Annotated in this window: 64 protein-coding genes and 3 pseudogenes (1 of these 67 cut by a window edge); 30 read left to right on the top strand and 37 right to left on the bottom strand. The window is 62.8% G+C overall.

What is annotated here, in order from left to right; translation table 11 throughout:
- Together AC0L3D_RS20035 and AC0L3D_RS20040 are read left to right on the top strand one after the other, a co-directional pair.
- Positions 1 to 1,746 (top strand): efflux RND transporter permease subunit (locus AC0L3D_RS20035; protein WP_473645591.1); only part of this gene is annotated, 1,746 nt, incomplete at its 5' end.
- 107 nt (positions 1,747 to 1,853) lie between these two features.
- Positions 1,854 to 2,012, top strand: coding sequence for a DUF3309 family protein (locus AC0L3D_RS20040; protein ID WP_023797018.1), 159 nt, complete (start codon positions 1,854 to 1,856; stop codon positions 2,010 to 2,012).
- Positions 2,013 to 2,165: 153 nt separating this feature from the next.
- On the opposite strand, the gene AC0L3D_RS20045 is transcribed toward AC0L3D_RS20040, so the two are convergent.
- The 3 genes from AC0L3D_RS20045 to AC0L3D_RS20055 form a co-directional block, all read right to left on the bottom strand.
- Complete coding sequence (locus AC0L3D_RS20045; protein ID WP_128176202.1) at positions 2,166 to 3,362, bottom strand: MFS transporter; 1,197 nt, start codon at positions 3,360 to 3,362, stop codon at positions 2,166 to 2,168.
- Positions 3,363 to 3,556: 194 nt separating this feature from the next.
- On the bottom strand, positions 3,557 to 3,865 hold the full coding sequence (locus AC0L3D_RS20050; protein WP_023797020.1) for a DUF1244 domain-containing protein: 309 nt from the start codon (positions 3,863 to 3,865) through the stop codon (positions 3,557 to 3,559).
- 25 nt (positions 3,866 to 3,890) lie between these two features.
- Complete coding sequence (locus AC0L3D_RS20055; RefSeq protein ID WP_473645593.1) at positions 3,891 to 4,688, bottom strand: N-formylglutamate amidohydrolase; 798 nt, start codon at positions 4,686 to 4,688, stop codon at positions 3,891 to 3,893.
- Positions 4,689 to 4,933: 245 nt separating this feature from the next.
- Here AC0L3D_RS20055 and AC0L3D_RS20060 point away from each other — a divergent pair, with 245 nt between their 5' ends.
- Positions 4,934 to 5,422: a DUF1036 domain-containing protein gene (locus AC0L3D_RS20060; protein ID WP_023797022.1), complete on the top strand. Its 489-nt coding sequence runs from the start codon at positions 4,934 to 4,936 to the stop codon at positions 5,420 to 5,422.
- Complete coding sequence (gene pyk / locus AC0L3D_RS20065) at positions 5,419 to 6,855, top strand: pyruvate kinase (RefSeq protein WP_128176197.1); 1,437 nt, start codon at positions 5,419 to 5,421, stop codon at positions 6,853 to 6,855. Before AC0L3D_RS20060 ends, pyk begins: the two co-directional genes overlap by 4 nt.
- A gap of 33 nt (positions 6,856 to 6,888) precedes the next feature.
- Here pyk and AC0L3D_RS20070 read toward each other — a convergent pair whose 3' ends face one another.
- The 11 genes from AC0L3D_RS20070 to AC0L3D_RS20120 all read right to left on the bottom strand — a co-directional run bounded on the left by AC0L3D_RS20070 (position 6,889) and on the right by AC0L3D_RS20120 (position 15,721).
- A complete protein-coding gene (locus AC0L3D_RS20070; RefSeq protein ID WP_473645595.1) occupies positions 6,889 to 7,956 on the bottom strand; it encodes an alpha/beta fold hydrolase in 1,068 nt (355 codons plus the stop codon).
- Between the two features lie 87 nt (positions 7,957 to 8,043).
- Entirely contained in the window at positions 8,044 to 8,628 is a 585-nt protein-coding gene (locus tag AC0L3D_RS20075) for a tetratricopeptide repeat protein (RefSeq protein WP_023797025.1), read from the bottom strand.
- Positions 8,629 to 8,847: 219 nt separating this feature from the next.
- Positions 8,848 to 8,973, bottom strand: coding sequence for a type B 50S ribosomal protein L36 (gene ykgO, locus AC0L3D_RS20080; RefSeq protein ID WP_006327841.1), 126 nt, complete (start codon positions 8,971 to 8,973; stop codon positions 8,848 to 8,850).
- Positions 8,974 to 9,254: 281 nt separating this feature from the next.
- Entirely contained in the window at positions 9,255 to 10,331 is a 1,077-nt protein-coding gene (locus AC0L3D_RS20085; protein ID WP_023797026.1) for a 5-(carboxyamino)imidazole ribonucleotide synthase, read from the bottom strand.
- The gene (gene purE / locus AC0L3D_RS20090) at positions 10,328 to 10,825 is read right to left on the bottom strand and encodes a 5-(carboxyamino)imidazole ribonucleotide mutase (RefSeq protein WP_023797027.1); all 498 of its coding nucleotides are present in this window, start codon (positions 10,823 to 10,825) and stop codon (positions 10,328 to 10,330) included. Before purE ends, AC0L3D_RS20085 begins: the two co-directional genes overlap by 4 nt.
- Positions 10,826 to 10,929: 104 nt before the next feature.
- Positions 10,930 to 12,135, bottom strand: coding sequence for an aminotransferase class V-fold PLP-dependent enzyme (locus AC0L3D_RS20095; protein ID WP_473645597.1), 1,206 nt, complete (start codon positions 12,133 to 12,135; stop codon positions 10,930 to 10,932).
- A gap of 24 nt (positions 12,136 to 12,159) precedes the next feature.
- Positions 12,160 to 12,621, bottom strand: a complete 462-nt coding sequence (locus AC0L3D_RS20100; RefSeq protein WP_023797029.1) for a RidA family protein — start codon at positions 12,619 to 12,621, stop codon at positions 12,160 to 12,162.
- Between the two features lie 36 nt (positions 12,622 to 12,657).
- A complete protein-coding gene (locus tag AC0L3D_RS20105; RefSeq protein ID WP_031254069.1) occupies positions 12,658 to 13,452 on the bottom strand; it encodes an amino acid ABC transporter ATP-binding protein in 795 nt (264 codons plus the stop codon).
- A gap of 4 nt (positions 13,453 to 13,456) precedes the next feature.
- Positions 13,457 to 14,107: an amino acid ABC transporter permease gene (locus tag AC0L3D_RS20110; protein ID WP_077380470.1), complete on the bottom strand. Its 651-nt coding sequence runs from the start codon at positions 14,105 to 14,107 to the stop codon at positions 13,457 to 13,459.
- Position 14,108: 1 nt separating this feature from the next.
- Complete coding sequence (locus AC0L3D_RS20115) at positions 14,109 to 14,774, bottom strand: amino acid ABC transporter permease (RefSeq protein ID WP_473615502.1); 666 nt, start codon at positions 14,772 to 14,774, stop codon at positions 14,109 to 14,111.
- A gap of 71 nt (positions 14,775 to 14,845) precedes the next feature.
- The gene (locus AC0L3D_RS20120; RefSeq protein ID WP_473645598.1) at positions 14,846 to 15,721 is read right to left on the bottom strand and encodes a transporter substrate-binding domain-containing protein; all 876 of its coding nucleotides are present in this window, start codon (positions 15,719 to 15,721) and stop codon (positions 14,846 to 14,848) included.
- A gap of 123 nt (positions 15,722 to 15,844) precedes the next feature.
- On the opposite strand from AC0L3D_RS20120, the gene AC0L3D_RS20125 reads away from it, so the two are divergent.
- Positions 15,845 to 16,648 (top strand): IclR family transcriptional regulator, encoded by an 804-nt coding sequence (locus AC0L3D_RS20125; protein ID WP_023797034.1) that lies wholly within the window; start codon positions 15,845 to 15,847, stop codon positions 16,646 to 16,648.
- Between the two features lie 33 nt (positions 16,649 to 16,681).
- On the opposite strand, the gene AC0L3D_RS20130 is transcribed toward AC0L3D_RS20125, so the two are convergent.
- A complete protein-coding gene (locus tag AC0L3D_RS20130) occupies positions 16,682 to 16,885 on the bottom strand; it encodes a YdcH family protein (RefSeq protein WP_023797035.1) in 204 nt (67 codons plus the stop codon).
- Positions 16,886 to 17,125: 240 nt separating this feature from the next.
- On the opposite strand from AC0L3D_RS20130, the gene AC0L3D_RS20135 reads away from it, so the two are divergent.
- The 5 genes from AC0L3D_RS20135 to AC0L3D_RS20155 all read left to right on the top strand — a co-directional run bounded on the left by AC0L3D_RS20135 (position 17,126) and on the right by AC0L3D_RS20155 (position 21,399).
- The gene (locus tag AC0L3D_RS20135) at positions 17,126 to 17,311 is read left to right on the top strand and encodes a YdcH family protein (RefSeq protein WP_023797036.1); all 186 of its coding nucleotides are present in this window, start codon (positions 17,126 to 17,128) and stop codon (positions 17,309 to 17,311) included.
- A 376-nt stretch (positions 17,312 to 17,687) separates the two neighbouring features.
- Entirely contained in the window at positions 17,688 to 18,941 is a 1,254-nt protein-coding gene (ispG, locus tag AC0L3D_RS20140) for a flavodoxin-dependent (E)-4-hydroxy-3-methylbut-2-enyl-diphosphate synthase (RefSeq protein WP_027152966.1), read from the top strand.
- Between the two features lie 4 nt (positions 18,942 to 18,945).
- Positions 18,946 to 19,812, top strand: a complete 867-nt coding sequence (locus AC0L3D_RS20145; protein WP_128170589.1) for a lytic transglycosylase domain-containing protein — start codon at positions 18,946 to 18,948, stop codon at positions 19,810 to 19,812.
- A 91-nt stretch (positions 19,813 to 19,903) separates the two neighbouring features.
- Positions 19,904 to 20,269, top strand: coding sequence for a hypothetical protein (locus AC0L3D_RS20150; protein WP_473645600.1), 366 nt, complete (start codon positions 19,904 to 19,906; stop codon positions 20,267 to 20,269).
- Between the two features lie 239 nt (positions 20,270 to 20,508).
- The gene (locus tag AC0L3D_RS20155) at positions 20,509 to 21,399 is read left to right on the top strand and encodes a LysR family transcriptional regulator (protein ID WP_473615507.1); all 891 of its coding nucleotides are present in this window, start codon (positions 20,509 to 20,511) and stop codon (positions 21,397 to 21,399) included.
- Positions 21,400 to 21,424: 25 nt separating this feature from the next.
- On the opposite strand, the gene AC0L3D_RS20160 is transcribed toward AC0L3D_RS20155, so the two are convergent.
- Complete coding sequence (locus tag AC0L3D_RS20160) at positions 21,425 to 22,342, bottom strand: polyprenyl synthetase family protein (RefSeq protein ID WP_128170591.1); 918 nt, start codon at positions 22,340 to 22,342, stop codon at positions 21,425 to 21,427.
- Positions 22,343 to 22,421: 79 nt separating this feature from the next.
- Between AC0L3D_RS20160 and AC0L3D_RS20165 the strand changes: the two genes are divergently transcribed.
- The 3 genes from AC0L3D_RS20165 to AC0L3D_RS20175 all read left to right on the top strand — a co-directional run bounded on the left by AC0L3D_RS20165 (position 22,422) and on the right by AC0L3D_RS20175 (position 24,157).
- Positions 22,422 to 23,192, top strand: coding sequence for a biosynthetic peptidoglycan transglycosylase (locus AC0L3D_RS20165; RefSeq protein ID WP_287174414.1), 771 nt, complete (start codon positions 22,422 to 22,424; stop codon positions 23,190 to 23,192).
- A gap of 137 nt (positions 23,193 to 23,329) precedes the next feature.
- The gene (gene rpmF / locus AC0L3D_RS20170) at positions 23,330 to 23,512 is read left to right on the top strand and encodes a 50S ribosomal protein L32 (RefSeq protein WP_006203806.1); all 183 of its coding nucleotides are present in this window, start codon (positions 23,330 to 23,332) and stop codon (positions 23,510 to 23,512) included.
- A gap of 243 nt (positions 23,513 to 23,755) precedes the next feature.
- On the top strand, positions 23,756 to 24,157 hold the full coding sequence (locus AC0L3D_RS20175) for a hypothetical protein (RefSeq protein ID WP_091593310.1): 402 nt from the start codon (positions 23,756 to 23,758) through the stop codon (positions 24,155 to 24,157).
- A gap of 145 nt (positions 24,158 to 24,302) precedes the next feature.
- Here AC0L3D_RS20175 and AC0L3D_RS20180 read toward each other — a convergent pair whose 3' ends face one another.
- Complete coding sequence (locus AC0L3D_RS20180) at positions 24,303 to 24,536, bottom strand: hypothetical protein (protein WP_023797044.1); 234 nt, start codon at positions 24,534 to 24,536, stop codon at positions 24,303 to 24,305.
- A 79-nt stretch (positions 24,537 to 24,615) separates the two neighbouring features.
- Positions 24,616 to 25,143, bottom strand: a complete 528-nt coding sequence (locus AC0L3D_RS20185) for a winged helix-turn-helix transcriptional regulator (RefSeq protein WP_091593309.1) — start codon at positions 25,141 to 25,143, stop codon at positions 24,616 to 24,618.
- A 100-nt stretch (positions 25,144 to 25,243) separates the two neighbouring features.
- Here AC0L3D_RS20185 and AC0L3D_RS20190 point away from each other — a divergent pair, with 100 nt between their 5' ends.
- From AC0L3D_RS20190 to AC0L3D_RS20215, 6 genes and pseudogenes are all read left to right on the top strand, one after another.
- Positions 25,244 to 26,095: an alpha/beta fold hydrolase gene (locus AC0L3D_RS20190; RefSeq protein ID WP_473645602.1), complete on the top strand. Its 852-nt coding sequence runs from the start codon at positions 25,244 to 25,246 to the stop codon at positions 26,093 to 26,095.
- Between the two features lie 107 nt (positions 26,096 to 26,202).
- Positions 26,203 to 26,311: pseudogene (locus AC0L3D_RS20195) on the top strand (glutathione S-transferase family protein); the annotation flags it as partial.
- 96 nt (positions 26,312 to 26,407) lie between these two features.
- Positions 26,408 to 26,752 (top strand): ArsR/SmtB family transcription factor, encoded by a 345-nt coding sequence (locus AC0L3D_RS20200; protein WP_023797047.1) that lies wholly within the window; start codon positions 26,408 to 26,410, stop codon positions 26,750 to 26,752.
- A 10-nt stretch (positions 26,753 to 26,762) separates the two neighbouring features.
- Positions 26,763 to 26,978 carry an SRPBCC domain-containing protein gene (locus AC0L3D_RS20205; RefSeq protein WP_473645604.1) on the top strand — a complete coding sequence of 72 codons (216 nt, stop codon included), beginning with the start codon at positions 26,763 to 26,765 and terminating at the stop codon, positions 26,976 to 26,978.
- On the top strand, positions 26,975 to 27,262 hold the full coding sequence (locus tag AC0L3D_RS20210) for an SRPBCC domain-containing protein (RefSeq protein ID WP_473645606.1): 288 nt from the start codon (positions 26,975 to 26,977) through the stop codon (positions 27,260 to 27,262). Before AC0L3D_RS20205 ends, AC0L3D_RS20210 begins: the two co-directional genes overlap by 4 nt.
- Entirely contained in the window at positions 27,262 to 27,870 is a 609-nt protein-coding gene (locus tag AC0L3D_RS20215) for a glutathione S-transferase family protein (RefSeq protein WP_473645608.1), read from the top strand. Before AC0L3D_RS20210 ends, AC0L3D_RS20215 begins: the two co-directional genes overlap by 1 nt.
- Before the next feature lie 106 nt (positions 27,871 to 27,976).
- On the opposite strand, the gene AC0L3D_RS20220 is transcribed toward AC0L3D_RS20215, so the two are convergent.
- The 3 genes from AC0L3D_RS20220 to AC0L3D_RS20230 form a co-directional block, all read right to left on the bottom strand.
- Positions 27,977 to 28,264 carry an ArsR/SmtB family transcription factor gene (locus AC0L3D_RS20220; RefSeq protein ID WP_128246001.1) on the bottom strand — a complete coding sequence of 96 codons (288 nt, stop codon included), beginning with the start codon at positions 28,262 to 28,264 and terminating at the stop codon, positions 27,977 to 27,979.
- A 31-nt stretch (positions 28,265 to 28,295) separates the two neighbouring features.
- Entirely contained in the window at positions 28,296 to 29,543 is a 1,248-nt protein-coding gene (locus AC0L3D_RS20225) for an MFS transporter (protein ID WP_473645609.1), read from the bottom strand.
- An 84-nt stretch (positions 29,544 to 29,627) separates the two neighbouring features.
- Entirely contained in the window at positions 29,628 to 29,822 is a 195-nt protein-coding gene (locus AC0L3D_RS20230; protein WP_023797052.1) for a DUF1192 domain-containing protein, read from the bottom strand.
- 194 nt (positions 29,823 to 30,016) lie between these two features.
- Between AC0L3D_RS20230 and AC0L3D_RS20235 the strand changes: the two genes are divergently transcribed.
- From AC0L3D_RS20235 to AC0L3D_RS20245, 3 genes are all read left to right on the top strand, one after another.
- Positions 30,017 to 31,030 carry an NAD(P)H-quinone oxidoreductase gene (locus AC0L3D_RS20235; RefSeq protein ID WP_473645611.1) on the top strand — a complete coding sequence of 338 codons (1,014 nt, stop codon included), beginning with the start codon at positions 30,017 to 30,019 and terminating at the stop codon, positions 31,028 to 31,030.
- A gap of 132 nt (positions 31,031 to 31,162) precedes the next feature.
- Positions 31,163 to 31,303, top strand: coding sequence for a DUF1127 domain-containing protein (locus tag AC0L3D_RS20240; RefSeq protein WP_023797054.1), 141 nt, complete (start codon positions 31,163 to 31,165; stop codon positions 31,301 to 31,303).
- Positions 31,304 to 31,814: 511 nt separating this feature from the next.
- Positions 31,815 to 32,672, top strand: a complete 858-nt coding sequence (locus AC0L3D_RS20245; protein ID WP_473645613.1) for a helix-turn-helix transcriptional regulator — start codon at positions 31,815 to 31,817, stop codon at positions 32,670 to 32,672.
- 39 nt (positions 32,673 to 32,711) lie between these two features.
- Here the strand turns inward: AC0L3D_RS20245 and AC0L3D_RS20250 are convergent, their stop codons facing one another.
- The gene (locus AC0L3D_RS20250; protein ID WP_473645615.1) at positions 32,712 to 32,933 is read right to left on the bottom strand and encodes a hypothetical protein; all 222 of its coding nucleotides are present in this window, start codon (positions 32,931 to 32,933) and stop codon (positions 32,712 to 32,714) included.
- Positions 32,934 to 33,005: 72 nt separating this feature from the next.
- Positions 33,006 to 33,329 carry a LysE family transporter gene (locus AC0L3D_RS20255; protein WP_473645617.1) on the bottom strand — a complete coding sequence of 108 codons (324 nt, stop codon included), beginning with the start codon at positions 33,327 to 33,329 and terminating at the stop codon, positions 33,006 to 33,008.
- Positions 33,330 to 33,674: 345 nt separating this feature from the next.
- Here AC0L3D_RS20255 and AC0L3D_RS20260 point away from each other — a divergent pair, with 345 nt between their 5' ends.
- Positions 33,675 to 34,370, top strand: coding sequence for a DUF1013 domain-containing protein (locus AC0L3D_RS20260; RefSeq protein ID WP_027152980.1), 696 nt, complete (start codon positions 33,675 to 33,677; stop codon positions 34,368 to 34,370).
- A 167-nt stretch (positions 34,371 to 34,537) separates the two neighbouring features.
- Here AC0L3D_RS20260 and AC0L3D_RS20265 read toward each other — a convergent pair whose 3' ends face one another.
- From AC0L3D_RS20265 to AC0L3D_RS20285, 5 genes and pseudogenes are all read right to left on the bottom strand, one after another.
- Positions 34,538 to 35,257, bottom strand: coding sequence for a helix-turn-helix transcriptional regulator (locus tag AC0L3D_RS20265; protein WP_473645619.1), 720 nt, complete (start codon positions 35,255 to 35,257; stop codon positions 34,538 to 34,540).
- A gap of 70 nt (positions 35,258 to 35,327) precedes the next feature.
- A complete protein-coding gene (locus AC0L3D_RS20270) occupies positions 35,328 to 35,738 on the bottom strand; it encodes a hypothetical protein (RefSeq protein WP_027152982.1) in 411 nt (136 codons plus the stop codon).
- Between the two features lie 7 nt (positions 35,739 to 35,745).
- Complete coding sequence (locus AC0L3D_RS20275) at positions 35,746 to 36,111, bottom strand: VOC family protein (protein ID WP_027152983.1); 366 nt, start codon at positions 36,109 to 36,111, stop codon at positions 35,746 to 35,748.
- Positions 36,112 to 36,164: 53 nt separating this feature from the next.
- Positions 36,165 to 36,739 (bottom strand): annotated as a pseudogene (locus AC0L3D_RS20280) (DJ-1/PfpI family protein).
- Positions 36,740 to 36,821: 82 nt separating this feature from the next.
- Entirely contained in the window at positions 36,822 to 36,989 is a 168-nt protein-coding gene (locus AC0L3D_RS20285) for a hypothetical protein (RefSeq protein ID WP_082982284.1), read from the bottom strand.
- Between the two features lie 256 nt (positions 36,990 to 37,245).
- Here AC0L3D_RS20285 and AC0L3D_RS20290 point away from each other — a divergent pair, with 256 nt between their 5' ends.
- Both AC0L3D_RS20290 and AC0L3D_RS20295 read left to right on the top strand, forming a co-directional pair.
- Positions 37,246 to 38,199, top strand: coding sequence for a ring-cleaving dioxygenase (locus tag AC0L3D_RS20290; protein WP_473645620.1), 954 nt, complete (start codon positions 37,246 to 37,248; stop codon positions 38,197 to 38,199).
- 160 nt (positions 38,200 to 38,359) lie between these two features.
- Entirely contained in the window at positions 38,360 to 38,521 is a 162-nt protein-coding gene (locus AC0L3D_RS20295; RefSeq protein ID WP_287297519.1) for a hypothetical protein, read from the top strand.
- A 140-nt stretch (positions 38,522 to 38,661) separates the two neighbouring features.
- On the opposite strand, the gene AC0L3D_RS20300 is transcribed toward AC0L3D_RS20295, so the two are convergent.
- The 7 genes from AC0L3D_RS20300 to tkt all read right to left on the bottom strand — a co-directional run bounded on the left by AC0L3D_RS20300 (position 38,662) and on the right by tkt (position 48,152).
- On the bottom strand, positions 38,662 to 39,393 hold the full coding sequence (locus AC0L3D_RS20300; protein WP_473645622.1) for an SGNH/GDSL hydrolase family protein: 732 nt from the start codon (positions 39,391 to 39,393) through the stop codon (positions 38,662 to 38,664).
- Positions 39,394 to 39,481: 88 nt separating this feature from the next.
- Entirely contained in the window at positions 39,482 to 40,222 is a 741-nt protein-coding gene (locus AC0L3D_RS20305) for a DUF899 domain-containing protein (protein WP_473645624.1), read from the bottom strand.
- A gap of 135 nt (positions 40,223 to 40,357) precedes the next feature.
- Positions 40,358 to 41,383, bottom strand: coding sequence for a class I fructose-bisphosphate aldolase (locus tag AC0L3D_RS20310; protein ID WP_473645626.1), 1,026 nt, complete (start codon positions 41,381 to 41,383; stop codon positions 40,358 to 40,360).
- Positions 41,384 to 41,544: 161 nt separating this feature from the next.
- Positions 41,545 to 42,741 carry a phosphoglycerate kinase gene (locus AC0L3D_RS20315; RefSeq protein ID WP_473645627.1) on the bottom strand — a complete coding sequence of 399 codons (1,197 nt, stop codon included), beginning with the start codon at positions 42,739 to 42,741 and terminating at the stop codon, positions 41,545 to 41,547.
- A 110-nt stretch (positions 42,742 to 42,851) separates the two neighbouring features.
- Positions 42,852 to 44,741 carry a potassium/proton antiporter gene (locus tag AC0L3D_RS20320; protein WP_473645629.1) on the bottom strand — a complete coding sequence of 630 codons (1,890 nt, stop codon included), beginning with the start codon at positions 44,739 to 44,741 and terminating at the stop codon, positions 42,852 to 42,854.
- 251 nt (positions 44,742 to 44,992) lie between these two features.
- Positions 44,993 to 46,003 carry a type I glyceraldehyde-3-phosphate dehydrogenase gene (gene gap, locus AC0L3D_RS20325; protein ID WP_473645631.1) on the bottom strand — a complete coding sequence of 337 codons (1,011 nt, stop codon included), beginning with the start codon at positions 46,001 to 46,003 and terminating at the stop codon, positions 44,993 to 44,995.
- A gap of 157 nt (positions 46,004 to 46,160) precedes the next feature.
- Positions 46,161 to 48,152, bottom strand: a complete 1,992-nt coding sequence (tkt, locus tag AC0L3D_RS20330) for a transketolase (RefSeq protein WP_473645633.1) — start codon at positions 48,150 to 48,152, stop codon at positions 46,161 to 46,163.
- Positions 48,153 to 48,456: 304 nt separating this feature from the next.
- Here tkt and AC0L3D_RS20335 point away from each other — a divergent pair, with 304 nt between their 5' ends.
- The 4 genes from AC0L3D_RS20335 (at position 48,457) to AC0L3D_RS20350 (ending at position 50,995) form a co-directional block, all read left to right on the top strand.
- Positions 48,457 to 48,729, top strand: coding sequence for a DUF4164 domain-containing protein (locus tag AC0L3D_RS20335; protein WP_023797069.1), 273 nt, complete (start codon positions 48,457 to 48,459; stop codon positions 48,727 to 48,729).
- 11 nt (positions 48,730 to 48,740) lie between these two features.
- Positions 48,741 to 49,106, top strand: a complete 366-nt coding sequence (locus AC0L3D_RS20340) for a cell division protein ZapA (protein WP_023797070.1) — start codon at positions 48,741 to 48,743, stop codon at positions 49,104 to 49,106.
- Between the two features lie 211 nt (positions 49,107 to 49,317).
- Positions 49,318 to 49,977 (top strand): peroxiredoxin, encoded by a 660-nt coding sequence (locus AC0L3D_RS20345; protein WP_077380501.1) that lies wholly within the window; start codon positions 49,318 to 49,320, stop codon positions 49,975 to 49,977.
- Positions 49,978 to 50,122: 145 nt separating this feature from the next.
- A complete protein-coding gene (locus tag AC0L3D_RS20350) occupies positions 50,123 to 50,995 on the top strand; it encodes an MBL fold metallo-hydrolase (protein WP_473645635.1) in 873 nt (290 codons plus the stop codon).
- A gap of 88 nt (positions 50,996 to 51,083) precedes the next feature.
- On the opposite strand, the gene AC0L3D_RS20355 is transcribed toward AC0L3D_RS20350, so the two are convergent.
- Positions 51,084 to 51,599 carry a hypothetical protein gene (locus AC0L3D_RS20355; protein WP_473645637.1) on the bottom strand — a complete coding sequence of 172 codons (516 nt, stop codon included), beginning with the start codon at positions 51,597 to 51,599 and terminating at the stop codon, positions 51,084 to 51,086.
- Positions 51,600 to 51,806: 207 nt separating this feature from the next.
- Here AC0L3D_RS20355 and AC0L3D_RS20360 point away from each other — a divergent pair.
- A pseudogene (locus tag AC0L3D_RS20360) lies at positions 51,807 to 51,878 on the top strand (DUF2274 domain-containing protein); the annotation flags it as partial.
- Positions 51,879 to 51,982: 104 nt separating this feature from the next.
- Here the strand turns inward: AC0L3D_RS20360 and rpoH are convergent.
- Positions 51,983 to 52,825 carry the 3' portion of an RNA polymerase sigma factor RpoH gene (gene rpoH, locus AC0L3D_RS20365; protein WP_023797074.1) on the bottom strand. The gene runs 69 nt beyond the window's last position, so 843 of the gene's 912 nt are visible here — the last part of the coding sequence; its start codon lies beyond the right edge, outside the window — the gene reads right to left on this strand; its stop codon occupies positions 51,983 to 51,985.

The following is a 52,825-nucleotide window of genomic DNA, read 5'->3' on the forward strand; positions in this document are numbered from 1 at the left end:
GCACCGGCGCTGGGCGCCTTGTTCGCCAAGGCGCCGCCGCATCACGAGAACGACAACCGCGACGGCTGGTACATGGCGGTGGTCAAGCAGGCGGTTCGCTTTCCCATCACCGTCATTCTGCTCACCGTCGTGCTTTTGTTCGGTGTTGGCTTTGCCTATTCGAAATACGGCGCCGGCGTCGAGTTCTTCCCGAATGTCGAGCCCGACTACGGCCTGCTTTATGTGCACGCCCGCGGCAATCTTTCGCTCGCCGAAATGGATGCCGCCACGACGACCGCGGAAAACCGGCTTCTCGGCTGGCCAGGGGTGAAATCGGTCTATACCCGAGTCGGCAAGACGCAAGGCGGCGGCCAGGACATTCCTGAAGACGTGGTCGGCGTCATCCAGTACGAGTTCGTCGACTGGCGCGAGCGCAAATCGGCGAACGCCATCCTGGACGAACTGCGCGGCGTCATGGCCGGCATTCCCGGTGTCGACGTCGAGGTTCGCGTGCCCGAGGCCGGCCCGCCCACCGGCAAGCCGATCCAGATCAGGCTTTCGGCCGTCGACCCGCAAGGCCTCGACGACAAGGCGCGCGCCGTCGCCGCGCGAATTGCCAAGGTCCCCGGTGTCATCGATATTTCCGACGGCCTGCCGCCGCCGGGCGTCGACTGGGCGCTCGACGTCGACCGCGCCAAGGCGGCACAATACGGCATCAGCCCGACCTCGGTCGGAACGGTGGTGCAACTGGTGACGAACGGGCTGAAGCTCAGCGAATACCGGCCGGCCGGTGCTGACGACGCCGTCGACATCAGGCTGCGCCTGCCCGAGGACCGGCGCACGCTGTCGACGCTCGACGACCTCAGGGTGCAGACGTCGCAAGGGTCGGTGCCGATCTCGAATTTCGTCGCGCGCAAGCCCGAGCCGACCGTCGGCATCCTCAACCGCATCGACGGCGCGCGCACCGTGGTCGTCCAGGCCAATGTCGCCGCCGGCGAGCAGGTCGCTTCCGTCCAGCAGCAGGTCACCCAGGCGGTCGCCGAGATGGATCTCGGCAGCGGCATACGCTGGAAGCTTGCCGGCTCGAACGAGGACAGCGCCGAGGCCAGCGCTTTCCTCAGCAAAGCCTTCGGCGCCGCGATCTTCCTGATCTTCCTGGTGCTGCTGATGCAGTTCAACAAGTTCACCAGCGTTTGGCTGGTGCTGTCCTGCGTGGTCATGGCGACGGTCGGCGTGTTCCTGGGATTGCTGTTGACCGGAGAGGCGTTCGGCATCGTCATGTCGGGCATCGGCGTCATCGCGCTGGCCGGCGTGGTGGTGAACAACAACATCGTGCTGATCGACACCTATGACCGGCTGCGCGAAGAAGGCTGGGACAAGATGGACGCGGTTTTGCAGACCTGCCGCGAACGTGCCCGCCCGGTCGTGCTGACGGCGGTGTCGGCGATCCTCGGCGTGCTGCCGATCGCCTTCGGCCTCGGTCTTGAAATCTTCCATCACGAGACGACGATCAACGCGCCGTCGACGCAATGGTGGATTTCTCTGTCGTCGGCAATCGTCTTTGGCCTGTCCTTCGCCACCTTGCTGACGCTGGTGGTGACGCCGTCGATGCTGATGGTGTTCACGCGCAGCAAGAACAGCCGCTTCTATGCATTCTTCCGTCGGCTGTTCCGGCGCGGAACGCCAGCCGATGCGACTATGGAGGCCTCCGCCAGGCCCGGCTTGCTCAACGAGCCGGCGATCGACTTCCCGAGGGCCGCCGAATAGGTCGCTCGCTTCACATTTCAGCCCCAGGGTAGAAAAGGCCGCCGGGAACAACCCAGCGGCCTTTTGCATTGTCCTGTCATGGAATGCCTCAAAGCGGGGAGTTTCTCATGACGCTCAGCACCATTCTCGTCATCATTCTGATCCTCATCCTGATCGGCGCGATACCGGCATGGCCTCATTCGCGTTCCTGGGGTTATGGCCCCTCCGGCATCGTCGGGGTCATCCTGGTCGTGCTGCTGATTTTGCTGCTGATGGGCAGGATTTAACCCCGGAGATTGGTGCGCGCGGAACCTGCAGCGCTGCGCGTCCTCCAGGACTCGCAGCGCTGTAGCGTTTGATTTGCTCGCCATGCATCGCAACGTGTGCACCAGCGTGCGCATTCGCCGTGCTGCGGATTTCCTCTACGAGGCGTTGAAGCGCTATTCGGCCGGGGCCGCGTCAGGCGCGAATTCGGCGCGGTGAGCGAGCCCGGCCATCAAGAATACGACGACCAGCAGTCCCGACAAAGCGACAAAGATCGGACCGAAGCTTGAATGCTCGGCGATGAAGCCGATTGCCGACGGCGCCACCAGAATGCCGGAATAGCCCATTGTGGTGACGACGCTCATGCCGGTGCCGGACGACATGCCTTCCTGGTTGCCGCCGGCCGAAAACAGGATCGGCACCATATTGGCGATGCCGAAGCCGCAAAAGGCAAACGCTGAGATGGCGAGCCAGGGCGAGGGCGCCAGTCCGGCCACCAGCATGCCGGCGGCGGCGACAAGCGCCGATACGCGCAGCGTCGTCACGGCGCCGAAACGGTTGCGGACCCCGTCGCCGAGGAAGCGCATGACGGCCATGACGCCGGAAAAGGCGGCGTAGGCCAAACCAGCTACAGCGAGGTCGGTGCCGAGTTCCTGTTGCAGGTAAAGCGCTGCCCAGTCGAGCACCGCACCCTCGGAGATCATTGTCATCAGCGCCATCAGCCCGACCAGATAGACCAGCGGATTCCCAGGCAGCGCAAATTTGCGATGCCCGGTGACCCCCGAGGATGCTTGGGGCGGCTTGCCCTCGTCGATCAGGTAGCGGACTGCCATTGCAATCACGGCGAAAGCGAGAGCCGTCACCACCGTCGCATGGGCGAGATGACCGTAATTTTGGATGGCGAGGCCACCGAGAGCGCCGCCGGCGAAACCGCCAAGACTCCAGAAGCCGTGCGAGGACGACATGATGGCCCGGGACAAGCGCCGTTCCACCGTCACCGCATTGGCGTTCATGGCGACATCCATGCCGCCGATCGACCCGCCGAAGATGAACATGGCGATGGCCGCCAGCGGCACGTTGGGAGCCAGCGCCACAACCAGCAGGCCGAAGCTGCCGATGAGGCCGAACCAGCGCAGCACGCTACGCGACCCATGCCTGGAGATCAGGTGGCCGCACCAGGTCATCGCTGTGACCGCGCCGGCGCCGAACAGCAGGATCAGCAGGCCAAGCGTGAACTTGCTGATATCCAGCCGGGTCAGCACCACAGGGATCTGCGGCGCCCAGGCGCCGGTCAGAAAGCCATTGGCCAGGAAGATGGCAGCCACCGCCCATCGTCCACGAATGGCAGCCTGCATGCGGTTTAGCGTGTCCATCGTGTAGAATCCGATGCGAAAAATAGTTTCGCGCCGCAAATTAGATCGATTCAATCCTCAGTCAAGCGCTCGTTCTTGAAAAGTGCTTGGGCCAAACGGCTCGCTTGCACCCAGGTTGATGAAGCCGATCTGGTCGGGCTTTGTTCGACCACGATCTTATCCAAAAACCGGTTTCCACTTTCGGGATCGTGGTCTCAGTGATCCCTGGGGCGTCTTGCCTCGAACTCGGCTTTCTTGGCATTGGAGGCGTCGGTCTGGTTGAGCGCCTGCCATTCGGCATAGGGCATGCCGTAGATGATCTCGCGCGACTGGTCCTTGCTAAGATCGACACCCTCGGCCTCCGCGGCGTCGCGATACCAGTTGGAGAGGCAATTGCGGCAGAAGCCGGCGAGGTTCATCAGGTCGATGTTCTGTACGTCCGTGCGTTCGCGCAGATGCGCGACCAGTCGGCGGAAGGCGGCGGCTTCGAAATCGCGTTTCTGCTCGTCGCTGAGTTCGGTCATGTGTTCTGGGCCTCCTTGGGCCTCCTTAGAGCGGCCCGGTGCGCGAGCCGAATCGTTTGACCCGATGTATATCGGGACGGCGATTGATCGCGTCAACGATCGGCGCCAGCCGTTCGGCCCAGGCGACCGCATCCTGCCGATCGGCGATCAGGTCCTGACGGATTTCGATCAGCGCATGGGCAAAGCCGTTGACGATGGCATGCCTGAACATGGTGTCGCCGCGCAACGCGCCGTCGTAGGGTTCGTTGTCGCCGACGACAAGGCTTTTGTCCTCGGCGATCATGTCGATCAGCGGTCGCGCCACCCGGTCGTCGCGATCCCACAAGATACCAACATGCCAAGGGCGCACGAACCCCTGCATGAACGGGGTGAAGGAATGCACCGAAAGGATAAAGGGGGCGCTTGCGCAAGCCTGCGCCACCGAGGCGATCACGGCGCCGACGGCATCGTGGTAGGGTCGATAGAAGCGGTCGAGCCGCCTTTCACGTTCTTTCAGAGCAAGCGGATAATTTCCCGAAATGACGCTGCCGTCATAGAGTTGGCGGATCAGCGTCGGATCGTCTTCGCCGCGATTGGGATCGATCAGAAGCCGCGAAAAATTGGCGAGTACTGCCGGCACGCCGAGCAAAGCGGCCAGTTCTCGCGTCACCGTCTCGACACCGATGTCGTAGGCGATATGGCGCTCGAATTCCGCCGCCGGCAGGCCGAGGCTACCATACTCTTCCGGCAGGTCGCGACGGGCGTGGTCGGCCAGGAGCACGATGCCTCGCTTGCGGCCGCCCTCGACGATGTCGAAAGGCGCGAAAACTGTGGATCGGGTCATCGGCGGGAAATGGTCTGTTCGCTGGCTTCCAGGGAGGATGGTATCCTCATTCCACGAAGGGGACGATTACGCAATGCCGTCGTTTGGCCACGGTTTCTGCGGAAATCTGGCAGAAGGCGACCGACCGTGCGCCGAAGCCTTTCTAAATCGATTGGAATTGGGCGGAAGGGCGCGTTGACATGCGCCCGGACTTTTCCGAAAAGGGGCGTTGAGAGATGCAAATGTGGTTCTTGAGAGGTTTCAGGATGGGTTCCGCCGGCAGGCCGCGTGTGCGCTATGCCTTCGCCATGCCGTTCCTGACCTTCGCTGTGGGCCTCGCCGCGATGGTTGCTGCCTCGCCGGCACGCGCCGATTTCCGTGTCTGCAACGCCACGCAGAACCTGGTCGGTGTCGGCATCGGCTATCGCGCCAAGGCCGGCTGGATCACCGAAGGCTGGTGGCACATCGAGGGATCGAGCTGCAAGACGCTGATCGAAGGGCCGCTGTCATCAAGATTTTACTATCTTTATGCAGAAGACGCCGAGCGCGGCGGGCGCTGGGATGGTCCGATCAACATGTGCGTGGCCGAAAAAGAGTTCAAGATCGCCGGCGTTAGCGATTGCGTCGCCCGGGGCTTCCAGCGCGCCGGATTCCAGGAATATGACACGGGCGAGCAGGCAAGCTGGATGGTCCAGCTGACCGATGACCCCGCAACGGGGGGCGTTCCAGCCGCCCCGGGAACAAACAGTCAATGAGACGCAGCCGCAAGGTCAAGATACTCGCCACCATCGGTCCGGCCTCCTCCTCCGAGGACATGCTGAAGAAGCTTTTCGAAGCCGGCGCCGACGTGTTTCGCATCAATATGAGCCACACCGATCATGAATTGATGCGCACACTTGTCGGTCGCATCCGCACCGTCGAGAAAGCGGTCGGCCGGCCGATCGGCATTCTCGCCGACCTGCAGGGACCCAAGCTTCGGGTCGGCAAGTTTGCCAACGGCAAGGAGACGCTGACACTCGGCCAGACCTTCACGCTCGACGACAATCCCGAGCCCGGCAACTCGACCAGGGTCTATCTGCCCCATCCGGAAATCCTGAGATCGGTCGAGGCCGGTCACCGTCTTTTGATCGACGACGGCAAGCTCGAGCTGAAGGCGGTGGAGAGCGACGGACAGGCGATCGCCTGCACCGTCGTCGCCGGCACCAGCATCTCCGACAAGAAGGGCGTCAGCCTGCCCGACACCGACCTGCCGGTCGGCGCGCTGACCGAAAAGGACCGCAGCGATCTCGATGCTGTGCTGGCCACCGGCGTCGACTGGGTGGCGCTGTCGTTCGTGCAGCGGCCGGAGGATCTGGCGGAAGCGCGCAAGATCGCGCGCGGCCGGGCGCTGATCATGGCCAAGATCGAAAAGCCGCAAGCCGTCGCCAGGCTGGCCGAGATCATCGAACTTTCGGATGCACTGATGGTTGCCCGCGGCGATCTCGGCGTCGAAATGCCGCTCGAAGCCGTGCCCGGCATCCAGAAGCAGATCACCCGCGCCGCGCGCCGCGCCGGCAAGCCGGTGGTGATCGCCACGCAGATGCTGGAATCGATGATCACCGCGCCGGTGCCGACCCGCGCCGAGGTGTCGGACGTCTCGATCGCCGTGTTCGAAGGCGCCGACGCCATCATGCTCTCGGCCGAATCCGCGGCCGGCGCCTACCCGGTCGAGGCGGTGGCGATGATGAACCGCATAGCCAGCAAGGTCGAAACCGACCCGACCTATGCCGGCATCATCAATGCGCAGCGCTCGGAGCCGGAAGCGACCGGCGCCGACGCCATTTCGCTTGCCGCCCGCGAAATCGCCGAGACGCTGAAACTGTCGGCGATCATCAGCTATACGGCGTCCGGCACGACCGGCCTGCGCGCCGCGCGCGAGCGGCCGCAGGTGCCGATCGTCGCCCTGTCGCCGATCGTCAACACGGCGCGGCGGCTGTCGCTTTTGTGGGGCACGCATTGCGTCGTCTCGCCCGACGCCATCGACCTCGACGACATGGTCGACCGCGCCTGCCGCATCGCTTTGGACGAGGGGTTCGGCAAGCCCGGCGACCGGGTCATCATCACCGCCGGCGTGCCGTTGAGGACGCCCGGCTCCACCAACATGCTGCGCATCGCCTATGTCGGATCGGACGTGCAGGCCCGCCGCTAGGCTTAGCCGTCGCTTCGAATGATTTCGGTTGCTCTAAATTGGCGCGAGTTCGGCTTCCGGCGCTGTGATGTCGGCGCATTTGCCGGCGCCGTAGGTGTCGCCGGCAATCCTGATTTCCACGGCCTTCGCCATTGCCTGGAGGTCCACGTCCTTGCCGGCGACCTTTTCGATCGCGCCGACAACGAGATCGGGTGCTATCCAGTCCGGCTTGTGGCCGAGATTGCGGACCCAGACCAGTTCGGCCCCGGCGATGTCGCGGACGAGGCCGACCGAATGGATCGTTGCATAGACCACCTTGTCGCGGTCGCCCGAGATGACCACAGTCGGCGCCTTGATATCGCGGTAGTGCGGTGCGGCATCGAGCGTGTAGCGATAAAGCCCGGCGACATCGGTGGCCTTGGCACGAAAGGCGTTCGGCCGAAGCACCAGCGGGATCGCGACCTCGGCGACATAGAAGTCCGGCACCTTGTTGGGGGCAAAGACGCAGGCGGTGGCGGCATTCATCTGCAGCGTTCCCGACGGATAGGTCAGCGTTTCGGAAAAAAGCCGGCCGACGATCGGAATGGTCGTCAAATTGTAGTACCAGGCGGTCGCGCCGCCCGGCCAGGGATGGGTGGCAGGCGCCATGAACACCAGGCCGAGCGTCTTGTCGGGATGCTCGCGGCCGAAGGCGGTGGTCACCGAGCCGCCGAAGGAATGGCCGGCGATGATGGCTTTCCTGATGCCGAGATGGTCCATCAGCGCTGCGATGGTGCTGGCCTGCGCCGATGGGGTCTCGTTGTTGCCGGGGCCGCGCGCCGACCAGCCTGCACCCGGGCGGTCGAAGAACAGCATCTCGGCACGGCCTTCCAGCAAGGGCCTCAACGGCAGCATCTGATCCCTGAGATTGGCACTGGCGCCGTGGATAAAGACAATCGGCGGCAGTTCGGCGTTTTCCCGCGCCGGAACGTGAACGTAGTGGATGCGGGCACCGTTTATATCCGCGAAGTCGCCGCTCGGCGGATTGCGGCGCTCGATCAGCCATGAACCGGCGCGGGTGACACCTGCAAGGGTGAACACAAGCGCCAGGAGGAAGGCGAGCGCGGCGTAGATCGGGTTCATGGAGAGAGGTACGGACCGGAGCGAAATTAGTTCACAGTCTAGCTAAAAAGACTTTCACTTAAGTGGAATTGTCCGCCAACTGGGAATTCAGATCCCTTCGCCGGCAAGTTCTTCCGAAAGCGTGCCGACCTGATCCTGGGCGCTGCGCATCATCGGATAGATGCTGAGCACGCGCTGCCAGGCTTCCAGCGCCGACTGCTTGTGGCCGGTTACCGCCATGATCTGCGCCAGGCCGGACAGCGCGCCGAAATGGCGCGGCTCGAGCTGCAGCGTGCGGTCGATGTCCGCCATCGATTTCCCAAAGTTATTCATCATGAAATGCACGGTGGCGCGCCGGTTCCAGCCTTCGGCATAGGCCGGTTGCAACGTCACCACCTGGTCGAGGAAGTCGAGCGCCACGTCGAACTTCTTGTCTTCGGCCGCCTTTTGCGACCATTGCATCATCAGGTCGATCGAGGCGCTGCCGGATTGCGACCACTCGTGCGAGATGCGCGCCGCGATGCGCTCGGCGGCTTTTTCATTGAGCTCGCGCTTCAGGTCGACAAACAGCTGGTCGAGCCTTTCCTCCCTGGTCGTGGCAACCGGAGGGGTGACCGGGTCTTCCGCTTGAGCCGGAAGCGGGGCGACACCGAAAAGAAAAAGCGCCGCGAAGAATGCAAAATGAATCCGCATGACCGGAATCTAACCCCGGACAGCGGATCGTCAAACTGAATTTAGCGTGAAAGGGCCGGCAGGCCGGTATTAGAGCGCCACGCGTCCTTTTGGACGCGTAAAGGCCGTTCCAGCATTTTGAATTCCTGGCATCGTGCTTTCCGAAAATCGATTCCGATTTTTGGATCGATGCGGTACATCATGCAGGCGCGGAGGCAGGCGCCCCCAACGCGAAAAGGCTCAGCCCTGGCGCGCCTTGTAGCGCGGAGCGGTCTTGTTGATGATGTACACGCGGCCCTTGCGGCGAACCAGCTGGTTGTCGCGGTGACGCGCCTTGAGCGCCTTGAGCGAATTCTTGATCTTCATGGTCTTGCCCGTCGGTCTGGGCCCACTTGGGCCGAATTATTAAGGCGCGCTCGGAAAGCGCGCCTCTCAACTTGTGCGTGGCTCATAAACGAGGAGCCTTGCCCGTGTCAACCAAGCATGTGGCGGAGTTTGAGTTTCTGCCCTGTCGACGGCATTAATGCATGTCGCGTAAAAGTGTGCAGCGGTTTTGCGATAACGACATGCATAAAACAACAATCTAAAGCGCGTCGCGTGAGGCCGGTCAAATGCGACGCGCTTTAGAGCGGCGCCGTCCAATAGCCTCAACGGTGGCGGCTCATTCGCGTAAAATGGCCCATCTTGCGGCCGGGACGTGCCTCGGCCTTGCCATAGAGATGCAGCATCAGATCGGGCTCCACGAGCAGGGCCGGGACGCGCAGGATATCGTCGCCGATCAGGTTTTCCATGACGCAGTCAAAATGGCGGCCGGGGTTTCCCAACGGCAGGCCGGCGACGGCGCGAATGTGCTGCTCGAACTGCGAGACGAGGCAGGCGGCTTCCGTCCAGTGGCCGGAATTGTGAACACGCGGCGCGATCTCATTGGCCAGCAGCGCGCCGTCGGCAAGGACAAAGAACTCGATGCCGATGACGCCGACATAGTCGAGCGCGGCGAGTATTTCTGCTGCCGCCGCCTGCGCTGCAGCGGCGGTTTCGGACCCTATCCTGGCCGGCAGGGTCGAGCTGTGCAGGATGCCGCTGCGGTGGATGTTTTCTGCCGGATCGTAGGCGGCGAGCGAACCGTCCATGCCGCGCGCCGCGATCACCGAAATCTCGCGTTCGAAGGCGACGAAGGATTCGAGGACCAGCGGCACGTTGCCCATTGCCTCGCAGGTGCCGGCAAAGCCCCCTGTTTCCATATTGCGGAACACGCGCTGGCCCTTGCCGTCATAGCCCATGCGTCGCGTCTTCAATATACCGCTGCCGTCGAACTTTTTCAGCGCCGCCGTCAATTCGTCGTCATTGTCGACGGGGCAGAAATCAGCGGTGGGAATGCCGATGCCGTTGAGGAATTTCTTCTCCGCCACCCGGTCCTGCGCTACTTCCAGCGCGCGCGCCGGCGGGTAGACGGGCACCGTGACGGCAAGCGCGCTGGCGGCCATGACTGGAACGTTCTCGAACTCGTAGGTGACGACGGCGCTGACTGCAGCCAGTTCGGCGAGCGCGGCCGTGTCGTCATAAGCGGCAGTGATCTGGCGGTTGGCGACCTGTGCCGCCGGACAATCCGGCTGCGGCTCCAGCACGACCGTGCGGTAGCCGAGGCGCGCCGCGGCCATCGCCAGCATGCGGCCGAGCTGGCCGCCACCGATGATGCCGATGGTCGATCCGGCGGCCAGGCTCATGGCGTGTCCGTGGGCTCGGCGGCGACCTTGGCGGTCTGGGCGGCGCGCCAAGCATCGAGCCGGGCGGCGAGCTTTTCGTCGGTCAGCGCCAGCACGGCCGCAGCCAGAAGGGCGGCATTGGTGGCGCCCGCCTTGCCGATGGCCAGCGTGCCGACCGGAATGCCGGCCGGCATCTGCACGATGGAGAGCAGCGAGTCCTGTCCGGAAAGCGCCTTCGATTCCACCGGCACGCCAAAAACCGGGAGCGGCGTCATCGCCGCCGTCATGCCGGGCAGGTGTGCCGCGCCGCCGGCGCCGGCGATGATCACCCGAAAGCCGGCCGCCTTGGCTCCCTTGGCGAAGTCATAGAGCCGGTCGGGGGTGCGATGAGCCGAGACGATCAGCCGCTTGTGCGGGATGCCCAGCGCCTCCAGCGTTTCGGCGGAGTGGCGCATCGTCGCCCAGTCGGACTGGCTGCCCATGATGATGGCGACGTCGGCGCGGTGATCGTCCAAGCTTGTGCTCCCGGCGGCAAAGGCGCGCCTTAGCGGAATTCGGGTTCGACGGCAAGGATGCGCTGCCTCTGCGCAAGCGTTCTGGCGCGAGGCGCCATCATTACCTAATCCGGCCAGCGCAAGGCGCCGGCGCTATCCTTGCGGGCTGCCTTCATCGCATCCGCCGGACGCTCGGCCGCGCTCAACACGGCCCGCAGGCGTTCGGCGACGATTTCCGCCTCGCCGGGATGAAGATTGCATGGATCGAGGAAGAAATGCCCGCGCTCGACTTCGTGGTTGCGCACTATAATGGGAGGCGAACCGGCCGCCAGCGCCGACGCAAGGCCGGCGGCGGTGAACCTGCTCTCAGCCGTAACAAACACCTGCAGGCGGTCGAGCGGATTGCCGGTCGGATCGGGAATGACATGCGCGGCGATGCCGGTCAGGTCCTGCAATGCGTCCTTCCACAGATCGAGCGCCGCTTCTTCCCGCTTGCGGATGCCGGCATGATCGCGCCGCTCCCAGGCCTCCAGTGCGGCCATTGTGCCGGCGATGCTTTCCTTGCCGACCTTCATCGCCCGCGCAACGCCACGGACCTGCAGATAGGCGGCGCGCACCAGATCCTTGCGCCCGGTGACGATGCCGCTTGTCGGTCCCGAGAGGAATTTGTGTCCGCTATAGACGACGATGTCGGCGCCGCGCGCGAGAAAGCCGCGCAAATCGTATTCGGAGGCGGCGTCGACGATCACCGGGACGCCTTTGGCGTGGCAGATCTCGCAGAACTCCTCGAGCGAGAGCATGCCGTATTGCACCGTGTGATGGGCAACGACATAGAGGCCTGCTGCGGTGCGGTCGCGGATCGCTTCGCGCACATGATAATCCTGCGTCACGCTGACCGTACCGGCCGGTACGGTGCTTGCCCCGGCGAGCCGGATCGACTGGTCGATCGGCGCGCCGTAATTGACGATATGGCCGAGTTGGACGATGACCTCCGACTTGAGGCCCTCGGTGTCGTCCGGCAGCCGCTCGATCGCCAGAAGGTTGGTGCCGGTCATCGTGCCGGCAATGGCCATGGTGATGCCGCTGGCGCAGCACGCCGTGATTAAGCCGGCCTCGCCGCCGGTGAGGCGCGCGACAACCGTGCTTGCGGTGCGCTGCAGATCGTCCATCTCCACCCATTGCGAGGCGATTTCCGACATAGCGGCGATCGCTTCAGGGACGATGATCGAGGCGCCGAGTGCCGTCATCGTGCCGGAGACATTGATGATCGGGCGAAGGCCGAGCCGTTCGCGGATTGTCGTGTTGGAGCCGTTCGCGGAATAGGTTTTCATCTCTAAAGGTCCCATTGGTAGATTTCAGGCGGCGATCTCGACGACCGCCTCGATTTCCACGGTGATGTTGCCCGGCAGGGAGCCGACACCGATCGCCGAACGGGCGTGCCCGCCGATACTATCAAAGACAGCGGCGAAAAGATCGGAACAGCCATTCACCACCTTCGGATGGTCGCTGAAGGTCGGGATCGCGTTGACGAAGCCAAGCAGCTTGACGACGCGCACGATGCGGCTGAGGTCGCCTGCCGCAGCGTGCATGACGGCGAGCAGGTTCAGACCGGTGAGACGGGCATGCTTATAGGCCTCTTCAACCGTGACATCCTCGCCGACCTTGCCGGTGCAAAGCGTGCCGTCGGCGCGCAATGGGCCTTGGCCGGAGAGGAAGATCAGCCGTCCGCTTTCGGCGTGCGTGACGAAGTTGGCGATCGGCGTCGGCGGCTCGGGCAGCGTCAGGCCCAATTCGGCGAGCCGGATGTAAGGCGTCATGAAAAGGCTCCTTGCGACAGCTTTCGCCGTCCGATGTCAGAAATGCGAGGCACGAAACCGCGCCAGGAAACTGCGGAGACGCTCATTGTCGATCTCCGCGCCCAGAATCTCGGCGGGCGGGCCCGCGGCGCTGACGCCGCCATCTGCCATGAAGATGATGCGGCTCGAGGCATCGCGGGCAAAGGCCATCTCGTGCGTGACCATCACCATCGTCATGCCGTCCTCGGCCAGGCTGCGCACGACCTCGAGCACCTCGCCGACGAGTTCCGGGTCGAGCGCGGAGGTTATCTCGTCGAGAAGCAGGATTTTCGGCTCCATCGCCACCGCGCGGGCAATGCCGACTCGCTGCTGCTGGCCGCCGGAAAGCTCGGCCGGCAGGCTGTCGGCCTTGTGGGCAAGGCCGACCCGGCCGAGCCAGTGCTCGGCAATGGCGCGGGCCTCGGTACTGCTCTTGCCGCGCACCTTGCGCAGGCCAAGCATGATGTTGCCGGCCGCCGTCAGATGCGGAAACAGATTGAAGCTTTGGAACACCATCCCGGTTTCGGCCCGCATCTTCGCCAGGTCGCGCTCGCTGCGGCGCTGGCGTGTTCCCGTGTCGCGAAAGCCGACCTCCTTGCCGTCGATGCGGATGGAGCCGCTGTCGTAGCTCTCTAGGAAGTTGACGCAGCGCAGCAGCGTGGTCTTGCCGCTGCCGGAAGGCCCGATGACAGTCACCACCTCGCCGCGCGTCACCTGCAGGCTGACGGAGCGCAGGACCGCGACGGATCCAAAGGACTTGGAAACCTCGGAGACATCGAGAAGCGCCGGATTGGCGGGCGTGGCGATGGGCATCTTGCTATTCCCGGATGAAGGAGAAACGCCGCTCCAACCGTCGGCTGGCCAGGGAGAGCGCGTAATTGACGGCGAAGTAGATGACCGCGCCGAGGATGTAGAGCGGCATCGCTTCGTAGGTGCGGCCGATGACCTGGTTGATGGCGTGCATCAGGTCGGTGATGCCGAGCAGCGAGACCAGCGCGCTGCCCTTCACCGCATCGGTGACGCCATTGATCCATGGCGGCAGGAAACGCCTGAACGCCTGCGGGAAGATGACATAGGCCAGTCGCTGGCGAAAGGTCAGCCCGATCGCCATCGCCGCTTCGGACTGCCCCTTCGGTATGGAACCGACCGCGCCGCGCAGATACTCGATGACCTGCGCCGTCTTGAACAGGGTGAGCGCCAGCACGGCTGCCCAGAAGGATTCCAGATGGAGGCCGACGGCAGGCAGGCCGTAATAGACGAAGAAGATGAGCACCAGGATCGGAATGCCGCGAATGGTGTCGCTGAAAATGCGCACTGCCCAGCGCAGCGGAGCCGGGCCATAGACAAGACCGACGCCCATCATCACGCCGGCGACGAGCGACAACACCACGACCAGCAGCGACACCCATAGCGTCACGGCAAAACCCTGGGCCAGGAAGGGCAAGGCATAGGCGATCTGGCCAAGCATCCTAGTGCGCCGCCCTGAACCGGCGCTCGACAAGCCGAAGTGCAAAAAGAAGCGCGTAGCCGGTCAAGAGATACATCGCCGTCACCACAAGGTAGACCTCGACGATGCGGAAGGTGTTGAAGTTGATCCACTGGGCGCCGTAGGTGAGTTCGGGCACCGAAATGACCGACGCAACGGACGTGTCCTTGAACAGCGACAGGAACGTGTTGGAAAGCGCGGGCAGCGTTATGCGCAGCATCGTCGGCAGGCGCACATGGACCAGCCTTTGCCATGGGGTCAGGCCGATCGCCTTGCCGGCGTCGACCTGTCCGCGCGGAACCGCTTCGAGCCCCGAGCGGAACACCTCGACCAGATAAGCGCCGCTATAGAGCGACAGCGTGGCGATGAACGAGGTCTGCGCGCTGTAGGCGATGTCGACCACCGTCGGCAGGCCGTAGAAGACGAGATAGACGAGCAGGATCAGCGGCACGTTGCGGATGAACTCGACATAGGCGGCGATGACGGTCCGCACCGCACGCCCGGCCGACACGTACCAGACCGCCAGAAGCAGTCCGATGAGGATGCCGATCGCGATGGAGATCACGGCCAGCTCGAGGCTGAGCAGCAGCCCGCCCCAAAGCTTGTCGAAATGCCGCCAGATCAGGTTGAAGTTCAGGGTATAGCCCATGTGTCCCTGTCATTATCGAGGGCTGTCGACGATAAGCCGCGGAAGGGCGCAAGCCCTTCCGCTTGCTTGCATCAGATGACCGGGAAGCCGGGATGGCGCGCCGGCGGCTCCTGTCCAAAATAGTCCTTGAATGCAGCGTCGTAGAGCGCCGTCTCATGGCCGAACATGGCCGTGGTGAAGGTCGTGTTGACGAAGGTCAGCCAGTCGAGGTCGCCTTGCCGAAGTGCGGCGCCGTAAAGCATCGAGAACCAGCTCTTGCCGGCATCGAAGTATTTGTCCGGATTACGCGAGGCGAGCCAGCGAACCGTCGACAGATCGACGGCGGCGGCGTCGACGCGTTTCGATTCCAGTGCCTGCAGCACGTTGGCCTGCGTGTCTATCTGCATCACCTGCGACTCCGGCAGGACGATGTGCACATTTGCCTCGGCATCGACATTCTGCAGGATGGAAACCCGCGTCGCCGAACCGCCGGCAAGCAGCTTGTCGAAGGTCTTGTTTTCGGCGTTCGGAAGGGTCAGCAAGGCGATTCCTTCGACGTAATAGGGCCGGGAGAAGTGGATCAACTGCGAGCGCTGGGCGGTCATGGTCATGAACTGGATCGAAATGTCGACCTTGTTGGTGGTCACGTTCGGAATGCGCTGGGCCGGATCCTGCATGACGAACTCGACCTTGGCCGTATCGTCGAAAAGTCCCTTGGCAAGAATGCGCCCCATGGTGATGTCCATGCCGACCAGTTCGCCGGCATCGTTTTCAAAGTGCCAAGGCGCGTTGGTGCTGCCGGTGCCGACGATCACCTTGCCGCGATCGAGAACGGTGCGCAGCAGGCTGTCCGGTGCCGCCTGCGCCGCCGCCTTCTGAACATCGACTGTTGTCGCTGCGCCCACCACTCCGGCCGTTGCAAGCCCGGCCAGTTTCAGAAAATCACGTCTTTTGGATGTGTCGTTCACGGCGACCTCCTTTTCGTGTTGTGTTCCCCTTTGCCGATACATGCATCGGTAATCTGCTGGATTGTCTCTTACAAAAGACACATGTATCCTGTACGAGACAGATACTAACACCAGGAATCAGCAATGCAAGATGGCAATGGCTTGGCAGTTCGGCCGGACGCTGGTCCGGACGAAGACAGGATTGCGGGCTCCCGCGAGAAGGGTCTCAACCGCGTGCTCCATATCCTGGAGTTTCTTCATGCGAACCAGCGAGCGATCGGGATTGGCGATCTCGCCAAGGGAGTGAATGCGCCGCGCTCGACGATCTACACGCTTGTGCGCTCGCTCGTGGATGCGGGCCTGCTGGAAATGGCCGGCGACGGCAATCGCGTCTATTTCGGGAAGAAGCTTTATCTCTACGGAATGGACTATGTGCGCGGCAACGACCTGCTCAGGAGAGGGCGTCAGGAAGTCGACGATCTTTCGCGCGAGACAGGCGAGACCTCCGAATTGTGCATGCTGCAAAGCGGCCGCTACACGATTGTCCATTCAAGCCCGGGCACCAGGCCGTTCCGGATCAGTTCGGCCACGGGTCTGCAGATACCGCTTCCCTGGACCGCTTCCGGGCGGTTGCTTCTCGCCGGTTTCGAACGGGCTGTGATCGAAGACATGGTGTCCGAAGACGATCTCGTCCTGCCGGATGGCCGCAGATTGCTGCTGTACGACTTCATAGAAGATATCGCTACGGCCGGGGCTGCCGGCTACTGTGTGACTTCCGGTCTTGTCGACGCCTATACAAAGTGCCTTGCCGCGCCGGTCTTTTCAGCTGCCGGCAAGGTCGAGGCGACGATATGCCTGGTGGTTCCCATCGACACTTCCGAGGAAAAGACCGGCGATCTCATCGCCCTGCTGCGCGAACGCGCCGCGAGGCTTTCGATCACGGGATGAGCAGGATTTGTCGCGACCGTAAGTGGGATTCGCTCACGCGATGATGTCGGGGATGATCCGGTCTTCCAGCGCCATCAGCCGGTCTTTCAGGAAGAGCTTTTTCTTCTTCATGCGCTGGATCTGCAGAGGGTCGCAGCCCATGGCGATCATCGCGTTGATCGCCGCGTCGAAATCGGCGTGTTCCTGCTTCAGCCGAGAATATTCGAGGCGGATATCGGCCTGTTCCTGTTCGGACATTATTTACCGTCTGCACGTCTGCGGCGCCCAAAAATGGGCCTGATTGGGCGAGGCCGGAGGTATCTTGCACCGGCGCGCAGCCAATACCACATTTCGTATTGTCGTGGAATGCTACCACGCAGCATTCGACATCGGTGCCCGATAGTGGCACACTGTCATTATGCCGTCACAGAAGCGAAATTGCGGTGGGACGCGCCTTGACGGCTGCAATCGAGGAAACCATGAAAGGGAGAACCAATCATGTCTCTTGCATCCCATCTTGATGAGCTGCAGCGGAAACACGGCGACATCGAACGCGAAATCGATGATGCGATGAACCATCCATCGGTCGACGACCTCGAAATCGTGAATCTCAAGCGGCGCAAGCTGGCGCTCAAGGACGAGATTGAGAAATTGAAGGCGAAGCCGAAACCCACCACGCACTGACGCTCATCTACGGCGCTGCGCGTCCTTTGGACGCGCAAAGGGCGCTGTCGTGCTTCTGATTTCGGCGCATGGTCCTTTCCGAAAATCCTTTCGGTTTCGGGGTCATGCAGGGAACAATGCGCGCTTTGCCCGACCATCTTCTCCCGTGGCAACCAATGCCGCCGGAGCGTTTCCCTGTTTGTCCGGCGGTTCGATTTGACAGGTTTGCCTGCCTATCGCCATTGACAAGCCATCTTTGCTCCTCCACCTCATGCCGGGACCTTCTATAGCGCCGCGCCTCCTTTCGGACGCGCAATGGACGCTGTATTTTTGATTTTTGCGCAGATTGTTTCCGGAAACCGATTCCGGAATCGGCGCTAACAAAGGGCAGCCGGCCATGACCGGATATTTTTCTTCACCCTTCTCGCGCCGCACGTCTGTCGGTGTCGACGTCGGCGGCGTGATGGTCGGCGGGGGCGCCCCTGTCGTCGTTCAGTCGATGACCAACACCGACACCGCCGATGTCGACCAGACAGTCGCTCAAGTTGCCGCGCTGCATCGCGCCGGCTCCGAGATCGTGCGCATCACCGTCGACCGCGACGAGAGTGCCGCCGCCGTGCCCGCCATCCGCGAGCGGCTCGAACGGCTCGGCATAAATGTGCCGCTGGTCGGCGATTTTCATTATATCGGCCACAAGCTGCTCGCCGACCACCCGGCTTGCGCCGAGGCGCTGGCCAAATACCGCATCAATCCCGGCAATGTCGGCTTCAAGGACAAGAAGGACCGGCAGTTCGCGGCGATCGTCGAGATGGCGATCCGGTACGACAAGCCGGTGCGAATCGGCGTCAACTGGGGGTCGCTCGACCAAGAGCTTTTGACCAGGCTGATGGACGACAACCAGCGCCAGGGCTTTCCGCTGACCGCGCAGGAGGTAACGCGCGAGGCGATCGTGCAGTCGGCGATTCTGTCGGCCGAAATGGCCGAGGAGATCGGCCTTGGCCGTGAGAAGATCATCCTGTCGGCCAAGGTCAGCGGCGTGCAGGATCTGATCGCGGTCTACACCGAGCTTGCCACCCGCTCCAACCACGCGCTGCATCTCGGCCTCACAGAGGCCGGCATGGGTTCGAAAGGCATCGTCGCCTCATCCGCGGCGATGGGCATTCTTCTCCAGCAAGGCATTGGCGACACGATCCGCATCTCGCTGACGCCGGAGCCGAACGGCGACCGCACCCGCGAGGTGCAAGTGTCGCAGGAACTCCTGCAGACCATGGGGTTTCGGCAGTTCGTACCGATCGTCGCCGCCTGCCCCGGTTGCGGCCGCACCACCTCTACCGTGTTCCAGGAACTCGCGCAGGATATCCAGGCGGATCTGCGCAAGAACATGCCGGTGTGGCGTGAAAAATACCCCGGCGTCGAAAACCTCAAAGTCGCGGTGATGGGCTGCATCGTCAACGGTCCGGGTGAATCCAAGCATGCCGATATCGGCATTTCGCTGCCCGGCACCGGCGAGACGCCGACGGCGCCGGTATTCGTCGACGGCAGGAAGGCGGCGACGCTGCGCGGCCCTTCGATCGCCGCCGACTTCGAGAAAATGGTCGCCGACTATATCGAGCAGCGGTTTGGGCAACCTGGCAAGGCTGCGGCGGAGTAGGTCGATGCGGCGCTTCCCTTGGGCGACGCCGATTTTGCTTGGTGTTTTACTTGGTGGGCTGGGCTGGGCGACAGCCGTCCACGCCGATCCGCCGCGCCCTGCCAAGCAGCGGCTGCTCGACCGGGTTTGCAACCTGATCGAGGCGCATGCCGATCAAAACGGCCTGCCCAAGGATTTCTTTGCCCGGCTGATCTGGAAGGAAAGCCGCTTCGACCCCAATGCGGTCAGTCCGGTCGGCGCCGAAGGCATTGCCCAGTTCATGCCGGGCACCGCCAAGATACGCGGCCTCGCCAATTCCTTCGATATCGAGCAGGCCATTCCGGCCTCGGCAAAATATCTCGCCGAGATGAAAACCGGCTTTGGCAATCTGGGCCTGGCCGCCGCCGCCTACAATGCCGGCGAAAGCCGGGTGTCGCGCTGGCTGAGTTCCGGCGGCTTCCTGCCGATGGAGACCGAAAATTACGTCCTGGACATCATGGGCGAGCCGGCCGACAGGTTCACCGACACCGCCTATGCCGGCAGCATCCAGCCGCTCGACAAGAAAGCGAGCTTCGCGGTCGCCTGCCGAAAACTGCCGGTCATCAAGTCCCAAACCGTGGCCATGGCGTCGATCAACATCAAGCCGTGGGGCGTGCAGGTGGCCGGCAATTTCCGCCGCGCCGCGGCGCTCAATCAATGGACTGGTGTGAAGCGCCGGTTTCCGGCCTTGCTTAAGGGCCATGATCCGGTGGTCAGCCGGGTGCGCTCGCCGATCGGCAGGCGCGGGATCTATGCTGTCCGCATCGGCGCCGACTCCAAAGCCAAGGCCGACAACATCTGCCGGAAACTGCAAAGCGTCGGCGGTGCATGCATTGTGGTGCGGAATCGGTGATGGGTGCCGACTGATTTTCCCGACAAACCATCGAAGCTGCGCTTTTATTCCACGAATTCTGCTGGTCCACGGCTTCAGCTATAGGCTTACCATGACCGACCGTCTCTACATCGATCCGGCCTCGTCCAGTTCTATGATATGGGAGAACCAAGGCGGCGTGGACTTCGAACGATTTCCGCCACAATCCCGCTACCGGTGTCGTCACTTACTCCACCCGTTACGAAATGCCCGGCAGCGGACGCGTGCTCAGCGCCGAATCGAAAACCGCCGTGCCGACAAAGAAAGCCTTGCGCCGATGCTGGACCAGACCGGGCTGGTCGTCGAAGAATGGCTCGGCAACTGGCGTGGCGAGCCATACGCTCCAACATCGCCAGAAATCATTCCGATCGGCCGGCTGCGCCAGCCCGGACGTTGCTTCGCCTTGAGCGTTTTCCCATTCCTTGACGTGACCGATTGAGCGTACGGATAAGCCAAAGACACCACCGCCCAATTGCGGCGCTGCGCTGACGACGTGCCCACCGATGCACGTCGTGAGCATCTCGCAGGTTTACGTGTTCTGCACCCATGGCACCTCCTCTCCAGCATTTTGCATGCTGAAGAGGAAAACATATTATGGTTCGCATCTGCCGATAATCGGTGATAGTTTCCGTTCATCTGTGACGAATTGGAATAGATATCATCGACCGGCAAGAGACGATGGGTGTGTTCCTGGCAGTTGTCGAGGAAGGCGACTTCTCGGCAGCGGCACGCCGGCTGCGGATGACACCTTCGGCCGTCAGCAAAATCATCGGTCGGCTTGAGTCCCGCCTTGGCGTGCGCTTGCTGCAGCGCTCGACGCGGCGCATCAGCTTGACGGCGGAAGGCAGCACCTATGCCGAGAGCGCTCGCCGCATCCTGAACGACATCAAAGAGGCTGAAATCGCGGTTCAACCCGGAGCAGAACCGCGCGGCCGGCTGCGCGTCAGTCTTCCGAGCGCCTTCGGCCATCGCTTGATCGTGCCGATGTTGCCGGCCTTCATCGATCGCTACCCGGCCGTCGAGCTCGAGCTGATGTTCACAGATGCGATTGTCGACCTGTTGGCTGAGGCGACGGACGTCGCCGTGCGCGTTGCCGCACACAGCGATTCCAGGCTGGTGGTGCGGCGGCTGGCGCCCAATCGCCGTGTCATTTGCGCATCACCTCGATATCTCGAAAGACATGGCATGCCGACAACGCCAGACGACCTTCAAGGTCATATCTGTCTTGGCGTCACAGCGCGCGGCGGTCTCAATATCTGGGAGTTCGATGGCCCGGACGGTCTGCAAAGCATGCGTATCCGCAGCCCGATAGAGGCCAACAGCACCGAAGCGCTACGCCGGCTGGCGCTCGCCGGTATAGGCATCATCCGCATGTCCGAGATCTTGGTCGGGCCGGATATCGAGGCAGGCAGACTGACCGCGCTGCTCACCGGATACAATCATCCTGACGGAGCGCCAATCTGCGCTGTCTATCCGCCTGGCCGAATTCTGTCGCCGCGCGTGCGCGTGTTCGTGGATTTCCTGGCCGAACAGTTCGCCAACCCTCCTTGGCTGCACGGCGCGCCATAGGGCGGGAGTACAGCTTGGAACAGCGTCAGCTGTTGCGGGCCGCCACGAATTCCGCTGCTTGCTTCAGAAGCACGGCGTCTTCGCCATAGGGACAAAGCAAGGCGTGGGCCTGGTCGACGAGGCCTTGAAGCTGGTCCCGCGCCCAGTTGGCGCCGTGCAGCGCCACCAGCGTCGCCTTGCCGGCGGCTGCGTCCTTGCCGGTCGCCTTGCCCATCTGGCGCGCATCCGCCGTCAGATCGAGCAGGTCGTCGGCAAGCTGAAAGGCAAGCCCGATCGCCGAGCCGAATTCCGCCAGTCTTTCACGGTCGGCCGCCGGCGCGCCGGCAACAATTGCGCCCGCTTCGCAGGCGAAGCGGATCAACGCGCCGGTCTTCATCGCCTGAAGCCGGATGATGCCGGCTTCCTCCGGCCGGTTACGCTCGGCTTCGAGATCGAGCATCTGGCCGCCGACCATGCCTCCGGCTCCGGCGGCGCGGGCCAGCGCCAGCACCAGCGCCGCCCGCCGTTCGGCCGGCAGCATTGTCGCTTCGTCGGCAATGATGTCGAAGGCGAGCGCTAGCAAGGCGTCGCCGGCGAGGATGGCGGTCGCCTCGTCGAAGGCCTTGTGAACGGTCGGCTGGCCTCGGCGCAGATCGTCGTCGTCCATGGCCGGCAGATCGTCATGGATCAGCGAATAGCAATGCACGCATTCGAGCGCCGCCGCCACGCGCAGCGCCGCCTCGCCGTCGGCGGAAAACAGCGCGGCGCTTTCCATGACCAGGAAAGGGCGCAGGCGCTTGCCGCCATTCAGCACGCCGTGGCGCATCGCCTCCATCAGACGCTGCGGCCGCGCGATCTCGCCTGAAAGCGGGCGGTCGTCGAGCAACCGCCTGAGCAGCGCCTCGATCGGCCCTGTGCGTGCGAGAAGCGCTGCCTCGAACGGTATTTGATCGTCTTTCGCCATGCCGGGGACGGGTAGCCGACACTCAGACGTTGCGCAAGAAGCCAAGCGCCATTATGCCGGGGGCAGGGAGCAGCATGGATTGAGCGGCTTGTCGGAACCGATCGTCGATCACGAAACCCAAGGGCTGGACATGGTGAGGCCGAAACGCGGCAATCGCATCGGTCTCAAACGCTGGCCTCGGCACTGGGTCCGGCGCGGTATCACCATCGCCGTGGTGCTGGCGCTGATGCCGCTGGTGTTGACCTTTCTGTACCTGCCGCCGTTCGTGCATCCGGTATCGACACTGATGCTGAAGGATCTGGCGACGTTTTCCGGCTATGACCGGCGCTGGGTCTCGATCGACGATGTGGCGCCGGCGTTGGCGCATTCGGTCATCATGTCGGAGGACGGGCAGTTCTGTTTCCATCGCGGCATCGACCTTGGCGAGTTGAGGGGCGTCGTCGACGACGCGCTGGCCGGCGAGATGACGCGCGGCGCCTCGACCATCACCATGCAGAGCGTCAAGAACCTCTATCTGTGGTCGCGGCCGCTGGGCTCGGTCCGGAAAGTCGTCGAGCTGCCGCTGGCTGTCTATGTCGACATGGTGATGTCGAAACGGCGCATCATGGAAATCTATCTCAATATCGCCGAATGGGGGCCGGGCATCTATGGCATCGAGGCCGCCGCCCAGCATCATTTCGGGGTTTCGGCAAAACGATTGTCGCGTCGCCAGGCGGCGCTGCTTGCCGTCACCCTGCCGAACCCGATCGCCCGCAACCCGGCGAAGCCCGGGCCGGGGCTGAGACGGCTGGCCTCGCTGATCGAGCGGCGCGCCGGTCGGTCCGGCGCCTATGTCGGCTGTCTGCGATAGCTTAAAAAAATTCGCGACGGCGCTGGCCAAAACGGCGCAGGGCGTGTATAGGCACCCGACTTTCTCAGATTCCGGCCCTGACGCGGCCCTTTCACGAGGGCAGCCGGGGCATTTTGACCATGTAGTGGAGCATATCCATGGCCGTACCGAAACGAAAAACCTCCCCGTCGAAGCGCGGCATGCGCCGCTCGGCCGATGCGCTGAAGGCCCCGACCTATGTCGAGGACAAGAATTCCGGCGAGATGCGCCGCCCGCACCATATCGACCTGAAGACCGGCATGTATCGCGGTCGCCAGGTTCTGGAGCCGAAGGAAAGCTGAGAACGCTTTCGACGGTTTGGGACTATCGAAGGACCGGCCATCGCGCCGGTCTTTCTGCGTTTTGCGCAGATGATCGCCCCTCGAATTGTTGTCAAATATGCCAGCAGCCGTACCGGATGCAGCCGTACCGGCTGGTACTGTTATTTCGCACGGTCTTTGTCCGTGTTCGCGGTCGCATGCGAAAATTCTTGACGGCGAACGCCGAGCGCATACTAGAGAAGGCTGTCCAACCGGAGCCTTCTGATGTTCGGTGCCATCCCGCTGCTGATCGTACCCTTCGTCCTCTATAATCTTGGGCTTCTGGGAATATTCGGCGGCGGCGACGATCCTTGGGCAATCCAAATGTTCTCGATCCGCATGATGTCGGGCGGAGTGTTCTCGATGACGCTCGGCGATCTGATCGTGCTGATCGGGCTGCTTCTCTTCTTCGTCGAAATCTTGAAATCGACGCGCACGACGAGCGCCTCGATCATGGACCACCTGTTGTCGACCTTCGTCTTCGTGGCGTTCCTGGTCGAGTTCCTGCTGGTGAAGGGCGCGGCGCACTCGGTTTTCTTCATTTTGATGGTCATCGCACTGGTCGATGTCCTGGCCGGCTTCTCAGTATCCATGCGAGCAGCCAGCCGCGACATAACCATGAGCTAATGCATGTCGCGCAAAGCATGCCTCGGGCTTGAGCGAGGGTGCGCAGCGGTTTTGCTGTAACGACATGCATAAAAGGCGGTGAAGCAGCCGCCTCGTTGTCATCACCTGCCGACGGTAGGACAGGCTCGCCCGACACGCCGGACCGCTATTTTTTCTTGGCGCGTGTCGGCTTCTTCACCGGAGCAGCCGGCGCATTGGCGAGGTCTTCCGCTTCCTTGGCAAGGCGGAGCGCCCTCAGCTTGTTGGTCTTTATCTGGCGGGCATCGCTCTCGGCGACATATTCCGCCATCGCCTTCTGACGAACCGTGGCTGCCTCTTCCTGCTTCTTGAAACGCAAATCGGCCCGCGCGCGGGCAGTATCCTTAGAGTTCTCAACCAAGGGCTTTTCCAATCCCGTAAATTATAGCTTTCAACGGCTTTAATAGCAGAGCCGCCCTGCGATGGGGGAAATAAGTTGGTCAGGCGCCGGCATCGCACCCGGCGCCCGCCGCCTTTCGGGCGACAACCGCCTCGTATCCGGCCTGCAACGTCGCACGCACGGTGGCATCCGGCGGCGTGTCGGAAGGCGTGCCCAGATGTTCGTGGCGCAGTTCGTCCATGAACTTTTCCCACATCGGCGGGCCGCCCTTTTCCAGAAGCTCGGCGCGGATCGAGAGCTCCTCGCTGACCGGCAGCCAGACGCGACCCCAGGCGCCGAGATGCGCCAGGATCGGCACCAGCGTTATCGCCATTTCGGTCAGGCTGTAGATCGCCTTCTGCTTGTGGGTGGGATCGTCAGCCCTGGTCAGCATGCCGAGTTCCATCAGTCGCTTCAGCCGATCGGCGAGGATGTTGGAAGCGATGCGTTCCAATGACCCGTTGAGCAAGTCGCGAAAGTGGCGTTTGCCGCCGAAAATCATGTCGCGGAGGATGATCAGGCTCCACCGGTCGCCGAACACTTCAAGCGACAGGTTGATCGGGCACCCAGAACGATGATCGATGCTCATGCGAATCTCCGACAGAAACTGGTTGCATTATCATATCAGTTTTATTATCGTGCAACTGATTGCAAAATGCAATCGGTTTTGCAGAGAGGAGACGGCGACCATGACCAAGGCAGCGGAACCCGAAATCGTGTCGCAGACGTTTGGCGATCCCGCGCATCCGCCGATGCTGCTGATTATGGGCGCGATGGCTTCGATGCTTTGGTGGCCTGAGGCGTTCTGCCGGAAACTGGCCGGCAACGGCCTGTTCGTGATCCGCTATGACAATCGCGATACTGGCCGTTCGACCAAATATGCGCAGGGCGAACCGCCTTACACTTTCGACGACATGGTGGACGACGCCATTCGCGTCCTCGACAATCATGGCATCGCGAAAGCGCATGTCGTCGGCATGTCGATGGGCGGCATGATCGCGCAACTCGTGGCGTTGAAATATCCGTCGCGGATCATCTCGCTAACGGCGATCAGCACTTCGCCAATCGGGATCGACACCTCGCACCTGCCAGGGACGAGCGAAGCCTATATGAAGCATTCGGCCGAAGGCGCCAAGGTCGATTGGTCGGACCGAGCCCAGGTGATCGACTACATCGTCAAGGACGCGCACGCGATCGCCGGCACCGCGCATCCATTCGACGGGAAGCGGACGAGGGCCTTCGTCGAACAGGACTACGACCGGTCCGGCGGTTTTCTAAGCGCGACCAATCATTTCATGCTTGAGAGCGGTGAAGATCGGGGCGGCGAGGATTGCAAGGGTCGCCTGCACGACTTGAAGGTTCCGCTCCTCGTCATCCACGGCACCGCGGATCCGATCTTTCCGGTCGAGCATGGCGCCGCTCTGGCCGAAGCAGTTGCCGGCGCGAGGCTTGTCCGCATTGAAGGCGGCGGCCACGAACTCCATCCCGACGATTGGGCCACGATCGTTGATGCCATCGTCGCCCATAGCCAAGCCAAGTAAGCGCGGAGCTGGACCTTGACACACCATTGGCAATAGTTAAGTAATCGCTTCAGTGTTTAGCTCCGTAAACCGTGCAGCGGCGAACCACCAAGGGAACGAGCAAAGCAGTGTCCTTGACGATGCATCTCCATCCGCTCGCCTCCTTCTGCTGGAAGCCGCTGATCGCACTATGAAAACGGAACGCCGTTCACATCTGCCGGCAATGAACAGTCGCGCTACCACGACCGGCTGCTGCTGCGGCCGTCTGTCGCCCGAGTGATCGAAGAAGCGCAGCCCTATTTGAAACTTTCCCTACAACAACGGTTGAGCCCGATGCTGCACGATACCGCCCAGCTCGACCTGATGTTCCAGGCGCTCGCCGACCCGGCGCGGCGGCACATGGTGGAGCGGCTGTCGTGCGGCCCCGCATCGGTCAGCCAGTTGGCCGAGCCGCTGGCGATGTCGCTGTCGGCGGTCGTCCAGCACCTGAACGTGCTCGAGGCGAGCGGTCTCGTCCGCACCGAAAAGCTCGGCCGGGTGCGCACCTGCCAGCTCGAGCCGAGGGCGCTGAGGACCGCCGAACACTGGATCAACGAACGGCGCCTGGGTTGGGAACAGCGGCTCGACCGGCTCGGCGGCTTTCTTGCGGAAACCAAAGACGAAACCGAAGGAAACTGAGGAGGCCAACATGAGCGAACGCTCCGTCATCCATTCGACCATAGTGCTCGAACGCAGCTACGACGCTTCGCCGGCGCGGGTGTTCGCCGCTTGGTCCGATCCCGCCGCATTGCAGCGCTGGGGCTCGCCCGGCGAGGGTTGGGAAAGCAGCATTGAATGCTTCGAGTTCCAGGTGGGCGGCATTGCGCTCAGCCGTTTCGACCCAAGGGTGGCGAGAGTTATGTGAACGAGACGCGCTACCTCGACATCGTGCGCGACCAGCGCATCGTCTCGGCTGGTGGCATGACCAGCAGCGGCCAGCGATTGTTTGTCGGCCTGCTGACGGTTGAATTCAGTCCAGAAGGCACAGGCTGCCGGCTGCTGATGACCGAGCAAGGCGCCTTTCTTGACGGCCATGATCAGCCCAAAAACCATCAGGCTGGCTGGAGCCAGATGCTCGACAACCTGCAGGTGGAATGCGCGCGAGCGCCCCAGCCTGAGCCAAAGACCAGCAGAATCGGGAGGATATGATGAAACTCTACTGCGGCATCGGTCCGAATTCCTACCGCGTCCGCATCTTCATGGCTGAGAAAGGCATCGACGTTCCGCGGGTTGATGTCGATCTGACAAAAGGCGAGCACAAAACCCCGCAATTCCTTGAGCTCAACTCACTCGGCCAGATTCCCGTGCTCGTGCTCGATGGCGGGACGGTGATCACCGAAAGCATCGCCATCTGCCGCTATCAGGAGGCGCTTCATCCAACGCCGGCACTGTTCGGCTCGGACGCGGTCAGCCAAGGCAAGGTCGAGATGTGGAACCGCCGCGCCGAGATCGAGATCTTCGGAACGATCGGCAGCATTGCGCTGCATTCCGATCCCATGTTTGCGGAGCGGCTTGTGCAGTTCCCGGCTTTCGCCGAAACCCAGCGCGAAGCCGTTCCGGCAAAGTGGGCGTGGCTTGACCGCGAGATCGCCGATGGCCGCCCGTTCATCGCGGGCGACCAGTACTCCGTCGCCGACATCACCGCCGGCGTCGCAGCGTGGCTTGGCGCCTTCTTCGGAGCCGACATCCCGGACTCGCTCGTCAATGTCCATCATTGGCTCGACCGCGTTCAGAAACGTCCAAGCTGGAACGCTTAGGCCGGTGTCTGACATTGTTTCAATGAGATGTGCGGCTCAGCGCCAGCACCTGGATCCAGAGGAGCTTCGCCATGCCTGTCTACTGGCAAAGATGCGACGGCGCAGCTCAGCTTCCGAGCGAGCCAAGCTGCTCGGCTTCCCAGAACTGGTCGAGCCAGATGTTGAGCTTCAGGAAGCCGGCACTGCTGACCGTATAGACGCGCCTTGTCCCTTCCGGCTTGGCGTTGACCAGCCCGGCGTCGAGCAGCACTTTCAGATGCTGCGAAACCGCCGGGCGCGAGACCGGCAACCCGGCGGCCAGTTCGTTGACAGTCTTCGGGCCGCGCCGAAGCTCTTCCAAGAGATAGCGCCGGTTGGGGTCGGCAATCGCCATGAAGGCGTCGGAAAACATCATGCCCTATTTGTGAGGCAAAGTTTTCCGAATCTCAACCGTTGGTTTCAGGCTTTCTGCGCGGATCGAGCCGCAAGGCTTCCGGGGTGATCGAACGCTCGGCCGGTTGCGTCTTGAAGGCGTCGCGGTCTTCGATTGGCACCGGGGCGCGCCGGCTGATGCGCAGCAGCGTATAGCCTGCCAGACAAAGATGCGCGAGGGCCGTTGCAAGGAACAGGCTTTCCGGACGCATCCAGCCCATCAGGCCGGCGGCCAGCAGCGGCCCGATCATCGTGCCGAAACCATAGAGCAGCAGCAGGCCGCCGGACACTTTGACAAAATCCTCCGCCCGGGCGTGGTCGTTGGCATGGGCCACGGCGATCGAATAAAGCGTGTAGGCAAAGGCCCCGTAGGCAGCGGTGCAGACGATGACGAAGACGCCGGAGCGCGGCTCGAACAGGAACAGCGCGATGGCGAACAGCGCCGCGCCGAATGCCAGGCCCGCCAGCACAAAGCGGCGGTCAGTCTTGTCGGAGAGACGCCCGGCCGGAAGTTGCATGGCGGCGCCGGCGACGACCACCAGGCTCATCATCAGCGCGATCTCCGCCGTGGAAATGCCGATGCGGGCGCCATAGACGGCGCCAAGCGTGCCCCAGGCGCCGTTGGCGACGCCGATCAGAACGCAGGCGATCGCCGACACCGGCGAATTGACATAGAGCCCCTTGACGTCGAGCGAGACGTCCTGCAGCGGCTTGGGATGCGAAGCCGTCGACACTGCGGTCGGAATGAGCGACAGGCAAAACAGGATACCGGTGATCATGAACAGCGAGGCCGACATCACATCACCGCCGGCAACGATCATCTGGCCGCCCATGATCGAGGCATAGGTGACCATCATGTAAAGGCCGAAGACGGCGCCGCGGTTCTCGTTGGTGGACTTCTCGTTGAGCCAGCTTTCGATGATCATGAAGGCGCCGGCCATGGTGAAGCCGGTGAAGGCGCGCAGCAGGATCCAGATATATTCGTCGATGATCAGGCCGGTGAGCAGTGCGACGATGGCTCCCGATGCCGCAAAGGCGCCAAAAGCGCGTACGTGACCGGCGCGGCGCACCAGGCGCGGCGCAAAGAAGCAGCCGGTGACGAAGCCGCCGGCCCAGGCCGTGCCCATCAGGCCGAGCGATGCGGTCGAGAAACCCTCCAACTGGCCGCGCAGCGGCAACAACAGCCCGTGCAGTCCGGTTGCCGCCAGCAGGAAAGCGGTGCCGCGAAGCAGCGAAAGGATCGGTCGGTAGCTTGCGAACATTTAGCTGATCCGGCTGGAATTTGGGGAGGGTCTGAAGACAGTCGCATTCGAGCTTTTCGGCGGCGGGCGCTTCGGCTCTGGAAACTATCCGCGGCGAAACAGCGCCTCGGCCGCTGATTTGGTGGTGCTCTTGGTCTTGAGCTCGGCTTCGAGCCGGGCGATCTCGTCGCGCAAGATGCCGATCCGCTCGGACAGTTCATCGACGGAAAGCAGCGACAGATCCTGCCCGATCTCATGCGGGCGCGCTTTCTTTTTGGGTTCGTCGTCGAAGATCGCCATCATCGCTCCTCGCTCATGCGTCAAAATTAAACGGCTACAGCGTCCTTGGCGCGTCCAATCGCACGCCCGGCGCTGCAGTGGCCATTTGCCTGATTTGGCAATGAGCATACATAGGGCAGGGGCATGGATGCAAACAGTCGGCAATAAAACCGGCAAGTCGGCAAGAAACTGGCGAAGCGAGACGGGAAAAATTCATGGCGAGTGGACAGGACAAGATTCCGGCGAAGATGACGGCCATCGCGATCTCGGAACCCGGCGGACCGCGGGTTCTGAAACCGGAAACGCGCGACGTGCCCGTGCCCGGACCTGGCGAAATCCTGATCCGGGTGCGCGCCGCCGGTATCAACCGGCCGGATGTGCAGCAACGCAAGGGCGTCTACCCGCCGCCGCCTGGTGCGTCGGACCTGCCGGGCCTCGAAGCGTCAGGCGAAGTTGCCGCTCTTGGCGACGAGATATCGCGCTGGCGCGTCGGCGACCGGGTCTGCGCGCTGACGCCCGGCGGCGGCTATGCCGAATACGTCAAGGTCCATGCCGGCAGCGTGCTGCCGCTGCCGGCCGGCTTTACCCACACCGAAGCGGCGGCGGTACCGGAAAACTACTTCACCGTCTGGCATAATGTCTTCGAACGCGGCGCCCTGAAGAGCGGCGAGACGCTGCTCGTGCATGGCGGCTCGTCCGGGATCGGCACCACGGCGATCCAGCTCGCCTCGGCCTTCGGCGCCCATGTCATTACCACTGCCGGCAGCCAGGAGAAGTGTGACGCCTGTCTGAAGCTCGGCGCCGACCGGGCGATCAATTACCGCGAGGAGGACTTCGTCGCGGCGGTCAAGGACGCGACCGGCGGCAAGGGCGCCAACGTCATCCTCGACATGGTCGGCGGCGACTATGTGGCGCGAAACTACGAGGCCGCGGCGGTGGAAGGCCGCATCATCCAGATCGCCACGCAGAGCGGGACGGTGGCAAGCACCGACTTCTCGAAGATGATGGCCAAGCGGCTCACCCACACCGGCTCGATGCTGCGGCCGCGCACCGTCGAATTTAAGGCGGCGATCGCCGCAGCGCTGGAGGCGCAGGTGTGGCCGCTGCTCGGCACCCGCAAGGTAGCACCGGTCATGGACATGATCTTTCCGCTCAGGGAAGCGTGGCGGGCGCATGAGCGGATGGAGGACGGCGACCACATCGGCAAGATCGTGCTCGATGTCGGCTGACGGTCGGCAAGCAAGCTGAACAAAACCTTAATTGCGCAATGCAACAAACGCATTGCCGCCATGCAAAAGCGTCTGTTCAACTTTTCATCAACGGTGCCTATTTGAGCGGCATCGAAACGATGGAGGACTACCATGAACCCGATCCGTGCTTTCCGTAACTGGCGCATGTACAATGAAACCGTGCGCGAACTGAACCGCTTGAACGCCCGCGAGCTCAACGACCTCGGCATCAACCGTGGTGACATCGAGAGGATCGCCCGCAAGACGCTTTGATCCGCCAAGCAAGAGCCGAGGCAGGCGGGTTTCCCGCCACCGGTTCCGAGCCCGCTGGACCAGTCCGGCGGGTTTTGTCGTTTTGAAGTCCGAGGCAACAGCAGCGGCTGCTATGATGGCCACTATCCAGGTCCGAATACAACTCGACCGCAATCTGCGGTTGACTCCAGTTTCAGCGTAGGCATTTTGATCGCGCGGGACTAGGTCAGAGGGTGGGAGCGCTGATCCGGGCCAGTAGCGTGCTGACTCTGAAACAGGCTTGCGCCCATGTTCGACGGTCTGACGGACAAGATCTACGAGGCGGCTTTCGTGCCGGAACTTTGGGGGATGCGCTCGAAGCTGCCGGCAGTCTTTCAGGTTCGGCCACCGGCGCCATCTTCCTGTTCAGTACCGATTCTCCGGTTCGCGGCAGATTGAGTGACGTTTCTCCGGTTCACGGCAACTCGCTGCGATCCGTGTTTGATGAATTTGTCGCCAGCGACGGCTGGAAATTCTCTGACGCCGTTCAGCTATGTGCAGCATGCAGCCGGCGAGCTTCGTTCAGGTCGAAGATTTCCTGACAGCCGAAGAGGTCGAACGTGATCCGGTGCGGATACAGCTGAGAGCGGCAGGTATCGGCGCACACGTTTGTTCGGCAGTCGCCATGCCGAGTGGCGAGCTCGTCACTTTCGTCTTTCAACGGTGGATGAAGGATGGCACCTACGATCGGGCGTCGGTCGATCGGCTGGACCAGCTTCGCCCGCATCTCGCGCGTGCCGGCATGGTCTCGGCGCGACTGGGGTTGGAACGGGCCAGGGCGACCGTCTCGGCACTCGAGACCATCGGGCTGCCGGCCGCGGTCATGACTGCATCGGGACGCGTGCTGACGGCCAACGGCCTGCTGGAAGAATTGACCGAGATGTTTCTGCCAACCGCCTATGGCGGCATGGCGATCGCCAATGCCTCCGCCAATGCGCTTTTCCAGCAGGCCATCCTCGAGAACCGCAACGATTTCGCGGTCCGATCCATTCCTGTTGCCGCGAACGAAAGCCGGCCGGCTCTGGTCATCCATCTTTTGCCGCTGCGCCGCGCCGCACATGACATTTTCACCGGCGCGGACATCCTGGTTGCTGCAACGGAAGTAAGGGACAGTGCCGTCGTGCCTTCACCAATCCTCCTCGCGGGCCTGTTTGACCTGACGCCCTCCGAGGCACGTCTGGCCGCCGTGCTTTCGCAGGGACGACCCTTGAAAGATGCGGCATCCGACTTGAAGATCACCGTGAAGACCGGCCGGACCTATCTCGAACGGATTTTCGCCAAGACCGGGACACGTCAGCAAAGCCAACTCGTCGCCTTGCTCAAGAGCACAGAACCGCTCAATCGCAGATGACGACCGGCCAAATCGGTGGAAGACCGCCTATTTGTTGCTTCAGTGGCTAAGCGCGGCAAAACCAATCGCTATCAAGGCGCCTCCCAGCACCATGTCCACGTGCTTGCGGAAACGGTTGTAGAATTCGCGCATGGCTGGCTGGGAAATAGCCAGGCCGACAAGGCCAAACCAGGCGATTGCAATGGCAAAAACCAGCGCTACCACGGATATCTGGATTGGCCCGCGCGTATTCAAGCTCAGCGCAGAGGATGCAAAAAACAATGCGGTGGCCGGATTAGCCGCCGCCGTGACAAACCCCAGCCGGAAGTACCGAACGATGGGAAGCGGCTTCGGCTAGTCGGCGCCGATCGTGATCGACAGCGCCCGCCGCATCGAATTCCAGCCGATAAAGACCAGCATTGCGCCGTAAAGGCTGGCGGCTATCTGGTGCGCAATGCCCCCCGGCGGCAGCGCTGCAGCGCCCGTCGCGACGACCATCGCCAGCGAACTCGCGCCCAGGGCAATGCCGGCGGCGGCCGAAAGTGCTGTGGCACGCGAAGCGGTTAGCCCGGCCTGCGCGACGACAGCAAAATTGGCGCTCGGCAGCATTGCCAGAAGCGCATAGGAAATGGCGAACGGAAACAACCCCGCCGCGACAGCGTGCCCGGTTTCCAACATCGATCAGCCCACATCGGCGGCGGCTTGCTCTCCCAAAGCAGCTCGCCGCTACCGAAGCGAAATGTGGATGAAACATGTTCCCACTAACAGTCGGCAAATGCCGACAGAAGGACGTTTTGTTGCCGGGCTAGCGGCCGCGGCCGCTGAGCGGCTCACCGAAGGCGCGATGCTGAAGCCGCCAAGGCTGCCTTGACAGGTTCGATATCTCCCGCCATCTCGCGACTACCTTCCAAAAACGTTGCGGAACGGCAACGGAGCGGCTATATAAACCGCGATTTTCCCATTTTGGTGGCTCTAAAACCACCGCCCGCGCGGGAACGCGGGCGAACGAGAAGGATATTTGCAATGGCCAATACGCTGCTGATGCCCAAGGCGACCGCCGTCTGGCTGGTCGACAACACCGCGCTGTCCTTCGAGCAGATCGCGCAGTTCTGCGGACTGCATCCGCTCGAGGTCAAGGCGATCGCCGACGGCGAATCGGCGCAAGGCATCAAGGGCATGGACCCGATCATGACTGGCCAGCTGAGCCGCGACGAGATCGCACGCGCCGAGAAGGATCCGAACCATCGGCTGAAGCTGTCCGACCCCAAGGTGCGGGTGCCGGAATCCAAGCGCAAGGGGCCGCGCTACACGCCGCTGTCAAAGCGCCAGGACCGGCCAAACGCCATCCTCTGGCTGGTCCGCAACCATCCCGAGTTGAAGGACGCGCAGATCGCGCGCCTCGTCGGCACCACCAAGTCGACGATCGACCAGATCCGCGACAGAAAGCACTGGAACTCAGCCAACCTGCAGCCGATGGATCCGGTGACGCTGGGTCTCGCCTCGCAGATCGACCTCGACATGGAAGTCAACCGCGCCTCGCGTGGCCGCGAGCAGGCACAGCCGGCCGGCGACACGCTGCTGCCGGCGGCATTGACCGAGCGCCTCGTGCCGGCGCCGGAGAAGCCAAGGGACGAGGATGCGGAACTCGACGCCAACGCCGTCTTCGCCAAGCTCTCGGCGCTGAAGTCGAAGGACGAGGACAAGGACGACGAGGAGTAAGAAGCGGCGCCCTTTCCTTCTCCCCTTGTGGGAGAAGGTGGCCGCGAAGCGGCCGGATGAGGGTGCTCCAGCTTGGAACCGACGCACTCCGTCCAACACCCCTCTTCCGTCTTGGCGCTGCGCGCCGATCCACCTTCTCCCACAACAAGGGGAGAAGGTAAGAGCGCCTAGGTTCGCGCGGCCCGGTCCGGCGCCATGCCGTAGTCCTCGCTGCGCTCCACCGCACGGTAAAAATCGGCGAGCTGCTTGCCGCGCTCCGGCTTGAAGACGCGGTCGGCTATGACCACCGAAGCGATGCGGTCGATGCGGAAAGCGCGAAAGTCGTCGCGCATCTCGCACCAGGCGACCAGCGTCCACACCTTGCCCCAGAACCACAGGCCCAATGGCCTGATGTCGCGCACGGTGCTGCGGCCTGCTTCGTCGGAGTAGTCGATGGTCAGCACCTGGCGTTTTTCCACCGCGCGCTCGATCAGGTCGATTGCTTCGCGGGCGGCGTCGCTCACCACCCACATCGGCGTGTGGATCTCGGTGCGGGCGATGCGGTCCTTTTCGGCATCGGGCAGCACGGCGCCGATCTTGACCAGCGCCTCGTCGGCGGCCCGCGCCATGGCAGCACCGCCAAATGCGCGCACCATGCGGGCGCCGGCGACCAGCGCGACGATCTCGTCACGCGTGAACATCAGCGGCGGAAGGTCGAAACCCTCCCTCATCATGTAGCCGACGCCGGCCTCGCCGTCGATCGGCACGCCCGTGGACTGCAGGTCGGCGATGTCGCGGTAGATGGTTCGCTCGGAAACCTCGAGCCACGTGCCCAGCTTCTGGGCGGTGACCAGACGGCCACCGCGCAGATGCTGCACGATCTGGAAGAGCCTGTCGGCGCGGCGCATCGTGTGGTCCCTCGATGTTGTTTTTAGCCTGTCGTTGTCCCCAAACCGGTTCCAACTTTCGGGCGATGCATTATGGCTCAAGCCCTTCGCGCTTGCGCTGCGCGGCGACGAATGCCGCGCCGAAGGACAACTTCCCTGTTGTCGGCGTCTTTGCATCCAGCACCCGCCAGAACGGCGCGATGTCGCTCAGCGTCATGCCGCGTTCCAGATCCTCGTTGGCGGCCTCGGCGACAGTGCGCAGATGATAGCCGATGGTGACCGGACATGTCACTTCGGCGCCGTGCTCAATGGCGAGCGCGGTGCGCAACGCGCGGACATCCATGGCCACGCCCTCTGGAATGGAGCGGATGAAATCATCGACCTGCCGTGCCGTCGGCACCAGCATCGGCTGGCCCTCGACAACGTCGCCAACAGTGCGCGGCGTCGGCTTGATGCCGTTGATGCCCGGCGTGTTCAGCCTGTCGTTCCAGCTCTTTACCATGCGTCACCTAGACGAAGAGCCCAAAGCTGTTGCCGTCGGGGTCGAGGCAATAGGCGAATGTGCCGGCCGGGATGGAGATTGCCGGCGAGACGACCTGCCCGCCGTTCTGCCTCACCCGTTCCATCGCGTCCTCGATCGGTGCGGCAACCGACAGATGGATGGTCGGGCCGGTTCCCGGTGCCGCGGGTTTCCCGGGGTAAACGTGCCCGGAGGCGGTTCGGTCCTGCGCGGCGAACATGGCCATCGGGTTCGGGCCGCTCTCCTCCAGAATGAGATCGTTCTCAAGCACCGACCCGTAAAAGGCGCGCGCCCGATCCATGTCGGTGACGGGAATCTCGAACCATGCCGAAGCTTTTGCAGGGATGAAGGCCATGTCTGTCTCCTGATACTTTCAAATTATTGCACGCCGCTCCTGACACCATACTGTCAGGAGGCTTCAGCATATTCCCCTTCTGCATACTCCTTGGCGAACAGCGTGCGCATCTCAGCGAGATCGAATAGGCAAGAGCGAAGGTGCCGGGAGCCGAACCCGGCGCGGACACGATGCGACCGTCGGCGACGGCATAGGGCACGTCCTGATAGTTCTGGGCGCCCGCATAGCCCGGTTCCTTGTCGTTGATCCAGTCACGACCATTGCTGGTGTGTTTGGCGTTGCCGAACAGGCCGGCACGCGCCAATGCCAGCGTGCCGGCGCAGATGCCGCCGACCACACCGCCGCGCGCTGCGACCGCTGTCAGCAGTGCGGAGACGTCAGGCGGAGCATCGACCCACTGGTCGGAGCCGATGACCGCGACGGCGTCAAGATCGGTGTTTTCATCAACCGCGGTGGAGCGGTCGGGCGTCAGCATAAATCCGCTGGCCGAAGTCACCGGCTTGCCGTTCGGCGCCAGCGAAACCGCGCGTGCGCCGAACCATTCGACCGCCGAAGCCGCCAGCAGCCCGTATTCCCAGTCGGCGAAGCGATCGATGAAAAGAACGCCGATAGTTTTCTGTTCCGACATTTGCTGCTCCGTCTTTCGGTCCGCCGGACCTGTTATCTGGGCGCGTGGCGTCGGCGTGCAACCGCTGCCGCAAAAAATCGCCTCAATGGCCGCGGCCGTGGCGGCCTTCATAATTATCCGGCCAACCGATGTCCTTGCGGATGCTCTGCGGCAACCCGTTCATGAAACGCCGTGTGCGGATCTCGTTGCGCATCGTCCGGATCTTGCCGACATAGTGCTGCACGCTACGCAGAATGGTAAAACCGTTCATGGCTGGTCTCCTCTCTTTCGATGGAGACACTATCGCACACCCCTCCTGACAGCAGTCTGTCAGGAGGCTGAGCGGTCTTTGGTGAGCGTGCCAGGTTTTGCCGGTCCGATCCGTTTGCCCGAGTGAAGCAGGCTTTCTCGTCGCCGGGATCAAGTCTTTCATCTGCCAACGACGGACCGTCGGAATCCGCAGCAGCGACAGGGCCGGGGTTCTGATATCTAGGGAGAAAAATTTTCCAGAGATCAGGGAGATGACAATGAGCCTGCAACTGACAGGAATTCACCATCTGACCGCAATCACGGCCAATGCACCCGGAAACCTTCGTTTCTACACCAGGACCCTGGGCCTGCGACTGGTCAAGAAGACGGTCAATCAGGACGACACGTCGGCCTATCACCTTTTCTATGCCGACGCCGAGGCGACGCCTGGCACCGATCTTACCTTCTTCGATTGGCCGGTCGGACGCGAGCGGCGCGGCACCAACAGCATCGTGGGGACCAGCCTGAGGGTCGCCAGCCCTGAAAGCCTTGCCTGGTGGAAGCAGCACCTGTCCGGCGAGACCGTCGCGACGGGAGAGATCGGCGATATCGGCGGCTACCCGTCGCTGGACTTCGAAGACCCGGAAGGCCAGCGCCTGCGTCTCGTCGGCGATGGCGGCAAGGGCGACAGTCACCCCTGGGATCAAAGCCCGGTCCCAATCGAGCACCAGATACGCGGGCTCGGGCCTATCGTCATCAGCGTTCCCGACATTACCAACACTGAAACCGTGCTGACCAGGGTAATGAACATGCGCAAGGCGCGGGACTATGCCTCGCCGGATGGCCAGGGCCAGGTTCACGTCTTCGAGATGGGAGAAGGCGGCCCGGCGGCGGAGCTTCATGTCGCTGTGCAGCCGGGCCTTGCGCCGGCACGGCAGGGCGCCGGTGCGGTTCACCACGTGGCATTCAGGGCGCCGGACCAGGAGATTTTGCATCAATGGACGGCGCGGCTGGCCGAATTCCGCCTGCCGTCAAGCGGTGAGGTCGAGCGATACTACTTCCGTTCGCTCTATTTCCGCGAGCCGAACGGCATATTGTTCGAGATTGCCACCGACGGCCCAGGGTTCACGGCCGACGAGCCGCTGGAAACGCTGGGCGAAAGGCTGGCCTTGCCACCGTTCCTCGAACCGAAACGGGCTGCGATCGAGGCCGGTCTCAAGCCGCTGGCATAGTGCTCTCGTGAGGGAGCGAAAGGAGCGCTTCGACAGCTGAGCGCGATGCTGGAGCGCCGCTCCTTTTTTGACGCGCAAAGGACGCTACAGCACCTTCTACGCATCGTGCTTTCCGAAATCGATTTCGATTTGCGGGCCGATGCGCTAGTCAAAAGCGGCCATGTCGAAACTCCTCGCGCTCGTTATCGTTGCCATGATGGTCATCCAGCTGATCAAGCCGCTCGGCTGGCCGGGGCTGAAGCGGCGCAGCGATTTTTGGAAGCTGGCGGTGCTGGCGATGGCGGCAATTTCGATAACAGCGGCGCTGGGCCATTGGGCCTAAAACGCGTCGCGTTCGACCGACCTCACGCGACGCGCTTTAGGTTGTTGTTTTATGCATGTCGTTATCGCAAAACCGCTGCACACCCTCGGTTCAAGCCCGAGGGCATGCTTTTGCGCGACATGCATTAGGGCTGGCGGCCGCTACGCGAGGCGTGGTTCGTTGGCCATCACCAAATCGACCAGATGTTCCGCCCAGGCCCGGTAGCCCGCTTCCGAGGCATGAAATCCGTCGGAGGCAAAACCGGCTTCGGCATCGGTGATCGGCAGGCGCGGCGCCGGCACAGCGCCGCGTTCGAGGCAAAGGCGCTCGCCCATCCGGTTCATCTCGGCGGCGCGGATTTCCAGGATCTTTCCGAGCAGCGGCGGCATTGCCGGTGCGCGGGTGAATTCCAGCACCGGCGACCACACCACGCGCGCCTCCGGCCATTTGGCGCGCAGCGCGTAGAGCAGGCCGCCAAAATCGCTTTTGAAGCGTGGCACCGAGTGAAAGTTCTTGGTGTCGTTGGTGCCGATGGCGAGCACGATATGCGTCCAGGGATCGGCCGACAGATTGGGCAGCACATGATCGCGGATCTGGCCCGAGGTCGCCGAGTTGAAGCCGGCTGCCCGCCAGCGCACCGCGCGGCCGGTGCGTTTCGAGATCAGTTCGGCCAGTTGCGCGGCCAGCCCGTATTCGGAATTGCCGATGCCGACCGAGGCGGCGGAAGAATCGCCAAGCATCAGCAGCGAGATCGCCGGCATCTGGCCCGAAATCTCGTGCATGACCGGACCTTGCGCCGGCAGCATGCGGCTGGTGCGACGGCGCACGCCGAGCCCCTGCCAGACATAGACCGGAAAGGCGAGCCAGGTGAGGAGGGCAAGAAAGCGCTGCATCCGCAAACCGTTAAAGCGGCAAGTCCGTCGAGCAGCACTTAGCGCATATCGGGCCATAGACGAAAGACCTTGCGTCGGCCGCCTGTCGTCAATGGCAGCAGGCGTCCTGCATTTCGTGCCTGCCCGCATATTCGTCGTGCAGCCGCACCCAGTCCATCAGGCTGTGATAGGGACCGGTCTCGTTGCGGCCCTTCGGCGTCAGGTCGAGATAGTGATAGGCACCGATCAGCGGATCGCCGCCCCTGGAGCGCGACATGAAGGTCAGGAAGATGTCGCCGTTCTCATCCCTGTAGAACACGCTGATGCCGGGAAGGTCCTTCGATTTCAGCGCGCGCTGCTCGAAATTGTAGGTCGTGTCGCCGGATGCGATCTGCTTGTCCGTGAAGGAAACCTGCATGTCGAAGTTGAAGTCCGAGGCGTAGGACGACACCCAGTCGAATTTCCAGCCCATGCGCTGTTTGTAGGGCAGAAATTCGGCCAACGGCGCCCGCGAGATCACGACCAGCGACACATCATGGTGCTTGAGGTGCTGGTTGGCGCCGTCGATGTGATCGGCAAGAAAGGAACAGCCTTCGCAACGGTAGTCGGCGCCAGGCGCGAACATGAAATGGTAGACGATCAGCTGGCTCGCGCCTCCGAACAGGTCGGCCAGTTTCTTCGGGCCCTGTTCGGTCTCGAAGACATAGTCCTTTCGCATCTTCAGCCAAGGCAATTGCCGCCGTTCGGCAGCGATGCGGTCGCGAAAACGCGTCAATTCCTTCTCACGGGCCAGATGCGCCTTGTGCGCCTGGAACCAGTCTTGCTGTGAAACGATCTTGTTGTTTGGCATCAGCCTGCTCCTCGTTGAGCCCCAAGGACGTTCGGGCTCAACGCAAGCCGACACCGGAATCGCATTTTCATGGAGCATTTTGGAGCAGGTGGAACCCGGGCACATGGCCCGGGTTCGGACGAAGATAAGAACCGGTCAGGCGGCCTGTTCCAGTTCCGGCTGCCATTTGCCAAGCGCTGCCAGATGGTTCATGTGGGCGCGGTGGGCGAAAGCGGCCTGGGCAACGGCGACGTTGGCCGCCTTGCCGCCCCAGGCCTTCTGTGGCGCCGCCTGCAAGGCACGGCCATAGGAGAAGGTCAGCTTCCATGGATGCGGGCCGATGGCGTTGATGGCGTTGAGGTTGGCGGTCGCCTCCTCATCCGATTGCCCACCCGAGAGAAAGGCGATGCCGCCAATCGCTGCCGGGACCGTTTCGCGGAACAGTTTTATGGTCTTTTCGGCGACTTCCTCGGGGCTGCTGGCGTTGCCGGACTTTTTGCCGGCGAGAACCATGTTCGGCTTCAGAATGGTGCCTTCGAGGACGACGCGGGCGGCGTAGAGCTCGGTGTAGAGTTTCGTCAGCGTTGCCTTGCTGATCTCGTAGCAGGTGCCGATGTCGTGGGCGCCATCCATCAGCACCTCCGGCTCGACGATCGGCACGATGCCGGCCTCCTGGCAGAGCGCCGCATAGCGGGCGAGCGCATGGGCGTTCGAGCCGATCGACGTGGCGGAAGGCACGCCCCTGGCGACGTCGATGTCGATCACCGCACGCCATTTGGCGAAACGGGCGCCGAGCTTGTAATAGTCGGCGAGCCGCTCGCGCAGGCCGTCGAGGCCTTCGGTGATGGTGTCGCCGGGGTACCCGGCCAGAGGCTTGGCGCCGGCATCGACCTTGATGCCTGGAATGGCGCCGGTCGCCTTGATGATGTCGACCAGCGGCGTGCCGTCGGCGGCTTTCTGGCGAATGGTCTCGTCATAGAGGATCACGCCGGAGATGTATCTGGTCATCGCCTCCCTGGCGCGGAACATCATCTCGCGATAGTCGCGGCGGCTGTCGGCGGTCGATTCGACGCCGATGACGTCGAAGCGCTTCTTGATGGTGCCGGAACTCTCGTCGGCGGCCAAAAGACCCTTGCCGTCGGCCACCATCGCAGCGGCAATGTCCTCGAGACGTTCGCTCATTGTGCATCCTCCTGAACCGGTTGTTCCAACAGTGTGAAATATCCGGGCTAGCAGACCACCAGAGCAAGGCAGGTTCAAGTCGAACCATTCCAAGCGGAAAGCTCGAATCGATTGAAATGCGCAAACGCCCTCGTTCGCCTGTCGCCCAGGGCCTCAGAGCCTCAGCGCTTCAGCACATCGACACCGGGCAGCGGCTTGCCCTCCATCCATTCCAGGAAGGCGCCGCCGGCGGTCGAGACATAGGTGAAGTCGTCGGCGACGCCGGCATGGTTGAGGGCGGCCACCGTGTCGCCGCCACCTGCCACCGAGATCAATTTGCCGGCCTTGGTGCGGGCCGCGGCGTGCTTGGCCGCCGCCACTGTCGCCCGGTCGAACGGCTCGATCTCGAAGGCGCCGAGCGGGCCGTTCCAGACCAGCGTCGCAGCGCGGTCGATCCAGTCGGCAACGGTCTTCACGGTCTTTTCGCCGACGTCGAGGATCATGGCGTCGGCCGGCACCTCTGATATGGCGACGGTTTCGCTGGCGGCGCCCGCCTTGAATTCCCTGGCGACGACACCGTCGACCGGCAGGATGACGGCGCAGCCGGCTTCGGCCGCCTCGATCATGATCTGCTTGGCGGTGTTGGCGAGATCATGCTCGCACAGCGATTTTCCGACGGCGCTGCCGCGCGCGGCGAGGAAGGTGTTGGCCATGCCGCCGCCGATGACCAGCGCGTCGACCTTCTTCACGAGATTCATCAGCAGGTCGATCTTGCTCGAGACCTTGGCGCCGCCGACGATGGCGACGACAGGGCGGACGGGATTGCCGAGGCCCTTTTCCAGCGCGTCGAGCTCGGCTTGCATGGTACGGCCGGCGAAGGCCGGCAGCAGCTGCGCAAGCCCTTCCGTCGACGAATGGGCGCGGTGGGCGGCGGAAAAGGCGTCGTTGACGAAGATGTCGCCATTGGCGGCCAGCTTTTCGGTGAAGGCCGGGTCGTTCTTCTCCTCGGCCTTGTAGAAGCGGGTGTTTTCGAGCAGCAGCACGTCGCCGTTGTTCATGGCGGCGACGGCGCTCGCGGCCTTGTCGCCGATGCAATCCGCCGCGAAGCCGACAGGGCGGCCAAGCACCTCCGCGGCCGCCCTGGCGATCGGCTCAAGCGAGAATTCGGGCGAAGGTCCATCCTTGGGCCGGCCGAAATGGGCAAGCAGGATGACCTTGGCGCCCTTGCCGGAAAGCTCGGCGATGGTCGGCGCGATGCGCTCGATGCGGGTGGCGTCGGTGACCTTGCCGTCGGCGACGGGAACGTTGAGGTCGACGCGCACCAGCACGCGCTTGCCGTCGATATTGCCGATGTCGTCCAGTGTCTTAAAGCCGGCCATGCTGTTCCCTTTCGCGAAAAATCGCGGGGACCTTACCCCGCATCAACGACGATGCAAGACCTGCATGGGAGTTCACGGAAAATATGATCCACGCCTCGGGTCGCAAGCAGTCAGCCCTCGCCGGTTGCTTTTCCCACCACTGGCTGTGGAGCCGGTTCCGCGTCGTCCGGTGCCTCGGCAGCCGGCTTTTTGGTCCGCTTGCGCCAATTGCGAACAAAGCCAACGATGCGGTCGGCGATTTCGCCGGCACTCAGGAACACCGGCACCCGTGCCACCGGCGCGGTCGGCTCCAGGGAAAGACCGAGGCCAGTGATCCTGCCCTTGTCGTCGACATCGCGGACGATCAGCTCGATCGGACCAATCAGCACGCGGTCGGCATATTCGGCATGGCCGCCGAGCCGCGCCGTCACCAGGTCGCCGACGGTCAGCTTGCGTTCCTCCTCGGTCAGGCCCGGCGCGTAAGCGGCTTCCAGTTCTGCGGCGGAGCGTGCCGGATCGACGGCGAAGGCGCCGAAGAAGTCGGCATCCTCGGGATCGACCACGGCGCGGCTGGCGAACAGCTTGTCGAGCAGGGCCGGATAGCGATCCGGCACGAAGATGTAGACATGGTCGCCGGCGGCGAGCCTGCCCATGTCCTGGAAGCGCATCGAGCGCCCGTCGCGCAGCACCAGCGACGGCCGCGCCCAGCGCGGAATGCGCTCGCCGCGCGCCACCGGGCTGCCCGGTGCTACGCGGTAGGCGAGCAGCTCGTGATGGGCGGAGCCAGGCAATTCGAGCTCGACCTTGTCCAACGGACCCAGGCGGGCGGGCACGATCAGGCCGAGGCGGCGCGCCAGCGGTCCAACGGTCCATCCCTGGATGACCAGCGATACCAACACCACGATGAAGGCGGTGTTGAAGATGAGGCGGCCATTCTCAAGACCGCCAAGCAGCGGCGTGATGGCGAGCAGGATCGACACGGCGCCACGCAGACCCACCCATGAGACGAAGGCGACTTCCGGGCGCGGCAGACGAAACGGCATCAGGCAAAGCCAGACGGCGATCGGCCGCGCCACGAATATCAGGAACAGACCCAGCAGCACCGCCGGCAGCAGGATCGCCGGAAATTGCGAGGGCGTCGCGAACAGGCCGAGGATCAGGAACATGATGATCTGCGCCAGCCACGACATGCCGTCCTGGAAGCGCTTGAGGATGGTGACGGCGCGGATGTCGGAATTGCCGGCAATGAGGCCGGCGAGATAGACCGCCAGAAAGCCGGAGCCGCCAATGGCGCCGGCGGCGGCGAACACCATCAGCGACAGCGTCAGCACGAAGATCGGCAGCAGCCCGTGGTCGAGATTGAGCCGGTCGACGAGGCGAACGATGGCGAGGCCGCCGAAAATGCCGACGACGGCGCCAAGCCCCATGTTGAGAAGGAAGCCGAGGACAAGGTCGGTAACCAGCACCCTGGCCTCGGGGCTGGCGTTGGCGGCGATGATCTCGACCAGGCTTATGGTCAGGAAGATGGCGATCGGGTCATTGGTGCCGGACTCCACCTCGAGCGTCGAGCGTACGCGTTCGCGCAAATTGATCTCGCCGGCGCGCAACAGGAAGAACACCGCTGCCGCGTCGGTCGAGGCGACAGCGGCCCCGAGCAGGAAGGATTCCAGCCAGCTGAGATCGAGCAGATAGTGGGCGACCGCGCCGAACAGGCCAGTGGTCAAAAGGACGCCGATGGTCGCCAGCGACAGCGCCGGTCCGGCCGCCTGGCGCAACGCGTTGAGCGGTGTGCCGAAACCGGAATCGAACAGGATCACCGCCAGCGCCAGTGAGCCGGCAAAATAAGCCAGCCGCGCATTGTCGAACTGGATGCCGAGGCCGTCGGTTCCCGTGGCCAGGCCAATGCAGAGAAACAGCAGCAAGAGAGGGGCGCCGAAGCGGAAGGCGATCAGGCTCGAAAACGCGGCGGCAACGACGAGAGCGGCGCCGACCAACGTCACGAGATAGATCGCATGCTCCATCCGCCAATTGCCCCTCGAATTCGTGTCCCTCTCGCTTTACGGGAGAGTGAGGCGAAGACATGACCGGTGCAAGGCGTGAGGGTGGTTTTTTGCCCTATGCCGCTGATTTTCGAGTGTTTTGGCGCTCAAGGCGCGGGTCTTGCCAAACAAACCCTTAGAGCGTCGTTGCGCATTCAAAAGGGCGCTGCGCGCTCTCATGAAAACGCCCGGACAGGCCGGGCGTTTCAAGTCGCAAGAAGATGGTTCTGCGGTCAGGCGATGGTCTTGCCGAAGGCGACTGATGTGTCGGCCATGCGGTTGGAAAAACCCCATTCATTGTCGTACCAGGACAGCACCGAAACGAAGTTGCCGTCCATGACCTTGGTCTGGTCGAGCGCCATGATCGAGGAATGCGGGTCGTGGTTGAAGTCGATCGACACGTTCGGATGACGGGTGACGGCGAGAACGCCCTTCAGCTTGCCGTTGGAGGCGGCGATCACCGCCTCGTTGATTTCCGGCACCGTGGTCGAACGCTTGGCGATGAACTTGAAATCGACGACCGAGACGTTCGGGGTCGGCACGCGGATGGAGATGCCGTCGAGCTTGCCCTTGAGGTCGGGCAGCACCAGGCCGATCGCCTTGGCCGCGCCGGTCGAGGTCGGGATCTGCGACAGCGCTGCGGCGCGGGCGCGGTAGAGATCCTTGTGCATGGTGTCCAATGTCGGCTGGTCACCGGTGTAGGAGTGGATCGTCGTCATCATGCCCTTCTCGATTCCGACGGCCTCATGCAGCACGGCTGCCAGCGGCGCCAGGCAGTTGGTGGTGCAGGAGGCGTTCGAGATGACGATGTGGTCCTTGGTCAGCTTGTCGTGGTTGATGCCGTAGACGACGGTTAGGTCGGCACCCTCGGCCGGCGCCGAGACGAGGACGCGCTTGGCGCCGGCGGCCAGATGCGCGGCGGCCTTGTCGCGGCCGGTGAAGATGCCGGTGCATTCGAGCGCGATGTCGATGCCGAGATCCTTCCACGGCAGCTGCGTCGGGTCCTTGATGGCGGTGACCTTGAATTTTTCGCTGCCGACGGTGATCTGGTCACCGTCGACCGTCACTTCATGCGGGAAGCGGCCATGCACGCTGTCGTATCGCAGCAGATGCGCATTGGTCTCGACCGGGCCGAGGTCGTTGACGGCGACGACATCGATGTCCTTGCGGCCGGATTCGTGGATGGCGCGCAGGATGTTGCGGCCGATGCGGCCGAATCCGTTGATGGCAACTCTGACGGTCATTTTTCTCTCCTTGGGAGTTGGAGGCCGAAGATCAAGTCCGCAGCTTCATAACGGCGGGCTGGCAAAGAATCCAGCCGTCGATGGGTTGGATTTAAGTCCATTAGGTCGCGGCTGCCGGCGAAACCGCCATGTGCGGCTTCGCCGGGTACCAGTACATTTACTCGCCGTGCAGGCGGGCTTCCGCCGCCTTCACCGTCGCTTCGGCGGTGATGCCGAAATGCGGATAGAGCTGTTCAATCGTGCCCGAGGCGCCGAAGCCGGTCATGCCGATGAAGATGCCGTCGGTGCCGATGAAATGATCCCAGCCCTGGCGGATGCCGGCTTCGATGGCGATCTTGATCGGCGCGTTGCCGATCGTCTTGTTGCGGTAATCGGCATTTTGCTTGTCGAACAATTCGAAGCAGGGCACAGAGACGACGCGGGTCGGATGGCCGTGCTTCTCCAGCGCCTCGCGCGCCGCCAGCGCAATCTCGACCTCGGAGCCCGAAGCGAAGATCGTCACCGCCGCATCGCCACTGGCGGCGGCCAGCTCATAGGCGCCCTGGCGACAAAGGTTTTCCGCAACGAAGTCGTTGCGCACCGCTGCCAGGTTCTGCCGGGTCAGCGCCAGCGTCGAAGGCGTCTTTTCCTGCTCGAGGGCCAACTGCCAGCATTCGGCGGTCTCGACCGCGTCGGCCGGGCGGAAGACATTGTGGTTCGGAATGGCGCGCAGTGCGGCCAGATGCTCGACCGGCTGATGGGTCGGGCCGTCTTCGCCGAGACCGATGGAATCGTGGGTCATGACGAAGATCGAGCGGATGCCCATCAGCGAGGCGAGCCGCATCGACGGACGGGCATAGTCGGAAAAGCACATGAACGTGCCGCCATAGGCGATGAGGCCGCCATGCAGCGTCAGTCCGTTGAGCGCGGCGGCCATGCCGTGCTCGCGGATGCCGTAGTGAACGTAGCGCTGGCCGTAGTCGTCCGAGGTGATGTTCTTGGTCTGGCTGGTCTTGGTGTTGTTGGAGCCGGTCAGGTCGGCCGAGCCGCCGATCGTTTCCGGCACGGCGCCGTTGATGATCTCGAGCGCCATTTCCGACGATTTGCGGGTAGCGACCTTCGGTTTGTCCGCGGCGAGCTTCTTCTTGTAGTCGGTGATGACGGCGTCGAAATTAGCCGGCAGCGTGCCGCTGATGCGGCGCTCGAATTCGCTGCGCAATTGGGCGTCGGCGCTGGCAAGGCGGCCTTCCCAGTTGGTGCGTGCCTTGATACCGGTCTTGCCCGCGTCGCGCCAGGCATCGAGGATATCGGCAGGAAGCTCGAAAGGCGGATAATCCCAACCGAAGAATTTTCTCGCACCGGCGATTTCCTCGGCGCCGAGCGGCGAACCGTGTGCCTTGTTGGTGCCAGCCTTGGTCGGCGCGCCGAAGCCGATCGTCGTCTTGCAGGCGATCATCGTCGGTTTGTCGGAATGGCGCGCCGCCTCGATGGCATAGGCGATCGCTTCCGGATCCTGGCCGTCGATGTGGCTGGCGTTCCAGCCGGACGCCTGGAAGCGGGCGACCTGATCGGTGTTGTCGGCCAGCGAAACCGGGCCGTCGATCGAGATGTTGTTGTTGTCCCAAAAGACGATCAGCTTGTTCAGCTTGAGATGTCCGGCAAGCGCGATGGCTTCCTGGGAAACGCCCTCCATTAGGCAGCCGTCACCGGCCAGCACATAGGTGTAGTGGTCGACGAGGTCGTTGCCGAACGCGGCATTCATGATGCGCTCGCCGAGCGCGAAACCGACCGAATTGGCAAGCCCCTGGCCGAGCGGGCCTGTCGTCGTCTCGATGCCGGCGGCATGGCCATATTCGGGATGGCCCGCCGTCCTCGATCCCACTTGCCGAAAATGCTTGATCTGGTCGAGGGTGATGTCCTCGTAGCCGGTCAGATAAAGCAGCGAATAAAGCAGCATAGAACCGTGGCCGGCCGACAGGATGAAACGGTCGCGATCGGGCCAATGCGGGTTCTTCGCATCGTATTTCAGGAAACGCGTGAACAGCACCGTGGCGATGTCGGCGCAGCCCATGGGCAGGCCGGGGTGGCCGGACTGGGCCTTCTCGACGGCGTCCATGGAAAGAAAACGGATCGCATTGGCCATCCGGTCATGTAGTTCACGCGAGGTCATGCTTCCTCCAGTGTCGGGGTTCGGGGCCTTGGGAGAGCCCTGGAAAGGGGTGCGCGACACATAGCAGGCGCGGCTTTTTAGTCAACAAACCGGCGCGTTTTTGCCGATCTTGTTGGTCAGTAAACCGGCGCTTTTGCCGGACTTGCGATGGCGCCAGAAGGGCTTTGGTGGCCTAAATTAGCGTTAGCAGGGGACAGTCGCGAGAGCTTTATTGACGTTGGCTTCACACGGCGCATAATGTTTCAGACATAACGCGTTCTGAACGTGGATGATTCGGTGATGGGCAGGGCGCAGGACGAAAGCCATGACCGGGGAAACGACACTCAAGGAAGTCATCGCCAGGCTGGGTAAGGCCATCGAGGGGCTGGAAAACGCCGTCGCGGCCAAGCTCGAGCACGAGCGCGACTATACGGAAGCCGAGGCGGAGGTGCAGCGTATGAACGCCGACCGCTCGCGGCTGGCGCAGGAACTCGACAATTCCGAAGCGCGCGCCGAACGGCTGGAAGACGCCAACAAGGAAGTGTCGCGTCGGCTGGTGACCGCCATGGAAACCATCCGCGCCGTGTTGGATAGATAGGGGCTGGCCCAATGGCACAAGTCACGGTTTCCATCGATGGCAAGCAGTATCGCATGGCTTGCGACGAGGGCCAGGAAGAGCATCTGATCGACCTTGCCGAGCGCTTCGACCGCTATGTCTCGCATCTGAAAGACTCATTCGGCGAAATCGGCGACCAGCGGCTGACGGTGATGGCCGGCATCATGGTCATGGACGAGCTTTCGGAACTGCAAAAACGCGTCAAGGGCATGGAAAGCGAAGTGCTGACGCTGCGCAAGACGCGTGACGACGCGCTGACCAAGGCCGACAAGAACGATTCCGTGCTGACCCAGGCGCTTGGCGCGCTCGCCCAGCGCATGGAAGATCTGGCGACGACGCTGGCGGTGAACAAGGCCTAGATTTCCACTGCTGTCGCGCCCAACGCCCTATTGCGCCGGCATCAATGGGCGCGAAATGCTGCTGTTTACGACAAAAAGCGAAAAAGTTGTCGTCGCCGGCCCCGGTACCGGTGCAACAGGCGTATGAAGGATGGCGCCGCAGTGGTAAAAAGGCAGAAGCAGGGCCGGTGGATGGTCAATGCCGGCTGCAATCACAGGGTAGGGACGCATCATGAGCCTTCGTATCAACGACACCGCGCCGGATTTCACGGCCGAAACCACGCAAGGGACGATCAACTTCCACGAATGGATCGGTGACGGCTGGGCAGTGCTTTTCAGCCATCCGAAGAATTTCACGCCGGTCTGCACGACCGAGCTCGGCACGATGGCCGGGCTGGAAGGCGAGTTCAAGAAGCGCAACGTCAAGATCATCGGCATTTCCGTCGATCCGGTCGAAAGCCATGGCAAATGGCAGGACGACATCAAGAAGGCGACCGGCCAATCGGTGAACTACCCGTTGATCGGCGACAAGGACCTCAAGGTCGCCAAGCTTTACGAGATGTTGCCGGCGGGCGCCGGCGAAACCTCGGAAGGCCGCACGCCCGCCGACAACGCTACGGTGCGTTCAGTTTATGTCATCGGCCCCGACAAGAAGATCAAGCTGGTTCTCACCTATCCGATGACGACCGGCCGTAACTTCGATGAGATCCTGCGTGCGATCGATTCCATACAGTTGACCGCCAAGCACCAGGTGGCGACGCCGGCGAACTGGAAGCAGGGCGAGGACGTCATCATCACCGCCGCTGTTTCGAACGAGGATGCGGTCAAGCGTTTCGGCGCCTTCGAGACGATCCTGCCGTATCTCCGCAAGACCAAGCAGCCCTCCGCCTGAGAAGGCGGCACGGAAGGATTTTCGGCTTTTTTGCCTCGGCGAAGCATGCGGTGCTTGACGGCGTGGCGCTGGCGAATGACCATGCTCTTCTTTTACCCCGGCAGGGAAAACCATTCCTGCCGGGTGGGAGTTGAGGGAGCCGGGATTGGACGCATCATCGGCCAAGCTGCAGGTGGCAGGCTTTTACGACAAGCCGAGCGGGTCCATCCAGTATGTCGTTGCCGACCCGCAGACGCGACGATGCGCAATCATCGATCCGGTCCTGGATTTCGACGAGAAGTCCGGCAGCACTGACACGAAAAATGCCGACGCCCTGCTCGACTTCATTAGAGATCAACGGCTGGTTGTCGAATGGATCCTCGACACCCACCCGCATGCCGACCATTTCTCGGCGGCACACTATCTCAGCACGAAGACAGGAGCGCCCACGGCGATCGGCGAGAAGGTCGTCGACGTCCAGAAACTGTGGAAGGCAATCTACAACTGGCCGGGGTTTCCTGCCGACGGATCCCAGTGGAACAGGCTGTTTGCCGACGGCGAGACCTTTTCGGTCGGCGGCGTCCCGGCAAAGGTGCTTTTTTCGCCGGGCCACACGCTGGCCTCGATCACCTATGTGATCGGCGACGCCGCTTTCATCCACGATACGCTGTTCATGCCGGACAGCGGCACGGCGAGAGCGGACTTTCCCGGCGGCAGTGCCGCGCAACTCTGGCGCTCGATCCAAAATATCCTCGCGCTGCCGGACGAGACACGTCTGTTCGTCGGTCATGACTACCAGGCGGAGGGGCGCGAGCCCTTGTGGGAGAGCACGGTCGCGGAACAAAAATCCAAGAACACCCATGTTGCCGCCTGCAGGACGGAGGCCGATTTCGTCGCGTTGCGCGAGGCGCGCGACAGGACGCTGCCGATGCCGAGGCTGATCCTGCACGCGCTGCAGGTCAACATGAATGGCGGGCGCTTGCCGGAACCGGAATCCAACGGCCGCCGCTATTTGAAATTTCCGTTGGATTGCCTTTGAGGGGCGCGGGTCCAACTTTTGCAATCTCGGCGCCGCCCCTCATCGCCCTGCCGGATGAGGGGCAGCGCAGACGCCAGCCAGTCTAGCTTCAGGGTTTTGTCCGGCGGACTAAATGTTCATACGTGATTTGCCAAGGATCGCTCTCGGAAGATCTTTCCTCGCCGATCCAATGGAAGCTGTTGGCAGTGATCTCGGTGAAACGCCATCGAGTTTTCAGACCGCGCGAATCAGTGCCGAGTTGGACAATGTCCTTACCCTCGGCCCGCCCGATCTGGCGCGAGTGATCTCGGTTGAGCGGGTCGTTCCATATGATGTGCCAGCCATCGATCCCAGGATCGAAGATGCGCAAAGTCGTGCCATACATCGTGGACGGCGCAGGGCGCTTGGGCCTGATCCAGACGTCCTGAATCGCGCGGCCTTCGAGCACCCAGCCAAAATGGCATTCTCCATCCCACTTCTGGATTGTGCCGTCGTCGCGGTAGTGGACCGTGTCCATTTCCCAGCTTCCAATTAGCCATCCATACAGGTTCATGTCTTTCGCTCGCTCGGCTGGGGGACCTTCGGATCCGAGAGCGGTGAGAAACGGAGAAATCGTCATCGTCATACTGCCTTTGGTTTCCAAATAGGCGAGCTCAACTGCCCAGCGCAGCCCCGACGGCCCGTTGTCGCGCCCGCTTGCCGCAAGCGCCGCCTCGTGAAATTTCGCGACGGAAGCCCGTGTCGGCGCCGGAACATTGCCGCCACAATTTGCAGCGTTGCGGTTTCCAGGGCCTGGGGAAAATTGCTATAATGCCGCTATGAGCCGGCCACCACACCGATGATTGAGCGGTTTATGGCGACGGATCGGGCGTTCGCGAAGGCGCGGCGGAACGGGCAACCCTAGCTGGAATATGGCACCAAAGGACAGTTCCCCCGCAGTCGGTGGACCATAAAAAAACGGCGGCGCCAGTTACCTAGCGCCGCCGCTATTTGTTTCCGCCGGAGGTTTTACGCCGCCGGCTGCGCCTCGATGGTGCGCAGCGCCTGCATCTGGCGCTTGGCTGCGGCCTTGACCGCGTCCTGCACCTTCTCGAAGGCGCGCACCTCGATCTGGCGCACGCGCTCGCGGCTGATGTCGAACTCGGCCGACAGCTCTTCCAGCGTCAGCGGCTCCTCGGCCAGGCGGCGCGCCTCGAAGATGCGCCGCTCGCGCTCGTTGAGCACGGCAAGAGCGCCGGACAGCATGCCGCGCCGGTTTTCCAGCTCGTCCTGCTCGATCAGCGCCTCTTCCTGGCTTTCGTGGTCATCGACCAGCCAGTCCTGCCACTCACCGGACTCGCCTTCGCTCGCCCGGATCGGCGCGTTGAGCGAGGCGTCGCCCGACAGGCGGCGGTTCATCGACACCACTTCCGCTTCCGACACGTTGAGGCGGGTGGCGATCTCGGCGATCTGCTCGGGCTTCAAGTCGCCGTCGTCGAGCGCCTGGATCTTGCCCTTCACCTTGCGCAGGTTGAAGAACAGGCGCTTCTGGTTGGCGGTGGTGCCCATCTTGACCAGGCTCCACGAGCGCAGGATGTATTCCTGGATCGAGGCCTTGATCCACCACATGGCGTAGGTGGCGAGCCGGAAGCCGCGCTCCGGTTCGAATTTCTTGACGGCCTGCATCAGGCCGACATTGCCTTCCGAGATCACTTCGCCGATCGGCAGGCCATAGCCGCGATAGCCCATGGCGATCTTGGCGACGAGCCGAAGGTGGCTGGTGACGAGCTTGTGCGCAGCCGTGGTGTCCTCGTGCTCAGCGTAACGCTTGGCGAGCATGTACTCTTCCTGCGGCTGAAGCATCGGAAAGCG

This window comes from Mesorhizobium sp. WSM4837 (genome assembly GCF_055811435.1).

Coding starts and splice junctions, on each gene's coding strand:
- AC0L3D_RS20040 (WP_023797018.1), top strand. CDS start 1,854: ATGACGCTCAGCACCATTCTCGTCATCATTCTGATCCTCATCCTGATC.
- AC0L3D_RS20045 (WP_128176202.1), bottom strand. CDS start 3,362: ATGGACACGCTAAACCGCATGCAGGCTGCCATTCGTGGACGATGGGCG.
- AC0L3D_RS20050 (WP_023797020.1), bottom strand. CDS start 3,865: ATGACCGAACTCAGCGACGAGCAGAAACGCGATTTCGAAGCCGCCGCC.
- AC0L3D_RS20055 (WP_473645593.1), bottom strand. CDS start 4,688: ATGACCCGATCCACAGTTTTCGCGCCTTTCGACATCGTCGAGGGCGGC.
- AC0L3D_RS20060 (WP_023797022.1), top strand. CDS start 4,934: ATGGGTTCCGCCGGCAGGCCGCGTGTGCGCTATGCCTTCGCCATGCCG.
- pyk (WP_128176197.1), top strand. CDS start 5,419: ATGAGACGCAGCCGCAAGGTCAAGATACTCGCCACCATCGGTCCGGCC.
- AC0L3D_RS20070 (WP_473645595.1), bottom strand. CDS start 7,956: ATGAACCCGATCTACGCCGCGCTCGCCTTCCTCCTGGCGCTTGTGTTC.
- AC0L3D_RS20075 (WP_023797025.1), bottom strand. CDS start 8,628: ATGCGGATTCATTTTGCATTCTTCGCGGCGCTTTTTCTTTTCGGTGTC.
- ykgO (WP_006327841.1), bottom strand. CDS start 8,973: ATGAAGATCAAGAATTCGCTCAAGGCGCTCAAGGCGCGTCACCGCGAC.
- AC0L3D_RS20085 (WP_023797026.1), bottom strand. CDS start 10,331: ATGAGCCTGGCCGCCGGATCGACCATCGGCATCATCGGTGGCGGCCAG.
- AC0L3D_RS20095 (WP_473645597.1), bottom strand. CDS start 12,135: ATGAAAACCTATTCCGCGAACGGCTCCAACACGACAATCCGCGAACGG.
- AC0L3D_RS20100 (WP_023797029.1), bottom strand. CDS start 12,621: ATGACGCCTTACATCCGGCTCGCCGAATTGGGCCTGACGCTGCCCGAG.
- AC0L3D_RS20105 (WP_031254069.1), bottom strand. CDS start 13,452: ATGCCCATCGCCACGCCCGCCAATCCGGCGCTTCTCGATGTCTCCGAG.
- AC0L3D_RS20110 (WP_077380470.1), bottom strand. CDS start 14,107: ATGCTTGGCCAGATCGCCTATGCCTTGCCCTTCCTGGCCCAGGGTTTT.
- AC0L3D_RS20115 (WP_473615502.1), bottom strand. CDS start 14,774: ATGGGCTATACCCTGAACTTCAACCTGATCTGGCGGCATTTCGACAAG.
- AC0L3D_RS20125 (WP_023797034.1), top strand. CDS start 15,845: ATGCAAGATGGCAATGGCTTGGCAGTTCGGCCGGACGCTGGTCCGGAC.
- AC0L3D_RS20130 (WP_023797035.1), bottom strand. CDS start 16,885: ATGTCCGAACAGGAACAGGCCGATATCCGCCTCGAATATTCTCGGCTG.
- AC0L3D_RS20135 (WP_023797036.1), top strand. CDS start 17,126: ATGTCTCTTGCATCCCATCTTGATGAGCTGCAGCGGAAACACGGCGAC.
- ispG (WP_027152966.1), top strand. CDS start 17,688: ATGACCGGATATTTTTCTTCACCCTTCTCGCGCCGCACGTCTGTCGGT.
- AC0L3D_RS20145 (WP_128170589.1), top strand. CDS start 18,946: ATGCGGCGCTTCCCTTGGGCGACGCCGATTTTGCTTGGTGTTTTACTT.
- AC0L3D_RS20150 (WP_473645600.1), top strand. CDS start 19,904: ATGACCGACCGTCTCTACATCGATCCGGCCTCGTCCAGTTCTATGATA.
- AC0L3D_RS20155 (WP_473615507.1), top strand. CDS start 20,509: ATGGGTGTGTTCCTGGCAGTTGTCGAGGAAGGCGACTTCTCGGCAGCG.
- AC0L3D_RS20160 (WP_128170591.1), bottom strand. CDS start 22,342: ATGGCGAAAGACGATCAAATACCGTTCGAGGCAGCGCTTCTCGCACGC.
- rpmF (WP_006203806.1), top strand. CDS start 23,330: ATGGCCGTACCGAAACGAAAAACCTCCCCGTCGAAGCGCGGCATGCGC.
- AC0L3D_RS20175 (WP_091593310.1), top strand. CDS start 23,756: ATGTTCGGTGCCATCCCGCTGCTGATCGTACCCTTCGTCCTCTATAAT.
- AC0L3D_RS20185 (WP_091593309.1), bottom strand. CDS start 25,143: ATGAGCATCGATCATCGTTCTGGGTGCCCGATCAACCTGTCGCTTGAA.
- AC0L3D_RS20190 (WP_473645602.1), top strand. CDS start 25,244: ATGACCAAGGCAGCGGAACCCGAAATCGTGTCGCAGACGTTTGGCGAT.
- AC0L3D_RS20200 (WP_023797047.1), top strand. CDS start 26,408: ATGCTGCACGATACCGCCCAGCTCGACCTGATGTTCCAGGCGCTCGCC.
- AC0L3D_RS20205 (WP_473645604.1), top strand. CDS start 26,763: ATGAGCGAACGCTCCGTCATCCATTCGACCATAGTGCTCGAACGCAGC.
- AC0L3D_RS20215 (WP_473645608.1), top strand. CDS start 27,262: ATGAAACTCTACTGCGGCATCGGTCCGAATTCCTACCGCGTCCGCATC.
- AC0L3D_RS20220 (WP_128246001.1), bottom strand. CDS start 28,264: ATGATGTTTTCCGACGCCTTCATGGCGATTGCCGACCCCAACCGGCGC.
- AC0L3D_RS20225 (WP_473645609.1), bottom strand. CDS start 29,543: ATGTTCGCAAGCTACCGACCGATCCTTTCGCTGCTTCGCGGCACCGCT.
- AC0L3D_RS20230 (WP_023797052.1), bottom strand. CDS start 29,822: ATGGCGATCTTCGACGACGAACCCAAAAAGAAAGCGCGCCCGCATGAG.
- AC0L3D_RS20235 (WP_473645611.1), top strand. CDS start 30,017: ATGGCGAGTGGACAGGACAAGATTCCGGCGAAGATGACGGCCATCGCG.
- AC0L3D_RS20240 (WP_023797054.1), top strand. CDS start 31,163: ATGAACCCGATCCGTGCTTTCCGTAACTGGCGCATGTACAATGAAACC.
- AC0L3D_RS20245 (WP_473645613.1), top strand. CDS start 31,815: ATGTGCAGCATGCAGCCGGCGAGCTTCGTTCAGGTCGAAGATTTCCTG.
- AC0L3D_RS20255 (WP_473645617.1), bottom strand. CDS start 33,329: ATGTTGGAAACCGGGCACGCTGTCGCGGCGGGGTTGTTTCCGTTCGCC.
- AC0L3D_RS20260 (WP_027152980.1), top strand. CDS start 33,675: ATGGCCAATACGCTGCTGATGCCCAAGGCGACCGCCGTCTGGCTGGTC.
- AC0L3D_RS20265 (WP_473645619.1), bottom strand. CDS start 35,257: ATGCGCCGCGCCGACAGGCTCTTCCAGATCGTGCAGCATCTGCGCGGT.
- AC0L3D_RS20270 (WP_027152982.1), bottom strand. CDS start 35,738: ATGGTAAAGAGCTGGAACGACAGGCTGAACACGCCGGGCATCAACGGC.
- AC0L3D_RS20275 (WP_027152983.1), bottom strand. CDS start 36,111: ATGGCCTTCATCCCTGCAAAAGCTTCGGCATGGTTCGAGATTCCCGTC.
- AC0L3D_RS20285 (WP_082982284.1), bottom strand. CDS start 36,989: ATGAACGGTTTTACCATTCTGCGTAGCGTGCAGCACTATGTCGGCAAG.
- AC0L3D_RS20290 (WP_473645620.1), top strand. CDS start 37,246: ATGAGCCTGCAACTGACAGGAATTCACCATCTGACCGCAATCACGGCC.
- AC0L3D_RS20295 (WP_287297519.1), top strand. CDS start 38,360: ATGTCGAAACTCCTCGCGCTCGTTATCGTTGCCATGATGGTCATCCAG.
- AC0L3D_RS20300 (WP_473645622.1), bottom strand. CDS start 39,393: ATGCAGCGCTTTCTTGCCCTCCTCACCTGGCTCGCCTTTCCGGTCTAT.
- AC0L3D_RS20305 (WP_473645624.1), bottom strand. CDS start 40,222: ATGCCAAACAACAAGATCGTTTCACAGCAAGACTGGTTCCAGGCGCAC.
- AC0L3D_RS20310 (WP_473645626.1), bottom strand. CDS start 41,383: ATGAGCGAACGTCTCGAGGACATTGCCGCTGCGATGGTGGCCGACGGC.
- AC0L3D_RS20315 (WP_473645627.1), bottom strand. CDS start 42,741: ATGGCCGGCTTTAAGACACTGGACGACATCGGCAATATCGACGGCAAG.
- AC0L3D_RS20320 (WP_473645629.1), bottom strand. CDS start 44,741: ATGGAGCATGCGATCTATCTCGTGACGTTGGTCGGCGCCGCTCTCGTC.
- gap (WP_473645631.1), bottom strand. CDS start 46,003: ATGACCGTCAGAGTTGCCATCAACGGATTCGGCCGCATCGGCCGCAAC.
- tkt (WP_473645633.1), bottom strand. CDS start 48,152: ATGACCTCGCGTGAACTACATGACCGGATGGCCAATGCGATCCGTTTT.
- AC0L3D_RS20335 (WP_023797069.1), top strand. CDS start 48,457: ATGACCGGGGAAACGACACTCAAGGAAGTCATCGCCAGGCTGGGTAAG.
- AC0L3D_RS20340 (WP_023797070.1), top strand. CDS start 48,741: ATGGCACAAGTCACGGTTTCCATCGATGGCAAGCAGTATCGCATGGCT.
- AC0L3D_RS20345 (WP_077380501.1), top strand. CDS start 49,318: ATGAGCCTTCGTATCAACGACACCGCGCCGGATTTCACGGCCGAAACC.
- AC0L3D_RS20355 (WP_473645637.1), bottom strand. CDS start 51,599: ATGACGATGACGATTTCTCCGTTTCTCACCGCTCTCGGATCCGAAGGT.